General features: G+C 49.9%; 49 protein-coding genes and 2 tRNA genes (1 of these 51 running past the window's edge). 25 read left to right on the top strand and 26 right to left on the bottom strand.

The genetic code is table 11. The features are described from left to right. Positions 1-137 precede the first annotated feature (137 nt). From HQ49_RS02345 to HQ49_RS02405, 12 genes are all read right to left on the bottom strand, one after another. Complete coding sequence (locus HQ49_RS02345; RefSeq protein ID WP_039418241.1) at positions 138-1,490, bottom strand: DUF2130 domain-containing protein; 1,353 nt, start codon at positions 1,488-1,490, stop codon at positions 138-140. 51 nt (positions 1,491-1,541) lie between these two features. After that, a complete protein-coding gene (locus HQ49_RS02350) occupies positions 1,542-2,189 on the bottom strand; it encodes a hypothetical protein (RefSeq protein WP_039418243.1) in 648 nt (215 codons plus the stop codon). Between the two features lie 96 nt (positions 2,190-2,285). Continuing rightward, positions 2,286-4,412, bottom strand: coding sequence for a M3 family metallopeptidase (locus HQ49_RS02355; protein WP_394331881.1), 2,127 nt, complete (start codon positions 4,410-4,412; stop codon positions 2,286-2,288). A 38-nt stretch (positions 4,413-4,450) separates the two neighbouring features. After that, positions 4,451-6,574, bottom strand: a complete 2,124-nt coding sequence (locus HQ49_RS02360; RefSeq protein WP_039418246.1) for a tetratricopeptide repeat protein — start codon at positions 6,572-6,574, stop codon at positions 4,451-4,453. A gap of 684 nt (positions 6,575-7,258) precedes the next feature. Then, positions 7,259-9,097, bottom strand: a complete 1,839-nt coding sequence (locus HQ49_RS02365) for an Omp28-related outer membrane protein (protein WP_039418248.1) — start codon at positions 9,095-9,097, stop codon at positions 7,259-7,261. Positions 9,098-9,197: 100 nt separating this feature from the next. Next, on the bottom strand, positions 9,198-10,997 hold the full coding sequence (gene typA, locus HQ49_RS02370) for a translational GTPase TypA (RefSeq protein ID WP_039418250.1): 1,800 nt from the start codon (positions 10,995-10,997) through the stop codon (positions 9,198-9,200). A gap of 176 nt (positions 10,998-11,173) precedes the next feature. Then, positions 11,174-12,721 carry an alkyl hydroperoxide reductase subunit F gene (gene ahpF, locus HQ49_RS02375; protein ID WP_039418252.1) on the bottom strand — a complete coding sequence of 516 codons (1,548 nt, stop codon included), beginning with the start codon at positions 12,719-12,721 and terminating at the stop codon, positions 11,174-11,176. A 166-nt stretch (positions 12,722-12,887) separates the two neighbouring features. Then, positions 12,888-13,454 (bottom strand): alkyl hydroperoxide reductase subunit C, encoded by a 567-nt coding sequence (gene ahpC / locus HQ49_RS02380; protein ID WP_004585168.1) that lies wholly within the window; start codon positions 13,452-13,454, stop codon positions 12,888-12,890. Positions 13,455-13,738: 284 nt separating this feature from the next. Further along, on the bottom strand, positions 13,739-14,371 hold the full coding sequence (locus tag HQ49_RS02390) for a trimeric intracellular cation channel family protein (RefSeq protein ID WP_018965163.1): 633 nt from the start codon (positions 14,369-14,371) through the stop codon (positions 13,739-13,741). Between the two features lie 51 nt (positions 14,372-14,422). Then, the gene (panB, locus tag HQ49_RS02395; RefSeq protein ID WP_039418254.1) at positions 14,423-15,244 is read right to left on the bottom strand and encodes a 3-methyl-2-oxobutanoate hydroxymethyltransferase; all 822 of its coding nucleotides are present in this window, start codon (positions 15,242-15,244) and stop codon (positions 14,423-14,425) included. Positions 15,245-15,313: 69 nt separating this feature from the next. Further along, a complete protein-coding gene (guaA, locus tag HQ49_RS02400; RefSeq protein ID WP_039418256.1) occupies positions 15,314-16,834 on the bottom strand; it encodes a glutamine-hydrolyzing GMP synthase in 1,521 nt (506 codons plus the stop codon). A gap of 215 nt (positions 16,835-17,049) precedes the next feature. After that, positions 17,050-17,274: a DUF1661 domain-containing protein gene (locus HQ49_RS02405; RefSeq protein ID WP_018965166.1), complete on the bottom strand. Its 225-nt coding sequence runs from the start codon at positions 17,272-17,274 to the stop codon at positions 17,050-17,052. Here HQ49_RS02405 and HQ49_RS12505 point away from each other — a divergent pair. From HQ49_RS12505 to HQ49_RS02460, 12 genes are all read left to right on the top strand, one after another. After that, the gene (locus HQ49_RS12505; protein ID WP_152567399.1) at positions 17,213-17,353 is read left to right on the top strand and encodes a DUF1661 domain-containing protein; all 141 of its coding nucleotides are present in this window, start codon (positions 17,213-17,215) and stop codon (positions 17,351-17,353) included. The genes HQ49_RS02405 and HQ49_RS12505 overlap by 62 nt on opposite strands. A 198-nt stretch (positions 17,354-17,551) precedes the next feature. After that, positions 17,552-17,809 carry a type B 50S ribosomal protein L31 gene (locus HQ49_RS02410; protein WP_004585129.1) on the top strand — a complete coding sequence of 86 codons (258 nt, stop codon included), beginning with the start codon at positions 17,552-17,554 and terminating at the stop codon, positions 17,807-17,809. A 214-nt stretch (positions 17,810-18,023) separates the two neighbouring features. After that, a complete protein-coding gene (locus tag HQ49_RS02415; protein ID WP_018965167.1) occupies positions 18,024-19,520 on the top strand; it encodes a DegQ family serine endoprotease in 1,497 nt (498 codons plus the stop codon). Between the two features lie 189 nt (positions 19,521-19,709). Further along, a complete protein-coding gene (locus tag HQ49_RS02420) occupies positions 19,710-20,573 on the top strand; it encodes a sigma-70 family RNA polymerase sigma factor (RefSeq protein WP_004585131.1) in 864 nt (287 codons plus the stop codon). Positions 20,574-20,669: 96 nt separating this feature from the next. Next, positions 20,670-21,023: a 30S ribosomal protein S6 gene (rpsF, locus tag HQ49_RS02425; RefSeq protein WP_004585132.1), complete on the top strand. Its 354-nt coding sequence runs from the start codon at positions 20,670-20,672 to the stop codon at positions 21,021-21,023. Positions 21,024-21,026: 3 nt separating this feature from the next. Beyond that, positions 21,027-21,299, top strand: a complete 273-nt coding sequence (gene rpsR, locus HQ49_RS02430; RefSeq protein WP_004585133.1) for a 30S ribosomal protein S18 — start codon at positions 21,027-21,029, stop codon at positions 21,297-21,299. 24 nt (positions 21,300-21,323) lie between these two features. Further along, positions 21,324-21,863 (top strand): 50S ribosomal protein L9, encoded by a 540-nt coding sequence (gene rplI / locus HQ49_RS02435; protein WP_018965168.1) that lies wholly within the window; start codon positions 21,324-21,326, stop codon positions 21,861-21,863. A 274-nt stretch (positions 21,864-22,137) separates the two neighbouring features. Next, positions 22,138-24,087 (top strand): LptF/LptG family permease, encoded by a 1,950-nt coding sequence (locus HQ49_RS02440; protein WP_052073419.1) that lies wholly within the window; start codon positions 22,138-22,140, stop codon positions 24,085-24,087. Positions 24,088-24,094: 7 nt separating this feature from the next. Next, positions 24,095-25,312: a bifunctional 3,4-dihydroxy-2-butanone-4-phosphate synthase/GTP cyclohydrolase II gene (locus HQ49_RS02445; protein ID WP_026292212.1), complete on the top strand. Its 1,218-nt coding sequence runs from the start codon at positions 24,095-24,097 to the stop codon at positions 25,310-25,312. Between the two features lie 183 nt (positions 25,313-25,495). Beyond that, on the top strand, positions 25,496-26,488 hold the full coding sequence (porQ, locus tag HQ49_RS02450; protein WP_039418257.1) for a type IX secretion system protein PorQ: 993 nt from the start codon (positions 25,496-25,498) through the stop codon (positions 26,486-26,488). Between the two features lie 29 nt (positions 26,489-26,517). Continuing rightward, positions 26,518-27,213 carry a (d)CMP kinase gene (cmk, locus tag HQ49_RS02455; RefSeq protein ID WP_039418259.1) on the top strand — a complete coding sequence of 232 codons (696 nt, stop codon included), beginning with the start codon at positions 26,518-26,520 and terminating at the stop codon, positions 27,211-27,213. After that, positions 27,210-28,079, top strand: coding sequence for a 4-hydroxy-3-methylbut-2-enyl diphosphate reductase (locus tag HQ49_RS02460; RefSeq protein WP_018965173.1), 870 nt, complete (start codon positions 27,210-27,212; stop codon positions 28,077-28,079). Before cmk ends, HQ49_RS02460 begins: the two co-directional genes overlap by 4 nt. Here HQ49_RS02460 and HQ49_RS02465 read toward each other — a convergent pair. Continuing rightward, the gene (locus HQ49_RS02465) at positions 28,063-29,118 is read right to left on the bottom strand and encodes an endonuclease/exonuclease/phosphatase family protein (protein WP_018965174.1); all 1,056 of its coding nucleotides are present in this window, start codon (positions 29,116-29,118) and stop codon (positions 28,063-28,065) included. The genes HQ49_RS02460 and HQ49_RS02465 overlap by 17 nt on opposite strands. 249 nt (positions 29,119-29,367) lie before the next feature. On the opposite strand from HQ49_RS02465, the gene HQ49_RS02475 reads away from it, so the two are divergent. The 5 genes from HQ49_RS02475 (at position 29,368) to HQ49_RS02495 (ending at position 36,259) form a co-directional block, all read left to right on the top strand. Beyond that, positions 29,368-29,862, top strand: a complete 495-nt coding sequence (locus tag HQ49_RS02475; RefSeq protein ID WP_039418262.1) for a hypothetical protein — start codon at positions 29,368-29,370, stop codon at positions 29,860-29,862. A gap of 1,112 nt (positions 29,863-30,974) precedes the next feature. Beyond that, a complete protein-coding gene (locus HQ49_RS02480) occupies positions 30,975-31,907 on the top strand; it encodes a hypothetical protein (RefSeq protein WP_018965178.1) in 933 nt (310 codons plus the stop codon). Positions 31,908-32,131: 224 nt separating this feature from the next. Next, complete coding sequence (locus HQ49_RS02485) at positions 32,132-32,821, top strand: hypothetical protein (protein ID WP_039418264.1); 690 nt, start codon at positions 32,132-32,134, stop codon at positions 32,819-32,821. A 7-nt stretch (positions 32,822-32,828) separates the two neighbouring features. Next, positions 32,829-33,770 (top strand): T9SS type A sorting domain-containing protein, encoded by a 942-nt coding sequence (locus HQ49_RS02490; RefSeq protein WP_235290038.1) that lies wholly within the window; start codon positions 32,829-32,831, stop codon positions 33,768-33,770. Between the two features lie 257 nt (positions 33,771-34,027). Further along, entirely contained in the window at positions 34,028-36,259 is a 2,232-nt protein-coding gene (locus HQ49_RS02495; RefSeq protein ID WP_039418265.1) for a polyribonucleotide nucleotidyltransferase, read from the top strand. A gap of 579 nt (positions 36,260-36,838) precedes the next feature. Here the strand turns inward: HQ49_RS02495 and HQ49_RS02500 are convergent. The 3 genes from HQ49_RS02500 to HQ49_RS02510 all read right to left on the bottom strand — a co-directional run bounded on the left by HQ49_RS02500 (position 36,839) and on the right by HQ49_RS02510 (position 37,993). Further along, a complete protein-coding gene (locus tag HQ49_RS02500) occupies positions 36,839-37,222 on the bottom strand; it encodes a DUF3276 family protein (protein WP_039418266.1) in 384 nt (127 codons plus the stop codon). 109 nt (positions 37,223-37,331) lie between these two features. After that, complete coding sequence (locus HQ49_RS02505; protein WP_039418268.1) at positions 37,332-37,883, bottom strand: HD domain-containing protein; 552 nt, start codon at positions 37,881-37,883, stop codon at positions 37,332-37,334. Between the two features lie 26 nt (positions 37,884-37,909). Next, positions 37,910-37,993: transfer RNA gene (locus HQ49_RS02510), tRNA-Leu, on the bottom strand. 186 nt (positions 37,994-38,179) lie between these two features. Here HQ49_RS02510 and rpe point away from each other — a divergent pair. Together rpe and HQ49_RS02520 are read left to right on the top strand one after the other, a co-directional pair. Beyond that, a complete protein-coding gene (gene rpe / locus HQ49_RS02515) occupies positions 38,180-38,836 on the top strand; it encodes a ribulose-phosphate 3-epimerase (protein WP_039418270.1) in 657 nt (218 codons plus the stop codon). A gap of 9 nt (positions 38,837-38,845) precedes the next feature. After that, complete coding sequence (locus tag HQ49_RS02520; RefSeq protein WP_039418272.1) at positions 38,846-40,381, top strand: ComEC/Rec2 family competence protein; 1,536 nt, start codon at positions 38,846-38,848, stop codon at positions 40,379-40,381. Here the strand turns inward: HQ49_RS02520 and HQ49_RS02525 are convergent. The 4 genes from HQ49_RS02525 to HQ49_RS11770 all read right to left on the bottom strand — a co-directional run bounded on the left by HQ49_RS02525 (position 40,320) and on the right by HQ49_RS11770 (position 43,577). After that, the gene (locus HQ49_RS02525) at positions 40,320-40,880 is read right to left on the bottom strand and encodes a shikimate kinase (RefSeq protein ID WP_039418274.1); all 561 of its coding nucleotides are present in this window, start codon (positions 40,878-40,880) and stop codon (positions 40,320-40,322) included. The genes HQ49_RS02520 and HQ49_RS02525 overlap by 62 nt on opposite strands. Before the next feature lie 47 nt (positions 40,881-40,927). Next, positions 40,928-43,012 carry an HD family phosphohydrolase gene (locus HQ49_RS02530; RefSeq protein ID WP_039418275.1) on the bottom strand — a complete coding sequence of 695 codons (2,085 nt, stop codon included), beginning with the start codon at positions 43,010-43,012 and terminating at the stop codon, positions 40,928-40,930. A gap of 203 nt (positions 43,013-43,215) precedes the next feature. Next, a tRNA-His gene (locus HQ49_RS02535) sits at positions 43,216-43,290 on the bottom strand. A 143-nt stretch (positions 43,291-43,433) separates the two neighbouring features. Beyond that, a complete protein-coding gene (locus tag HQ49_RS11770) occupies positions 43,434-43,577 on the bottom strand; it encodes a DUF1661 domain-containing protein (RefSeq protein WP_230587216.1) in 144 nt (47 codons plus the stop codon). On the opposite strand from HQ49_RS11770, the gene HQ49_RS11975 reads away from it, so the two are divergent. The 6 genes from HQ49_RS11975 (at position 43,534) to cdaA (ending at position 51,891) form a co-directional block, all read left to right on the top strand. Further along, positions 43,534-43,638, top strand: coding sequence for a DUF1661 domain-containing protein (locus HQ49_RS11975; RefSeq protein WP_152566903.1), 105 nt, complete (start codon positions 43,534-43,536; stop codon positions 43,636-43,638). The genes HQ49_RS11770 and HQ49_RS11975 overlap by 44 nt on opposite strands. Positions 43,639-43,908: 270 nt before the next feature. Beyond that, the gene (locus tag HQ49_RS02545; RefSeq protein ID WP_039418277.1) at positions 43,909-46,047 is read left to right on the top strand and encodes a fibronectin type III domain-containing protein; all 2,139 of its coding nucleotides are present in this window, start codon (positions 43,909-43,911) and stop codon (positions 46,045-46,047) included. A gap of 228 nt (positions 46,048-46,275) precedes the next feature. Beyond that, the gene (locus HQ49_RS02550) at positions 46,276-47,382 is read left to right on the top strand and encodes a DUF2891 domain-containing protein (RefSeq protein WP_039418278.1); all 1,107 of its coding nucleotides are present in this window, start codon (positions 46,276-46,278) and stop codon (positions 47,380-47,382) included. Positions 47,383-47,406: 24 nt separating this feature from the next. Further along, on the top strand, positions 47,407-50,100 hold the full coding sequence (gene malQ, locus HQ49_RS02555) for a 4-alpha-glucanotransferase (protein ID WP_039418279.1): 2,694 nt from the start codon (positions 47,407-47,409) through the stop codon (positions 50,098-50,100). 117 nt (positions 50,101-50,217) lie between these two features. Next, the gene (gene folP, locus HQ49_RS02560) at positions 50,218-51,063 is read left to right on the top strand and encodes a dihydropteroate synthase (protein ID WP_039418280.1); all 846 of its coding nucleotides are present in this window, start codon (positions 50,218-50,220) and stop codon (positions 51,061-51,063) included. A 60-nt stretch (positions 51,064-51,123) separates the two neighbouring features. Next, entirely contained in the window at positions 51,124-51,891 is a 768-nt protein-coding gene (gene cdaA / locus HQ49_RS02565) for a diadenylate cyclase CdaA (protein WP_018965194.1), read from the top strand. A 15-nt stretch (positions 51,892-51,906) separates the two neighbouring features. Here cdaA and lpxF read toward each other — a convergent pair whose 3' ends face one another. From lpxF to HQ49_RS02595, 6 genes are all read right to left on the bottom strand, one after another. Then, positions 51,907-52,623 (bottom strand): lipid A C4-phosphatase, encoded by a 717-nt coding sequence (gene lpxF, locus HQ49_RS02570; RefSeq protein ID WP_018965195.1) that lies wholly within the window; start codon positions 52,621-52,623, stop codon positions 51,907-51,909. 20 nt (positions 52,624-52,643) lie between these two features. Then, positions 52,644-53,552 (bottom strand): SH3 domain-containing protein, encoded by a 909-nt coding sequence (locus HQ49_RS02575; RefSeq protein WP_026292219.1) that lies wholly within the window; start codon positions 53,550-53,552, stop codon positions 52,644-52,646. Further along, complete coding sequence (locus HQ49_RS02580; protein WP_026292220.1) at positions 53,549-55,351, bottom strand: BatD family protein; 1,803 nt, start codon at positions 55,349-55,351, stop codon at positions 53,549-53,551. Before HQ49_RS02580 ends, HQ49_RS02575 begins: the two co-directional genes overlap by 4 nt. A gap of 175 nt (positions 55,352-55,526) precedes the next feature. Continuing rightward, entirely contained in the window at positions 55,527-56,270 is a 744-nt protein-coding gene (locus HQ49_RS02585) for a tetratricopeptide repeat protein (RefSeq protein WP_039418282.1), read from the bottom strand. Further along, the gene (locus tag HQ49_RS02590) at positions 56,267-57,286 is read right to left on the bottom strand and encodes a vWA domain-containing protein (RefSeq protein ID WP_039418284.1); all 1,020 of its coding nucleotides are present in this window, start codon (positions 57,284-57,286) and stop codon (positions 56,267-56,269) included. Before HQ49_RS02590 ends, HQ49_RS02585 begins: the two co-directional genes overlap by 4 nt. Positions 57,287-57,296: 10 nt before the next feature. Beyond that, positions 57,297-57,671, bottom strand: the end of a protein-coding gene (locus HQ49_RS02595) for a vWA domain-containing protein (protein ID WP_018965200.1). 609 nt of this gene lie beyond the right edge of the window; the window shows 375 of its 984 coding nt (coding positions 610-984); its start codon lies beyond the right edge, outside the window; its stop codon occupies positions 57,297-57,299.

Genomic DNA, 57,671 nt, shown 5'->3' on the forward strand with positions numbered 1-57,671 from the left:
TATGAAGATAAGAAAACTTGCAGATTTAGCAAAGATATTCGCAAACTAATTTGCTGAATATCAGAGATTAAAAAGAATTTTAAGGGACGACTAAATAAGATAAAATAACGGATTTCGACAGCCTCCTCCTTTTTCGTTTATTCATCGGCAAGGCGGGCTTCTTCGAACTTTGCTTTCATCGTGGGATTACCCCGCGTCAACTTCTTGATGGTGAGAGCTTCGGCCTTGTCGTTCGCAAGGCGGAGGTTGTACTCGCTGCCGACCAAGGCTTCTTTGATTTTATTCAGGTGTTGTATGGACTTGTCTATCTCGTCGATAGCCGTTTTGAATCGTTCGCTGGCAAGGCGATAGTTTTTGCCGAATCTTTCCCGAAAATCTTCGAGCTGACTCTCGAAGTTCGAAACGTCGATGGATTGTTTCTGCGCGATGGCAAGCTGCTGTCTGTATCCCAGACTCTTTTTGGACGTCTGCACGAGGAGGGTTATCATCGGAATGAAGAACTGCGGACGAATCACATACATCTTATCGTATCTGTAGGACATATCCACAATACCGCCGTTGTACAATTCGTTGTCCGGCTCCAGTAGAGAGACGAGTACGGCAAATTCGCAACCTTTGGCCCGGCGGTCGGCATCCAGTTTCTTGAGGAAGTCTTCGTTCTTATGCTTCGTGGCTGTCTCATCGGCTTCGTTCTTCATCTCGAACATGATGGATATGTATTCGGTACCATCTTCGCCGAAATCACGAAAGATAAAGTCCCCTTTCGTACCTCCCGATGCATCATTATCCTTCTCGAAATAGGCATGAGGCATCATGGGGCGGAGCATTTGATTGAACTGGGTGGAGCAGTGAATCTCTAAGGTCTCCCCGATCATCTTCGTAGACATGCGAGCTTTCAGATCTTTATAATAGTCTACCTCTTCCTGCTTCAGTTTCAGACGGGCTTCATACCGGTCTTTGAGTGCATTCTCTTGGATAGTCGCATTTTGCTTGTCCAGCTCTGCCGAAGCTTTCAGTCGGGCTATCTCCGCTTCTTTGGATTTGATACCCTCTTGTGCTTTCTGTTGTTCTTTGAGAACGGCGATCTCCAAGGCACTGTCTTTGTCCCTGATCGTGGATTTCAGATTGCTGATTTCTTTCTCTTTGTCTGCGATGGCGAGGCTTAGCTCGGACTGCTTTTTCTGTTCGACGACGTTCAGTTCCGATTGCAGGCGAACCAGCTCGGCATCTTTTTGTGCAATGGCAGCCTGCCAGTCCTTCTCCATCCGAATCTGCTCCTCTGCCTTTTTGTTCAGTTCCTGCTGATACTTGTTCAGGGCATTTGCTTCTATCACCTGCTGCTCGGTCCGATGTTGCTTGTGGAGATCAGCGATTCTACGCTCCATTTCGGCTTCGAATTCTGCATTTCGCACTTGACTGACGATCGAAGCATAGTCCGCTTCATCTACGGTAAAGAAGCTACCGCAATTGGGGCATTTCAGTTCCTTCATGGCTTTTTCATTATTTCGGTATTAACTCCTTGTGCCGGTCACTGATGTTTTTTACGCCTTTGCATGTCGGGCGGAAGCCAAGGCCAGGATCAGTCCCAGAGCGATGGACAGGAGTGCAGCCACAAAGACGCGGTACTCGGACGGAAGCAAAAAGGTGACCGTATGTGCCGGTATCCAGAAGAAAGGAATGGTCTTGCCAACGACGAAAGTCATAAAGCGATTCCAATCCACTCGTTCAACGGCGAGCCGGATGCTTCCTCCCCGTCCGGTGGCTTTGTTCTCCAGATATGTATCGCTGATACGGTGGGCGGCCATGAAAGCCGGGCCGAATGTCAGATTCATGGAGGAAGAGATAAGGAAAGCGGTATAGACCGAACTGTCGATGTCAGGTAGCAATCCTCTCGCAATGACACCTCGTATGCCAGCTTCGTACAGCCCGAAGTTGAAGACGATGAGTATACCGACAATGCCCCATATCACGATACGCGCCCATAGATAGGTGGGGCAGGTATATCGTTGGGCTTTGATCCGTCCGGCCAGCACTTCACCGATGGTAGCCAAGATGGCAAACTTCAGGAAACCGATATAATAAGGATAATGGCGACTGAGAGAATTGAATATTTCCGATGTCCAAGGGGAAAGCATAAGCCCCAACATCAGGATAATGATCAGAAGGATAAGTAGATCTCCTTTTTTCATCGTAGCTGTTTCGTTTTTGGCATAGGGTAAGAAACAAAGAGGCTGTGCTCTTGCAGGATCTTAGAACCTGAAAGCACAGCCTCGTCTATTGCTGTATTACATGAGACCGCGAGCGCGGAGCAAATCCTTGATATCAGGTTTTTGCAGACCGGTGAATGCGGTGAAGATCACGTTGAAATCCTGCGTATTGCCACGCGAAAGAATCATATCGCGAAGACGTTGTCCGTTTTGTGGAGTCATACCACCGTTTTGCACCATCCATTGGTAAACGTTGTGATCCAGCACTTCCGTCCACAGATAAGCATAGTAACCGGATGCATAACCATTGCTCCAGATATGGCGGAAATAAGAGGAGCGATAGCGAGGAGGTATCTGCGGATTGTAGAGACCGACTTTGCGCAAGGCTTCTTCTTCGAACTTGGCCACATCGGTAATGGCTTCCGCCTCTTCGACCGTGAGCGTATGCCATGCCTGATCGAGGCTTACGGCTGCAAGATTCTCTCCCAGAGAATAAGCTTGATTGAAGTCGCTCGCATCCTGAATCTTCTTCACCAGTTCGGCCGACATCGGCTCTTGCGTCTTCCAATGCTTGGCGTAGTTGGCAAAGACTTCCGGACCCATAGCCCAATGCTCGTTGAGCTGAGAGGGCATCTCTACGAAGTCACGCGCGACATTCGTGCCGGAGAGCAAAGGGTACTGCTGAGCAGCAAACATACCGTGCAGGGCATGGCCGAATTCGTGGAAGAGAGTGGTCACCTCATCATAGTTGATGAGAGAGGGCTGACCGTCAACGCCCTTGGCATAGTTGCAAACGTTGTAAATCACGGGCTTTTGGTTCAGCAGGTAGCTCTGGTCTACCCAATTGCTCATCCATGCACCTCCGCTCTTGGTCGAACGACGATAGAGGTCGGTGTAGAAGAGTGCAAGCTGGTTGCCGTCGCGATCGATAACGTCGTATACACGCACGTCTTCAGCATAGACGGGCAGGTCGGTACGCTCTTTGAATGTGAGACCGTAGAGTTTGTTGGCGGCAAAGAATACTCCATTCTTGAGGACACTGTCCGTCACAAAGTACTGCTTCACTTCGTTCTCGTCAAGACCGAATTTTTCCTTGCGGAGCTTGTCGGCATAGTAGTTCCAGTCAGCAGCCGTGAGGTCTCCTTCAAAACCCTTGGAGCGGGCGTAAGCCTGGAGTTCAGCAGCGTCCTTCTGCGCTTGTGGAGCATAGGGCGTAGCTATCGACCTGACAAAAGCGAGCACCGTCTCGGGATTTTTGGCCATTTGATCCTGAAGCTTCCACGCAGCATAATTAGGGAAGCCGAGAAGGCGAGCCTTTTGTGCACGAAGCTTAGCCAGACGAAGTACGATGGACTGCGTGTCATGGGCACCGCCTTTGTCCGTACGATGGATGGAAGCCTCCAAGACGCGCTGGCGAATTGTACGATCGTTCAGCACAGAGAGATAATCCTGCTGTGTGGTATTGGTGATATTCAGCAGATATTTGCCTTCGTGTCCGGCAGCCTTAGCATCGTTTGCAGCCTTCGCTATCTCGGTCTCGCTGAGGCCATCGAGAGAGTCCTTGCTACCTACGACTACAGCTGCGGCATTGGTGGCAGCGATCAGCTTATTGCCGAATTCGGTAGTCAGCGAGGCCTCTTCCTTGTTCAGCTCCATGAGCTTGGCCTTGTCCTCGGCACTCAGGTTGGCTCCGGCACGAACAAAGGCGTCGTAATACTCTTGGATCAGCTTTTGTCCTTCGGGTTCGATGGCCGATTTGTCACTTTCGTAGACGGCTTTTACCCGTTGGAAAAGTTTGTCGTTAAGATAGATGGCATCCCTGTGTGCAGCCAAAAGAGGCGACACTTTCTCTTCGATTTTCTGCAGTTCGTCGTTCGTATTCGCACCCGTGAGACCAAAGAAGACGTTGGAAACGCGCCTAAGCGTCTGTCCCGAACGCTCCATGGCGACAAGCGTATTCTCGAAAGTGGGAGCTTCGGAGTTGTTCACGATCGAATCGATCTCGGCCAACTGTTGCTCCATACCGGCTTCGAAAGCAGGCATGAAGTGTTCTGTTTTGATTTTGTCGAATTCGGGTGCTTCCATGAAGAGAGCACTGGTCTGCAGCAGAGGATTGTCGGAGAGATTGGCATCTCCTTTACGGCTGCCGCTACATGCTGTGAGCATTGCCATAATACTGATTGCAAAAACGATTTTTTTAGTCATTGATTGAGGGTTTGTGAGATGAAACATTAGTAATTCCGTTAGTTCGGGTGTAGCCTCAGTACTTCCGGAATAAGCCTGATAACTGTGTCCTCGATACCGGCCTTTAGAAGAACCGGTATGTCCGTTGTATAGGCTGCGAGAAATTCATCTTTCCCGCCCGGAGTGAGCTTCAATCCCGCAAGATAGTGGTCGATCGCATCAGGGATCCGCCCCATGGCCAGAACTGTATGCCCGGCATTGAGCCGATCTGTGAAAGTCGAGAGAGGGTCGGACTCCAATAATGTACGGTAATAATCAGCGGCGCGTTCATACTGGCCGGTGAGGAAGAGACACCAAGCGATGGGACGGCCAGCCTTCGACGCATCGTCCACGCTGAACTCATATCGGAAGAAGCATTGGAGAGCTTCGTCGTACCGGCTGCCCTCTACGAGTGCATTCCCGCGCTGTAGGAGCAAAGTCGCTTCGTGAGGATTGCGCTCGAATAGGCGTGCATATATTTCGGCTGCTTGGGCCGGACGACGTAGCTGTCGGTAGCAGTGCGCCATGCGCTTGAGCAGCCATTCGTTCTCAGTATCGATCAGTTCGGCACGCGAATATGCAGCCAGAGCTTGGGAGAAAAGCCCCTGCTGCTGGAGGGAGAAACCGAGCTTTTGGTGCAGGGTGGTATCTGTGGCTCCCTCTTCTCCTTCGGCCAAATCTGCCAACAGCTTTGCCGCTCGATCATAATGCTTGCGGCGGAAGAGAAATTCGGCCGTATGCAAAAGTGTATCACGTTTATAGAGATAGCGATCAAGCAGAGGTAGATCCGGTGCAATGGATGAGAGGAAAATATCATCGAATTCGTTCTTCCGTTCACACACCTTATAGAATCTGTACAAATCCTGTAGATAGCCCTTGATGGCTGCATCCAATTTGCCGGTCTTGCCAGTCGGCACATCCTGCTTCATCTGCTCTTTGAGTGCATCCAGCTCACCTCCTACAGCTCCCATGGCCGAACCACGAAGAGCGGCGGGGATGCTTTCCATAGAAACGATGAAAGAATAGCGGTCGGAGTTGCAGAGTTGGGGACCTATCGTCTCCACCAGCTGCTTAAGAACAGCATTTTCTTCGAGTAGCGGGGCTATCCGACTATGGGCAGCATCAAAAGGCAGAAACCAATTATGCATCTCGCGGAAAAAGCTGCTTCCCTTCAAGTTCATAAATGAGGAGTGCATGACATCTGCTCCTTCGAGCTGCAATTCGGAGAACTCTCTGATCTTATCTCCCAGACCGCTCTTCTCCAGTTCCTCCATCCACTCCGGATTACCGGTCTCCTGTATGGACTCGGTATCACCCATGCCAAATTTGCGCAGATCGGGGGCTATCTTCTGCATATCGCTGAAAAGCTCGGTCTGCAAATGCTTGGTGATGGACTCGGTTTCGCAGGCAAATAGGAAACGAATCGAAAGCATCTCAAGGGCCGACTCCAAAGGGATTTGTTCATTGACAGCCTCCAATCGAGAGGCGATCTCATTATAATAGAGTCGAGCATGGTGGGGATACGAACGGATGGTGAGGACGACTCCAACGAGCAAGCGAGCGCGATAGTCGGCCGTGATATCGGGACGTGCCAGCTCTTCTAGCAAGAAGTAGAGCTTCTTCGAGTGCCATTGCTGTTGCAGTGCCATTGTCAAGGCCGAGACAGAGACAAGGCGAATATATTCGTCTGCATGTGAAAGGGCTGCCGTCTCTTCATCCGTAAGTGCATCGGCTGTCCACAGGCTATCGAATATGAGCCGCACCAATTCATCGAACTGCTTGCGGATGGTGCTTGCCTCTGCCTGTGCCAATAGGGTGACAAGGCTTTCGAATCCGATACTGCGACGGTAACGAAGACGATCGTAGAAAAGCCCCGTACCCTGTGCCACCACGGATTCGCGATGCACTTCGGCCGCCAGACCCATGAGTTTGCGTTTGAGATAGAGAAGCATCTCGGCCTGCTTTTCGTCCTTCACGCCTTGGGCAAAGTAGGACAAGAGCTGCCGATAGACGTTCTCCAGATCATCGATGCGTGTGAGGAAATGCGATTGCTGCGGGGGTACCGATGCACGGACGAGGCCGAATGCCTCGCTGAGCAGTCCGTCCCCGACAGCCTGATATATTTTTTGTAATTGCTGAGTCACTGCTGTTTTGTTGGGTCTATTGTTTTTGGCTCATCCGCTGTGGACAAATGTACGAATAACTCCTATGCGACAAATTTCTCGCGCCAAAACCTCTTCCCCTCTTCGATACAACAAGCCCGCAAGTTCGTTTGTTGAACCGGCCCAACCACCTGTTCAGGCCTAAATCATCTCAAATCCTTTGATTAATGCGTTCTTCTTTAAACAAATCAAGTAGGAGTTGCTTTTTGAAGAAAATGCAAAACACAGGTAACGCTCATCTCGAATCTATTGTCGATGGTATACAGAAGTTGCGGGAGCTTGTCGATTTCCAGCATAATCCTGAGCATAATGTTCATCTAAAAACTACATCGACCATATACGCCAGCGTAATTCTCCTATGAGGATGTCTTTTCTCATACAAAAGGTTTATCTGACTAATAAACGACAAGGAAAAATTGATAGCCGATTTTTCGTTACAGCAAACAAGATAATAAGGTCACTTGGGGGCGGGATGGTCATTCTCATATTGGCATAGACAGATTATATACAACAAATATGCCCTTACACATCACATATATACTTTGTTAGAAAAAAGAAAGCCGGGCTGCAGGTATTTCCTTACAGCCCGACTCTTACTTATAGAATGGCTCAGATATCTCCACGGGTCCAAGTTTGGACACAAGCAGACAGTGAGATCCAATTTTTTTATTTCACAACAACTTTCTTAATGATCTTGCCCGTATTAGCTTCGATAGAAACTACGTATGTACCTGCTTGAAGGTTCTTGCCGGCATGCATACGACCCTGCATATCAAATACGCGGAAAGATTGGTATTCACCTTCGATAAGAATATCGCCATTCACGGCATATACCTTCATGTTCTGATCCAAGACGTCGGAAATAGTAGACGCTACAGGGAAAGGATATTCACGACTACGATAGACCGAAGGATCTGCCGTATTCGTTTTTGCATGGTGAGCAAACACGATCACTTTCATTTTGTCCGTCTTCCAATCGTTAGGAATATCATACTCCCACTCATAGGTAGCAGCAGAAGGCTCAACCTTTTGTCCATTTGCACCACCCAGCAAGCGACGAAGCACGTGGTTGTGGATGTAGTTTGATCCGGCACCTGCTTGGTTCTGTGCTTTGATATTGTCTTCTGTGAGTGCTACGTTCAGATAGAGGTCGTTGCCACCTGTGAATTCGGATGTTGTCGGAGCATTGACTTTGATCTTGAACTTACGTGTGTCTTTATCATATGAGATTTCAGATTCGATCTCAATGCCGGAAGCCAAATGCTCTTTTGCAAAATTTATCAAATTCTTTACGTTGGCAGCAGAAACACCATGTACCACCTTTCCGTTGACCTTATTCCGATTGACCATAAAGGCCGGAGCGAAAGTTCCTTGGCCTCCTCCGATTGAATACAGAGAGAGCAACTGAGTGCTTTCCGGAACGGTCAAGAAGTCTGTATTGAAGCCTGCGTGATGAGAAACCCAACTAACCTTAACTTCCTCGATCATACTGGTGATGACGTTATTAATCGTCGTAGCTCCTCCGGGGCAATAACCACACTTCTCTGTCGTAAACTGCTCCAACATCACTTCTTTCAAGGCCGGCTGAGGCTGTGGTTCCGGTTCGGGCTCCGGTTCGGGTTCTGGCTGACCAGCCACCATGTCTTTCTGCATAGCATTGATGATGCCTTTCTTCGTGCTATTTGCAAAATGCAAAATAACTACTACATGGGAGTAGTCCGTGTTATAAGGAGCGAAATTAGGAGTAAAAGCTTTGGTCATACTGAATTTACCATCTGCATCCGGAGTAACTTTTTCTCCTTGAGCCGAAGTCAGCGGCTGCAAAATGGTATGGTCATGCTTAAAGTTTTTCCAGAAAGCTTGATATTCTGCAAATAATGCAGGATCTCCACCCACTTGAGAGGGAGAGGTTACATAATTGCTCTGGCTTTTCTTTGGAATGCTATCGCGAATCAAGTATGAACTAATATAAACGTCTTGACCTGCAAGAGAAGAAGCCAATTCACCCTTGATATTCATTGTGAATTCGTCCCCATTCTTCGTCAAGGTAAAATCCACCGTACCTGGAGCTTCTTGAGCCAAACGTTCTCTAATAGCTTTCAGGAGTTTCTCATCCCCATGATTAGGATTGAATGCTACAGAGTTGAATGTGGTCGTTTTTGTCCTGTCAATTACCGCATTAGGAAATCCGGTCACACCAAAAGCATTAGCCAAGGATCCTCCATATGAACCAACAAGAGGGAACTGTTGAGTAATGAAGTCACCATCGTGGACATAGCTGATAACCACACGGGCTTGTTCCTCGGGAGAAAGCTGTTTGTAAGCTTTTTCCACAAAGAATTTGCCAAGTGGACACCAACCACACCATTCGCCGGTGAAAACCTCCATAACAGCAGTACGAGGATACGCATCGGCACGTTTGCTCTGTGCTTTCTGCGCAAATGCGCTCAGCCCCAGAAACGATAATCCTACGGCGATAAGCGCTAAACGAGAAAAGATTTTCATGTTCGTATATCTTTTATTAGTGAAACAATTTGTTTGATTTTCTCTATTTCGGGCACCAAAATACGACAGATGGATGAGATATGCAAATACTTTGCTGCTATTATCTCCCTTGGCGTTTACGTTCTGTCTCGTCGAGGATGATTTTCCGCATGCGCATGCTCTTCGGCGTCACCTCCACATACTCATCATACTTGATATACTCCAAAGCATCTTCGAGGCTGAATACCACGGGCGGAGCCAATGACACCTTATCATCGCTGCCGGAAGCACGCATATTGGTGAGTTTTTTGCTCTTGCAGACATTGACGCAGAGATCGCCCTCCTTCGTGTGCTCACCCACGACCTGACCGGCATAGACTTCCTCCTGCGGAGAAATGAAGAAGCGTCCGCGGCTTTGGAGGTTATTCAGGGCATAGGCATAGGCCGTTCCGCTTTCGAGTGCAATGATCGATCCGTTGTTACGTCGCTCGATCTCTCCTTTCCACGGTTGGAATTCCAAGAAACGGTGCGCGATTACGGCCTCTCCTGCAGATGCCGTCAGTACGGCATTATTGAGTCCGATGATCCCTCGCGAAGGGATATGGAAGTCGAGGAATACCCGATCGTTCTTGTTGTCCATCATCACCATCTCCCCCTTGCGACGGGTCACGATGTCTATGATACGGCTGGAGGACTCTTCCGGCAGATTGATCGAAAGAAGCTCTATCGGTTCGCACCGCTCGCCGTCTATCTCCTTGATGATTACCTGAGGCTGCCCCACTTGAAGTTCGTATCCCTCGCGGCGCATGGTCTCGATAAGAACGGAAAGATGCAGCACACCGCGCCCGAATACGAGCCAACTGTCGGCGTTATCGGTGGTCTCTACCCGAAGAGCCAAATTCTTGTCCAATTCTCGCATCAGACGGTCGTGAATATGCCGGCTGGTAACGTACTTACCCTCCTTGCCGTAGAACGGTGAGTTGTTGATGGTGAAGAGCATACTCATCGTCGGCTCATCGATCGCAATCGCTTGAAGAGCTTCGGGTGCGTTGGCATCGGCAATGGTCTCCCCGATCTCGAAACTTTCCAAACCGATGATAGCGCATATATCTCCTGCATCCACATGGTCGGCCTTGGCTCGTCCCAAGCCTTCGAAGGTGTTCAGCTCCTTGATTCGCTGCTTCTGCATCGTGCCATCACGCTTGCAGAGCATGATGTCCTGCCCTTCACGGAGTGTGCCGCGGTGTACTCGTCCGACGGCAATGCGTCCTACATAGGAAGTATAGTCAAGCGATGTAATGAGCATCTGCGTAGCTCCCTCCGGCTGTTCGGGAGCGGGGATGTGTCGGATGATGGCATCGAGTAGCGGAGCAATGTCCTGTGTGGGATGTTTGTAATCGGTACTCATCCAACCCTGCTTGGCCGAGCCGTATATGGTGGGGAAATCGAGCTGATCCTCCGACGCATCGAGGCTGCACATGAGGTCGAACACCATATCCTGCACTTCGCTCGGGCGACAGTTGAGTTTGTCTACTTTGTTGATGACAACGATGGGCTTGAGTCCCATCTCGATGGCTTTTTGCAGCACAAATCGAGTCTGCGGCATCGGCCCCTCGAAGGCATCCACCAGCAGGAGGCATCCATCGGCCATATTGAGTACGCGCTCCACCTCACCGCCGAAGTCGGCGTGTCCCGGGGTGTCGATGATATTGATTTTACAACCCTTATAGCGAATACTGACGTTTTTGGAAAGAATGGTGATACCGCGTTCGCGTTCCAAGTCGTTGCTATCGAGGAAAGTATCCACTTCGGCAGCCTTGTCATCCCTGAAAAGCTTGCCGGCTAAGAGCATCTTGTCCACGAGCGTAGTTTTACCATGGTCCACGTGGGCAATGATGGCAATGTTCCTGATGTCCTGCATTTTCTTTTTCTAAATAATTGGGGGCAAAGGTAGTAAAACAGGCTGTTTTTCGGAACGGATGTAAAAGCTAAGGCACTATAATACCACCAATAAAAAGGAGGCTGCGTCGAAAAAGGACTCGACACAGCCTCTTCTTAATAGTAGTTGTGAATAATACGAGGGCCTCCCGAGCGGGATCAGCCACGTATGCGATCCTCAAAAGCTGAGAGGGCTGCTTTCGCTCCTTCGCCCATGGCAATGACGATCTGTTTGTAGGGCACAGTAGTACAGTCACCTGCAGCATATATACCGGGCGTATTGGTGCGGCAGGAAGTATCGATGAGCACTTCGCCTCGGCTGTTTGTTTCTACCAAATCCTTCACAAGGGCTGTATTGGCGGCAAGACCGATCTGTACGAATACGCCACTGAGTGCGATTTGCTTTTCCTCACCCGTATTGCGATCAGTAAGCAGTATTCCTTCCACTTTCTGTCCGTTGCCCATGATTTCTTTGGTAGCAGTACTGAGGAGGATGTCGATATTGGCCGTTTCACGTGCTTTCTTTTGAAGCACTTCATCAGCCTTGAGTACATCCAGAAACTCCACTACGGTCACATGTTCGCATATGCCGGCCAAATCGATGGCAGCTTCCAAACCGGAGTTGCCTCCACCGACCACGGCCACGCGTTTGCCTTTGAAGAAAGGCCCATCGCAGTGAGCGCAGTAAGCTACACCATTACCCGTATATTCTTTCTCCCCGGGCACACCGAGCTTGCGCCATGAAGCACCCGTAGCCATGATAAGAGCCGGAGCCGTGAAGACTTCTCCGGAAGTCACTTCCACACGGGATATACCTTCTTCTTGTGTGATGGACGACACGGTTCGCGCCTCGAAGAGGGAGATCGTATTGGCCTTGATATGAGAATTGAGGTTAGATGCGAGTTCCGATCCTGTGGTGTAAGGCACGGAAATCAGATTCTCGATTCCTACCGTTTCGTTTACTTGTCCGCCTACCCGTTCGGCTACTATGGCTACCTTCAGCCCCTTACGAGCAGAATAGATGGCTGCAGCCGATCCGGCCGGGCCACCGCCCACGACAAGGAGGTCGAAACGCCGCGGTGTCTTATCTGCCGACTCGGCAGGGACAGAGCCATATTTGGCTTCTATCTTGTTGAGCAGGGCGGCCATGTCGCCACGCCCCACATGGATCACTTCATCTCCGGCCATAACCGTCGGAACGGAAGCGATGCCCAGCGACTCTACTTCGTCCGGGAAGAAAGAACCATCGACCATAGTGTGACTGATGGCCGGATTGAGAATGGCAATCATATTGAGGGTCTGCACCACATCAGGACAATTCGTGCAGGAGAGGGAGACATAGGTTTTCAGCTCTATCGGCCCATTGATACGGCGGATTCTATCCTGTACTCCTTCATCGGGGATATTCCTTCCGATACCATCATTGTTCAGAATCGCAAGAAGCAATGAGGTAAATTCATGGCCTCCCGGAATACCACGGAAACCGATGCCGCTATCTGCTCCGTCTACGAGCAGATCGATACGAAAACCATCTGCTGCATTGTATTCCGCACGAACGTGATCCGAAACGGATGCAAGCCCATCGAGCATTTCCTTCGCCTCGTTGTAGGAAGGATGGGACGCATGAGCGTTGAGTCGTAATGTATAGGACTTTTTCAGTTGGGCAAAATAAGAACCCACTTGGGCAAGAGTATCTTTATCAAGCATAGTCGTTAGGATAATGATTAAAAAGGGATTTTTGTCAAGAGTTCCGATTCTCTCACTGTATTCAGAGGAAGAGCATAGAGAACTCTCTCGTACCTTAAAGAAAGAGGGTGTGTTGTGATCGCCTCGTTTCGCGATTCCGACACACCCTCTCTCCTCGGTTTACTGCTTAGATCTTACCAACGAGATCAATGCTCGGCTTCAGTGTCTGCTGACCTTCACGCCACTTGGCCGGACATACCTGGCCATCGTGAGCAGCTACGTACTGTGCAGCCTTGATCTTGCGGAGGATCTCTTCTGCATCACGGCCTACGCTGTTGTCGTTCAGCTCTACGATTTTGATAATGCCTTCGGGGTTGATCACGAAAGAGCCACGGTAAGCCATGTGAACATCATCGATCAGGATACCCAGATCGCGAGTGAGTGCACCGGAGGGATCGGCCAACATGGGATACTGTACCTTCTTGATCGCAGGAGAAGCATCGGCCCATGCCTTGTGTACGAAATGGGTATCGCAGCTGCAAGAGTAAACCTCTACTCCGAGTTGCTTGAATTCTTCATATTTATTGGCCAAGTCTTCCAATTCCGTCGGGCACACAAATGTAAAATCGCCGGGGTAGAAAACGACCAATGACCACTTGCCTTTCAGGTCTTCGTTGGTAATTACTTTGAATTCGCCATTGTGATAGGCATTGAGTTTGAACTCGGGGAAAACTGTGTTCAGGATAGGAGTCATAATGCTTTTGTTTTTAGTTTGTTTAGTATGAATGTTTGTTTCTGGTGCAAAGCTATGTGTACTATCCTTTGTCCGCAACAGCCTCGATATATCGGATCATTGACCACATCTATATAGGCACAGTCAAAAGCAAAAAAGTCGCCTTTTACCGGCGACTTTTTCCGTCTGCATATGAAGCCCAACGCGATAAAGAGAGAGCAGAAGATCACTCCGCAGCTATCGTAATAAGGTGACAGTCAAAAAGGAGATGCCTCCAAAAGGAAAAATTCTGTCTTGGGGACAACTTATACAGCTCCGCGGAAAGTGGGGATACTGATATGGTATTTCACCGAGACGAACCGCACTGCTACGACAATAAAGGCTGCTATGAACTGTATCATTTCGATCGGAAGAGTCGTGTACATGAGCCCCACATAGACCGCCCCTCCGATCAGGCATGCCATGGCATATATATCCTTGCGGAAGATAAGCGGTGTCTGATTGATCAGAATGTCCCGGATCATACCACCAAACGACCCTGTGATCGTACCCATCGCAATGGCCAGCCACCAGGCATAACCACACTCGAAAGTCTTGGCAACACCGACTATGGTAAATAGGCCTATACCCACAGTATCGAAAATGAAGACCGTATGATTCAACCGCACCACATACTTCCGAAAGACAATCGTGAAGATGAGAGCGAGCATAGAGATGAAAAGGTAGGAAGGCTGGAGCATCCAAAACGGCGGCACATTAAGCAGAATGTCGCGCACCGTACCACCACCAACGGCTGTAACCACACCGACCACATAGGCTCCGAACCAATCGAAGCGCCGGGCAGCAGCCAAACGAATACCACTGATCGCAAAAGCAAAGGTGCCCAGATAGTCGCACCAAGTGATAAATTCGGTAAGACCTTGCTCTATTCCATGCATAGTCGATCGCTGATAATCGCAGGAAAATCGTAAGCGTCAGGGAGAACAGGATCAGTACTGCTCATCCTTATTGGGGAAATCCATGCTCTTCACGTCGGCGATATAATGCTTGAGCGCCTGATCTATCTCGTGGGCCAAATTGGCATAGCGACGCAGGAAGCGGGGACTGAACCCCTCCGTGATCCCGAGCATATCGTGCATCACCAGTACCTGACCGTCCACACCTCCTCCGGCACCGATGCCGATAACAGGAATGCTCAACTCCGACGCTACGCGAGCAGCCAGTTCGGCCGGAATCTTTTCGAGAACGAGAGCGAAGCAGCCCAGTTCTTCCAAGAGATGGGCATCCTGAAGCAGCTTCTCGGCCTCGGCCTCTTCCTTAGCCCGCACATTGTAGGTGCCGAACTTATTGATACTCTGAGGCATCAAGCCGAGGTGCCCCATGATGGGAATACCGGCCGACAGGATTCGCACAATAGACTCGCGCACCTCTGCTCCGCCTTCGAGCTTGATACAGTCGGCATGCGTCTCCTTCATCACACGGATAGCCGAGCACAAGGCTTCTTTGGAATTGCCCTGATAGGATCCGAAAGGAAGGTCTACGACCACAAGAGCACGCTTGACGGCCTTGACCACAGACTTGCCATGGTAGATCATCTGATCGAGTGTGATAGGCAGAGTGGTAACATTGCCAGCCATAACGTTCGATGCCGAATCACCTACAAGAATGACATCCATACCGGCCTCATCGACCAGCTTAGCCATGGAATAGTCATAGGCTGTGAGCATGGAGATCTTCTCCCCACGGCTCTTCATCTCGATGAGGCGGTGTGTAGTTACCTTACGAGTATCTTCCGGTTGGTACGTGGACATGAAAGCAGTTTTTTTATAATAGTGAATAGGGTAAGAGCTTGCTGCACATATTCGCTGTACAGTCAGATACTATTCCCATTCGATCGTGCTGGGGGGTTTGGAGGATATGTCGTAGACTACGCGGTTAACACCACGCACTTTGTTGATAATTTCGTTCGACACCTTGGCCAGAAAATCATACGGCAGATGCGCCCAATCCGCACTCATGGCATCCATGGAGGTCACGGCACGCAGTGCTACGGTATATTCATAGGTACGCTCGTCGCCCATTACACCTACGGATCGTACGGGCAGCAAGATAGCGCCCGCCTGCCATACCTGATCGTACAGTCCCCATTCGCGCATGAGGTTCATGTAGATGTCATCGGCGTTCTGCAAGATGGCGGCTTTCTCTTCTGTGATCTCTCCGAGGATACGGATGCCCAAGCCGGGGCCGGGGAAAGGATGGCGATGGATCAGGTGCGGCATCATGCCGAGTTCGAGTCCCACACGACGGACTTCGTCCTTGAAGAGGGTACGGAGCGGTTCCACGAGACGGAGATTCATCCGCTCGGGCAGTCCTCCCACATTGTGGTGGCTCTTGATCACCATACCCGTGATACTCAGACTTTCGATGATGTCCGGGTAGATCGTACCCTGGCCAAGCCATTTGATATCTTTCAGCTTTCGGGCTTCTTCGTCGAATACTTCGATGAAGCCGCGACCGATAATCTTACGCTTTTGTTCGGGATCGGTAACCCCTTTGAGAGCGGAGAAGAACTTTTCCTTTGCATTCACTCCGATCACATTGAGGCCCAAGTGTTCGTAGTCCTGGAGTACGCGTTCGAATTCGCCCTTGCGCAGCAAGCCATGATCGACGAATATACAAGTCAGGTTACGACCGATGGCCTTGTTCAGCAACACTGCCACCACCGAGCTGTCCACACCACCGGAGAGTGCAAGGATCACCTTGTCATCGCCCAACTGCTTGCGTAGCTCCTGCACGGTGGTCTCGATAAACGAAGCCGGCGTCCAGTCGCGCTTCATACCGCAGATGTCGAGGAAGTTGCCAAGCAGCTTGGTGCCCTCCTCCGAATGATAGATCTCGGGATGGAACTGTACGCCCCATGTCTTCTCCCCACGGATGTGGAATGCTGCATTGGGTACATCCTCCGTGCCCGCTATGACTTCGAATCCCTCTGGCAATGAGGTGATCGTATCGCCATGAGACATCCACACCGTAGTATCCGGCTTCAGGCCGCTCAGCAGAGCATCATCGGCTTGCTTGAGTGCCAGATGTGCGCGTCCATATTCACGACTATCGCATGGTTCCACTTTGCCACCCGCTTGATGGACGAGACTCTGCGCACCGTAACAGATACCCAAGAGAGGCAATCGGCCTCGCAATTCGCTCAGTTCGATGCGAAAGGCTTTGCTGTCATACACAGAGTAGGGACTACCGGAGAGGATGATACCGCGCACTCCTGAGAGGTCTTCCGGCAATTTGTTGTAGGGATAAACCTCGCAGTAGGTGTTCAGCTCGCGAACTCGTCTGGCGATGAGCTGCGTAGTTTGGGAACCGAAGTCCAGAATAATGAGCTTTTCCAGCATGGAGAAAACAGTCTTTATAATTGTATTGCAGCGCAAAGGTATATGAAACGCCTTAATCCCACCAACGACTGCTCGGAATAATTCCGATATGGCAGGCTGAAATAAGACGGAAGCACGTTGATCTAAGAGGGCAAACCCGTCCAATCATCTCCCCCTTATATATAATATAGGTATCCGATAGAGGCTACTCATACACCTCCCCACCCTCGCCCCGATCAGTCCAAAGCGCATAAAAATTCGGTCAGAGCAAGGCACAGATACCCCGTTATCGGAAGAAGGAATTCGATCTCCGGAGCAGAATCCGCATCCGACCTTATTGTCGCGCGAAAAATTTTCTGATCGACAGCCCGAAAAACGTGGCGCGTAAAAGTTTTTGTTTTGGCGCGGCAATCAAAAAAATCTCGCGCCCAAATAAAAAAATTCTCGTTCGACTTTTTCAAAGAAACGGAACCGCAATCTCCGCAGTTTCGGCACCAAAACGCGAGGGAACAGTCTTACGACAAACATCAAAACACCTGATCGCCTGCTTATCTTTGCCCCATCGGTATCCGACATGGAGGATAGAACTTGTTTTTGACTCGGCGTAACTGCTTGCCAAGTAAAATAATATCCCTACCTTTGCCGTCCGGAAATCTCTATCCGATTATAAACGAACGGTTACCAACGCAGAGTGCATCAATAACGAACGAAAACAAGAACAAAACTAAATAGACAGCAATGAAAAAAGGTATTCATCCCGAAAATTATCGTCCGGTAGTGTTTAAGGATATGTCCAACGAAGACATCTTTATCACACGCTCTACGATGGAGGCAAAGGAGACGATCGAGATCGACGGCGTTACTTACCCCTTGATCAAAGTGGAAATCTCCAATACGTCGCATCCGTTCTTCACAGGCAAGGCCAAACTTGTCGATACGGCCGGTCGTGTGGATAAGTTCATGAGCCGTTACGGCGACCGCAACAAGAAGAAGTAAGTATTTCTTTCGCCTTTTTTGAATACTCATTCGCATCGAAAGCTCTACAGAGCCTCAAGGATGCGGAGAGGATTAGTTTGACACCCGCTCAAAGCTATTTTGCTGAGCGGGTGTTGCGCTTTCTGCTTGCAGCCCAATAAACCTGACGCCCTTACCGACGTCTATCTAAGCATAAACGACAAAACACATTAGTCAAACTTTAAGAGAACATTGTATGAACAAAGTGTGGAAATACGTGACGGGAGCCTTTGGCGTAGCAGCCGTCAGCGCAGTGGCATCGATGGCAACAGTGGCAGCTTTGGGACATTACCGAGGCGAATCTTTCATAACCGATGGTACGGAAAACGAATTCGGATTCAAGCAGACATCTTACACAATGACATCCGGAGCCTCCGCCGCTCTGCCCAATTTGGTCGAAGCTGCAGAAGCATCGGTACACGCCGTAGTACACATCAAAGTGGAGTCCGAGCAGCGAATGGACTCACAGCAGTACTTCGATCCGTTCGAATTCTTCTTCGGAGGCGAATCCAGGAACTTCCAACGTCCCCAAACACGGCAGATAGTAGGCTACGGTTCGGGGGTGATCATCAGTACAGACGGATATATCATCACGAATAATCATGTGGTAAAGGGAGCGAAAGAAATGACGGTAACGCTCAATGACAATCGCACCTTCAAGGCCAAACTGATCGGGAGCGATGCCACGACCGACATAGCCTTGCTGAAAGTAGATGCCAAGGGACTGCCGACGATGCCTTTCGGCGATTCGGACAAGCTCCGCGTCGGGGAATGGGTATTGGCAGTGGGCAACCCCTTCAATCTCACCTCTACGGTAACAGCCGGTATCGTCAGCGCGAAAGGGCGTTCCACACAGCAAGCAGCCAGAGGCGGTTCGCTCCAGATCGAATCCTTTATCCAGACCGACGCTGCCGTCAATTCGGGCAATAGCGGTGGAGCTTTAGTAAACGATCGCGGTGAGTTGATCGGCATCAATACGATGATCTACAGCCAGACGGGCAACTATGCCGGTTATTCATTTGCCGTACCCATTTCCATAGCGGCAAAAGTGGTAGCGGACATCAAGCAGTATGGCACCGTACAGCGTGCAGTGCTGGGTATTGCCGGTGGAGATATATCGGACGAAGCCGTCAAAAAATACGATCTGAAGGTACGCGAGGGTGCTCTTGTGGCAGACTTTGCCGAGGTCAGCGCAGCCGTTTCTGCCGGTATGCAGAAAGGCGATGTGATCACTGCCGTAGAAGGCAAACAGATAAAGAGCTTCCCACAACTGCAAGAGGCCATCAGCCGCTACAGACCGGGGGACAAGGTAAGGCTGACCGTCAACCGCAAGGGGACGACCAAAGAGCTGACCGTGACCCTGAAGAACAATGAAGGAAGCACCTCAGTGATCACCGGCGAATCCTCAGAAAGCATACTCGGAGCATCGTTCAAAGATCTGAGTACTGAACAAATGAGGTCCTATGGTGTTTCTTATGGTGTAGAGGTAGCCTCTGTAAGCTCAGGAAAATTCAAGGAAGCAGGTATCAAGAAAGGATTCATCGTTCTTTCGATCAACCGCCAACCGGTAAGCTCAGGCTCGGATGTCAGCGAGATTGTCCGTGAGGCAAGACAAAACCGATCAGGTCGCTTGATTATCGTACGCGGGTTCTATCCGGATGGCAATATACGGACCTTCGAAGTAGAACTATAAGGACAGGGAATACAAGACCTTGATGTAAGTCGCGCGCACCCAACTGGGATTATTCCCGCTGCAGTCGCTCTTCTCTCTACCTTCTTCTCATACCCAGAGGAAAGATCGAGAGAGGAGCGATTGTATTTTTCCGATTACTAAGGATATTTACTACTTTTGCAGTTCAATTTAATAGTGTAAGGAGCAAGAATGAGGCAACTTAAAATTTCCAAGTCGATCACAAACCGTGAAAGCGCGTCTCTGGACAAGTATCTGCAAGAGATCGGTCGCGAGGACTTGATTTCGGTCGAAGAAGAAGTGGAGTTGGCGCAAGCCATCAAACGTGGCGATCGCAAAGCCCTTGAAAAGCTTACTCGTGCCAATCTTCGTTTCGTAGTATCCGTAGCCAAACAATACCAGAATCAGGGACTTAGCTTGCCGGACTTGATCAATGAAGGTAACCTTGGATTGATCAAGGCAGCAGAGAAATTCGACGAAACGCGCGGTTTTAAGTTTATCTCATATGCCGTATGGTGGATTCGTCAGTCCATCCTGCAAGCATTGGCCGAACAGTCCCGTATCGTCCGCCTGCCCCTGAATCAGGTGGGTACGCTTAACAAGATCATCAAGGCTCAGCAGAAATTCGAGCAGGAGAACGAGCGTCGTCCCTCATCGGCAGAGCTGGCCAAGGAGTTGGACATCGCGGAAGACAAAATCGCCGATACGATGAAGGTATCCGGACGACATATCTCCGTAGATGCTCCTTTCGTGGAGGGCGAAGACAACAGCTTGTTGGATGTACTCGTCAATGAGGACACCCCTAATACGGACAAGTCGCTGATCAATGAATCGTTGGCCGTTGAGATCGAAAGGGCTTTGTCCACACTGACGGAGCGTGAAGCAGAGATCGTGAAGCTGTTCTTCGGCATTGCCGGCTGTCAAGAGATGACACTGGAGGAAATCGGCGACAAGTTCGGTCTCACTCGCGAACGTGTCCGCCAGATAAAAGAGAAGGCTATTCGCCGTTTGCGACAGAGCAACAAGTGTAAGAATCTGAAGGGTTATCTCGGCTAACGCCCAATAACTACAAAATATTCGGGTTGCGTATTTGCACGAATGTGCGTACCTTCGCGGCCGAAATTATCGAATAATTCACTTAAAGGTTTAACAATGAACAACTACGAAACCGTTTTCATTTTGACTCCCGTTTTGTCTGATGCTCAGATGAAGGAAGCGGTAGACAAGTTCACCGGTCTCCTCAAACAAGAAGGGGCTGTGATCGTGAACGAAGAAAACTGGGGCTTGCGCAAGCTCGCCTATCCGATCCAAAAGAAATCGACCGGCTTCTATCAGCTCGTCGAGTTCCAAGCCAATCCCGATGTAATCGCCAAGTTGGAGACGAACTTCCGTCGTGACGAACGCGTGATCCGCTTCTTGACTTTCCGTCAGGATAAGTTCGCAGCAGAGTATGCAGCAAAGAGAAGAAGTCTGAAAGCAAAAACAGAAGAAGTAAAGGAGGCGTAAATCATGGCAGCTAACAATCAAGGAGAAATTCGTTACCTGACTCCGTTGTCGGTAGACACAAAGAAGAAGAAATACTGTCGGTTCAAAAAGAGCGGTATCCGCTATATCGACTATAAGGATCCCGAATTCCTGAAAAAGTTCTTGAACGAGCAAGGCAAGATCCTGCCGCGTCGCATCACCGGTACTTCGTTGAAATTCCAACGTCGTGTCGCTCAGGCTGTGAAGCGTGCTCGCCACTTGGCACTGTTGCCCTACGTAACCGATATGATGAAATAATAAAACAAGACGAGGAGACAGAATATGCAAGTTATTTTGAAAGAAGATGTAGTCAACCTTGGCTACAAAGACGATATCGTGACAGTCAAGGACGGTTACGGTCGCAACTTTCTAATCCCGCAGGGCAAAGCAGTGATCGCATCGGAATCAGCCAAGAAAGTATTGGCTGAAAACCTGAGACAACGCGCTCACAAAATCGCTCAGATCAAGAAAGAAGCTGAAGAAAAAGCTGCATCGATGCAGGGCATCAGCCTGACGATCAAAGCCAAGACAAGCAGTACGGGTACGATCTTCGGATCTGTAACGAATATCCAGATCGCTGAAGAACTGGCGAAAAAAGGTGTGGAAGTGGATCGTAAGATCATCGTCCTCAAGCCTGCCGTCAAGGAAGTAGGCAACTATACGGCCATAGTACGTCTGCACAAGGAAGTTACGGTGGAAATACCCTTCGAAGTGGTTTCTGAAAATGAAACTATCGTAGAAGCAAAGCCCCAAGAAACGCCCGCTCCCGTAGCGGAAGCACCGGCTGCCGAGGCAGAACAAGCAGAAGCTGCAGCTGAATAAGCTCGCTGTGATCGTTCCTTTTGAGCCTGCCCGCCGTCGCTTGGACGGACATGGATAAGGAATAACAGCATTGTCGGCATTCAGAATAAAACGATATGAGAGGGTGGACCAAAACGCATAGTTTTGGCTCACCCTCTTCGGTTGTCTGGAACAATCGACAAATACAATCTCCGAAACAGAAGAAAAGGAAGACGAAGACATTCCTCCCTGCTCATAGCTCAAGCACCTTTTTCTTACTTTTGTAGGAACTAACAAGGAAGCTCAACCCGCCAAGATGAAAAAACTACCGGTCAAGAGGCTCTACCTTTTCATGCTACAGACTTTTCTGCCACTCCTGCTGATGACTTTTGCCATCTGTTGGTTTGTGGTTTTGATGCAGTTTCTGTGGAAATATGTGGACGACATGGTCGGCAAAGGACTGAGTGCCATCATCTTGTCCAAGATGCTTTTCTATGCAGCCATGACCTTGGTTCCCATGGCACTCCCACTGGGTGTCCTATTGGCCTCATTGATGACCTTCGGTAATTTGGGCGAACGCTTGGAATTGCTCGCCATGAAGTCGGCCGGAGTACCGCTCTACCGCATCATGAAACCTCTTTTCTTCTCTGTGGTAGCCATTGCTTGCGGGCTTTTCATCTTTCAGAACGATCTGATGATCCAGTCCCAAGTGAAATTCTATACGATCCTATTCTCTGCGAGAAGAGCGACTCCGGAACTGGAAATTCCCGAAGGTTCTTTCTACAATGGTATTCGTGGTTACAATCTCTTTGTAGCCAAGAAAGATCGTCGCACGGGAATGCTCCATGACATGATGATCTATGACCACTCTCAAGGGTTTGCCGATGCCCGGATTATCGTGGCTGACAGTGGCAAGCTGAAGATGGATGAGGGCAAAACATTCCTTACCCTCATGCTCCACTCCGGCGAAACGTTCCAAAATCTCCGCTCGCAACAGACGGAAAGCAATGCCCCCACGCCGTACATGCGCGAACGCTTCCGTACAAAAGAGATCGTCATCCCCTTCGATGCCAACTTCAGTCTGATGGACGAAGGAGCTATGCGTGGAGAATATGTGGGCAAAAACCTGATCCAGTTGCAACGATTCATAGACACCGTTACTCTCCGTGTCGATAGTGCTTCGTTCCGAAATGCGAACAATCTATACATCCAAACCTACAATGCCCGCTATGCGACATCGCCACTTTCTCCGCTCGATACATCGGCAACTTCGATTGCCTACAGGACTAAAATAGAGCAGGCAGCCAAAGCAATCCCGACAACGCTGGACAGCATAGAGAGCAGATCGACCCTTTCGCAGCGTTTGGAAGCCCGATCCGTAATGATCAACCGATTCGACACCTACATCGGCGAATGCATGATCATGAAAGAATCCACCGCATTCGAAAGGGATAGACGCATCTCTCATATGAGGGAGTGGCATACGAAGTTTACCTATCCGGTGGCCTGCCTGATCTTTTTCTTTATCGGCGCACCGCTGGGTGCTATCATACGGAAAGGAGGACTCGGCACACCTATTGTCGCATCGGTGCTTTTCTTTGTTCTCTATTATATGGTGGATACCTTTGGAGTTAAGATGGCCAAGACCGAAGAGTGGCCTGTCTGGTTGGGGATGTGGCTGAGCACTTTTGTACTGGTGCCATTCGGTTTCTTCCTGACTTATAAAGCTACCCGGGACTCCTCTACGCTGAATGTGGACACATACGTAAACTGGATTAAACGTGTTTTCAGGCCTCAACGTCTGCGTCTGCTGGAGAGGAAAGAGCTTGTAGTGGAGGAGGCAAACTACGAATACGCATTGACCGAAATAGCCAAGGTCCGCTCCGATGCACAACGGCTGCTCGCCTCTCGGATCATGAGCCGTCCCCTCCCCCTCATCTGGCTGTTTGGCAGTGATCTATCCTTACAAAAGGAACTCAGTGCTCGCGTAGATGATATGGTAGAATACCTCCATAATACTACTGACAATCTCATTTTTGCCAAGCTGATGGATGTACCTCCGCTGCCCACTACCCTTTCGCACTGGTTGCCCAAGGACAAGCGGCACGGCATCGCTTTGGGACTGCTCTTGCCAATCTCCCTCCCGATGTTGATCTATCTGGGAAGTCGGCGCAAACTATTGAAAGAAGAACTGCATACATTGATCAAGAAGTGTGACGAATTGGAAGAAATAATCAACAAGAAAAATACAAACCAAATCATATAAAGTAATGATGGAAGAAATCAAGCTGAATACTATTGAAGAAGCCCTGGAAGACTTCAAGGAAGGTAAGTTCCTGATCGTCGTGGATGATGAAGATCGCGAAAATGAAGGCGACTTTATCATCGCAGCAGAGAAGGTGACACCGGAGAAGATAAACTTCATGATGCACCATGGTCGCGGTGTCCTCTGCGCTCCCATATCCGAAGAGCGTGCTCACGAGCTGGAGCTGGAGATGCAGGTGCCGGACAATACCTCGATACACGAGACACCCTTTACCGTTACGGTAGACCGTCTCGGCAACGGCTGTACGACGGGTGTTTCCATGTACGACCGTGCCCAGACGATTCTGGCACTGGCCGATCCCAACACACGTCCGTCGGATCTGGGACGTCCAGGGCATATCTGCCCGCTACGCGCACGCAGTCGTGGTGTTCTGCGCCGTGCAGGACACACGGAAGCAGCAGTGGATTTGGCACGTCTCTGTGGTATGCAACCGGCTGCAGCCCTCATAGAGATTATCAATGAAGACGGTACCATGGCACGTTTGCCACAGCTATGGGAGGTCTCCAAGCGTTTTGGGCTGAAGATCATCGCCATCAAAGATCTGATAGCCTACCGTCTCAAACAAGAGTCCATCGTAGAAAAGGGTGTAGAAGTGGATATGCCTACCGAATACGGACACTTCCGTCTCATACCTTTCCGCCAAAAATCCAATGGATTAGAGCACATAGCCCTCTTCAAGGGAACATGGGAGGAAAATGAACCGATACTCGTTCGTATGCACTCATCCTGTGCCACGGGCGACATATTCGGCTCTATGCGCTGTGACTGTGGCGGCCAATTGCTCCAAGCGATGGAGAAGATCGAAAAGGAAGGCAAGGGAGCCGTTATCTATCTAAATCAGGAAGGCCGTGGCATCGGTCTGATGGAAAAGATGAAGGCATACAAGCTGCAGGAACAGGGTATGGATACGATAGAGGCTAACCTCTGTCTCGGACACAAAGCCGACGAGCGAGACTACGGTGTAGGCGCTCAGATTCTCCGCCTCTTGGGTGTGAAGAAAATGCGTTTGATGACAAACAACCCGGTAAAACGTATCGGTCTGGAAGCTTTCGGCTTGGAGATCGTGGAGAATGTCCCGCTAGAAACCGCTCCGAATCGCTACAACGAATTCTACCTGCGTACGAAGAAAGAACGCATGGGACACGAATTGCATAATATCAAGTAAGTAACGGTTCCATCTCCTAACGAGAGTTATCAAAAAGGCCGTCGGAGCGTATGATAAACGTCCGACGGCCTTTTCCTTTGACCGGCAAAAGGCGATGTACATACGGTTTCCTCTGCTTTATCCGTTATATATCCAATGATGGAAAAATGTATCTTTGCTCACTATCTACATAACCTTGTGTTCATGATTCGCAAGCATTTCGGTATCATTTTGGGATTTCTCTCTCTTGTGTTTTCGGCAGGTGCCCAACAAGAGAAGCAGGTGTTTCATTTTCTGAACCTTCCGGCCACTGCACAGGCGTTGGCAGCAGGAGGAAAAGCTATCACCATCGTAGACGACAATCCCGGACTGGCTTTTGAGAATCCGGCTCTGCTCGGATATGAATCCGGGGGCCGAGCCTTTCTTTCCTATTTATATTATATGAGTGGTTCGCATATGGGCAATGCCTGTTATGCCTCGTCCGTCGGAGAGCGCGGCATGTGGGGTGTCGGCACACGTTTCCTGAACTACGGATCTATGCAAGGATACGACCCGAATGCGATTGCCACCGGCTCTTTTAGTGCCTCGGATATAGCTGTACAGGGGTTTTACAGTCATGAGCTAAGCAATCACTTCCGCGGTGGGGTCAGCCTGAAAGCACTGTATTCTTCTATTGAGACCTATAGTTCGTTGGGGCTGGGTGTGGATGTCGGCATCAGTTATTACGATGATGACAAAGGATACTCAGCTTCCGCCCTCTTCAAGAACATAGGGGCGCAACTCAAAGGCTATAATGATGAACGGGAACCGCTCGATTGGGATTTCCAGCTTGGCTTTTCTCGCAGTTTTATCAATGCTCCTTTTCGATTGCACATCACGTTGTTCAATCTGAATCCGCATTATTTCAAACGCCTTGTTCCGCGCGATTTGACCAAGATGCAAAAGTTCCTCCGACACTTCTCGTTGGGAGCAGAATTCACTCCCTCGGAGAAGTTTTGGGTCGGACTGGGATATACGCCGCAGATTGCACAGGACTTCGAAGTGGAAGGCGGCAACAAATGGGGAGGCCTTTCGGCCGGCGTTGGTTTCACTTCCGGTGCAGTACGTGTAGGCGTATCTGCTGCCACCTATCATCCTGCAGCTCTTTCGTTCATGTGTTCGGTAGGTATCCGTTTGGACGATAAGAGCATCTTCTAATACACCATCAACCATCAGCTTACTTTCTTATGACTAATCCGATCATTATTGCCATCGATGGGCATAGCTCATGTGGGAAAAGTACCATGGCCAAGGATTTGGCTCGTGCCATCGGTTATATATACGTGGATACCGGTGCCATGTACCGTGCCGTAACATTGTACTCTATCCGCAGGGGGCTGTGGAAAGACGGAGTTCTCGATGCAGAGACTCTGCGAAGCGAAATGTCCGATGTACGGATTACGTTCCGGTTAAATACGGAGACAGGATTGCCGGAGACTTATTTGAACGGAGAAAATGTAGAGCAGGATATTCGCAGCATGGAAGTCTCTGCCAAAGTCAGCCCGATCGCCACGCTTGATTTCGTACGCGAGGCAATGGTGCGTGAGCAGCAGGCAATGGGAAAGAGCAAAGGCATAGTGATGGATGGCCGTGACATAGGCACTACGGTCTTCCCCGAAGCGGAAATGAAGGTATTCGTGACGGCTTTGCCGCATGTGCGAGCACAACGCCGCTTGGACGAATTGCGTGCCAAGGGCGATGTTGCCATTACTTTCGATGACGTACTGGCCAACATAGAAGAGCGCGACAGGATCGACTCCACGCGTGCCGTTTCACCTTTGAGGCAGGCTGAGGATGCCTTAGTGCTGGACAATTCTCATATGACCATCCCACAGCAGAAGGCATGGTTGCTGGAGCGTTTTCAGGAAGTGACCGGTTCATGATTCCGATAGAAATAGACAGCGGATCGGGATTTTGCTTCGGTGTGGTCAATGCTATTCGTCATGCCGAGAATCAATTGGAGAAAAGCTCCGATAAGCTGTACTGCCTGGGCGACATCGTACACAATACGCTGGAAGTCGAACGGTTAGGGAAGAAAGGATTGGAGACGATCGATTACGATGCTTTTTCCCGGCTCCGTGGGGCAAAAGTGCTGTTGCGAGCCCACGGCGAACCGCCCAAAATCTATCGGATGGCAGGAGAAAATGGGGTAACGATTATAGATGCCACCTGTCCCGTGGTACTCCGCTTGCAAAACAAAATCAAATCACGATACGAAGCTACGCGCAGCCTCGGCGCACAAGTCGTCATCTACGGCAAAAGGGGGCATGCGGAAGTAAACGGTCTGGTCGGGCAGACCGAAGGAACGGCTATTGTCATCGAGAGCGAAGAGGAGCTGGACAAAATAGACTACACACGTCCCGTCATCCTCTTTTCACAAACGACCAAGAGTCTGGAGGGATTCGGACAGATCATTGACAGCATCAGCGCACGTATGCAGCCGGGTGTAACATTCGAGCATCACGATACCATCTGCCGTCAGGTGGCCAATCGGATCCCGCATATCGGAGCTTTCGCAGCTGCACACGAATTGGTGTTCTTCGTGGCCGGAGAGAAAAGCTCCAATGGAAAAGTACTCTTCGCACATTGTCTGGCAGCCAATCCCCGCAGTATATTTATTTCCTCTCCGGAGCTTATCGTGCCGGATATGCTCGTGCCACTGCCGACCAGCATAGGCATCTGCGGAGCTACCTCCACGCCCCGATGGCAGATGGAAGAGGTGGCATCGCGTATCAAGGCTCTGTTGTAAACTCGGCCATCACGGGCAAGTGGTCGCTATACCCTCCTTTATAATGCATCCCCTGATAAGTACGGTTGGGCGCGATACGCGCTACATTGTACGGAGCGGAGTGTACCAAATAAGGCAGGACTACGTTCTTGACCGATCCGGCTCGGTAGCTGATCCGTGAATCTGACTTCAGCAAATTACCGGACACGATGATGTGATCCAACTGTTCCCACTTACCTTTATACAGAGTCGTTCCGGGAGGAATTTGAGAGAGAGGACGCCCTGAGAGGTTGTACAACTCTCCGGCTCCTACTTTGTCGGCATCGGGTAGAACGGTATACGCTCGCAGGGTTTCAGTCAGAGGTGATTCGTTCGGATTGCTGTTGAGGTCTCCCATGATCAGGATAAAAGGATTGTCCCGACGGTTTACTATTTCATCACATTTTGCCCTTAGGAGCGTGGCGGCATCGTGCCGATAAGAATCCGTCTTACGCACACCTCCCCTACGGGAAGGGAAATGACAAACGAATACATCCAGCGTGTCTCCACCGGCCAACCGTCCCTGAGCATGTAGGATATTCCTCGTTCGTCTGTCCCTCTCGCCTCGAAAGCGTACTCTATACTCTTCTTTGTGATCCAGACTGAACAGCTCCGGCCGATAGAGCAGAGCTACGTCTATTCCGCGCTTGTCCGGGCTGTTAGTCATCACATAGCGGTAGCCCTGTTCTCCGAGAGGGGTACGGCTCAGCAGATTGTTCATGACCGTATCATTTTCCACCTCTACGAGAGCCACCAGTGCCGGCCAATCGGGACCACCCACAGCTTTGATCACCGAAGCCACCTGTTTGAGCTTGCGGTTGTAACGGTTCGGCGTCCACTTCAACTCTCCTTCTGGGAGAAATTCTCTGTCGTCCTTGCCAACATCGTCATAACAGTCGAAAAGGTTCTCGACATTATAGGTCATCACACGGAAGGAAACAGGCTTCGGATGAGGGGCAAGACCTCCTGAAACGACTGCTATTCCGATGGAAGGAATGATGGTCTTTATGATCTTTTTCATCGGCCCAAAGGTAGTCACTCCCATCCATTTATCCGGCAGGTTTGGCAATGTATTGGAGCGGCTCCTGAGAGCTAAGTGTTTGATAGATTGGCCTAAACGTTTATCTTTGTCGCCGTGGTTGCTTCTACAAGCCCTTAGCGAAGGGTGGGCTGCCACCTCGAAACCCTCCGAAACACGGGGGCTCAAGCCTGCCGGATCCGTCGATCTGACGGGCGGTTGCTTGGGGATGTCTAACTATAACGGAATAGTATGAAATTAAAGAGGATACTTTCCGGCTCATTGGTCGCGGCAGCCTTGCTTTTGTCAGGCAGCTCGGCCTCCTCTCCGTCCGAAGCCATAGATGGCTTGGCAGTAGGGGCAGTGGTGCCGGAGGTAAAGTCTTTGGTCGTACAGTCGGATGGCGGCACAGAGGCTGCTTCGTACACGCTAGTCCACTTCTGGGCGGCATACGACGGAGAGAGCAGAGCCGGTAATGTCCGATGGTCTCGTTATTTTGCCAAAAGGCCCGATAGTCGGGTACGGTATGTAGGTGTTTCGATGGATAAGAACCTATCGGTATTCACGAACACCTTGGCTTTCGACCAAATAGACTTGTCTGCCCAGCGACTGGTGGAAAATAGTAAACGCGATCAAATGCTCAACGTATATGGCTTGAAGATCCGTTTCCACAGCTATCTGGTAGACGCACAAGGGATTATACGGGCAGTAGATCCGAATCCCGAACAACTGGAAACAATACTCTAAGCCGGATGAGTCCGGCCTGTGCGAACGAGGGTGCACCCGCAAGGGAGCACCCTCGTTCCATTTCCAGACGAATATATCAGAATCTCCTGCCCTGCTTACCACTGTTGCCACCTTCTCCGGAGGCATCCACAGCGAAGCCATCGGCCATCTCTCCTCGAAAAACATCTTGAAAACACTTTCGGGAATTCAAAGAGAGCACAAAAGGATAACCCCAAAAACAATAAACCGCTCAAAAATCATGCGCCAAAAAAGTTTTCAACAACGAAGACGAGTTTGGAATGATTCCAAATAAGCATCTCCGGAGACAATAAAACCGAGGCAAAAGCAGCGAGGAGATGAACTTTCACAGACTGAAAAACGAATTAAAACAAGTCGGACAACGATCTGTATATAAAACATTTTTGATTTATATATAAATCGTTTTCGTTTTGTATATAAATCGTTTTCAATAAATATATAAATCGTAAATGATTTATATATAAATCGCAGGATCAAAAAAGCCTTTTCAGCAGCTGATATAAAAGAAGCACCCGTCGAGTTCTCCGTAGAACTCCGACGGGTGCAGCCCGGATATGTATGTGGTGGGGCCTATGCCAAGATGCTATCCTTCTACATGTGATCTGAAGTGGATGTACGAATTTCCTCTGTGCAATCTCGGATCGGATCGTGGTTTGTTGCTGAGGCGAAATGCCCGAACAGGAGCTTATTCGGGCTTGATGTCAGGTGATGGGGCGTAGCTGGTATTCACAGATGTGTGGCATTTTCTTCTATAAATATTCTCTTTTTCAATTTATTGCTCGTTTCCAATACACGGGGAATCCACAGTTCGGAGCAATGCTTTTCGGCAAGACAAAATTAGCCAAATCTTTTTTTCCCACCAACGGCTATTGCCCTTCAGGGTATAATCTGCATGACACAATTTTTGAGGAAAATATTTGCACAATTTAATTTCATTTTATACATTGTAGCCGAAAATCAACTGTAGAGACACTTACTTATGAAAAACGACGATAATCCACCAAGCACAGTGGCGGCAGACTTGTAAATACTAAAGTCATGCCACACCCTCCGTGAGAAATAATCAATCAAATTCATTTGAAGACAATACGAAAATGAGAAAAACAATAATTTTCTGCTTGCTGCTCGCCCTGTTTAGCTTTTCTTGGGCACAAGAAAGAGTCGATGAAAAAGTATTCTCCGCAGGAACAAGTATTTTTAGGGGCATCCTTGAAAAGGTGAAAGCACCGCTTATGTATGGAGATCGTGAGGTATGGGGTATGGCTCGTGCGAGCGAGGATTTCTTTTTTATACTTCCCGTTACGGATGACCTCACTCCCGTGCTTTTCTATAACCGTCTTACAAACGAACCCTGCTTTGTGTCAAACCAAGGAATAACTGAGTTTTTCAAATTCGCTCAAGAAGGTGATTACATTGAAGTAGAAGGAAGCTCTGTATTCATGGGGAATCTTTTGTACTATCGTTTTTTCCCGACAAGAATTACCTCCTATAATGCTTCCATTGAAGGCGTTGTGAGCATGACGGGGAATCCTGCTTTTACAATTCCGATACTCCCCGGGGCTTCTGATTGCATAGAAATCTCAAACAACCGCAAAGTCTTTCTGACAAATCAATTAGGGGTTGTAAACATCACTGACGGGATGGAACCTCCGATTATTGCCGGAGTCTCTGCTTCCTTTGGGTCTTCTGTTCGGGTGTATGGTCATGTCTCACAGCGGTGGGACATCATAGGCCGCTGCTATTTGGATATTTATCCGACCAATTGCTACCCGCTCAGCATGAAACCCGTTGCAGGAGACGATGAGGTTTTTGTCAAACAACAAGGCAGGCAAATAGAGATCGATAGCAACAGCCCCATAGTCCAAGTGGTCGTATACGATCTTGAGGGGAAAAGTGTTTTTCGCAAAAGAATGACCGAAAACGCTTATACCCTATCCTTCAGGGCACCTATGCTCGGCTTTATGACTATCATGATCGAAACACAAAATTCGATTATCAATAAAAAACTTAATGTTACACAGCTATGAGGCGAATAATTTTATTGCTTAGCGCGCTTTGTCTCTATGCGACACCTTATGCCCAAGCGCAGAATGAAGAATCAGATGCTTATTATCGACAAATGTTTGAGCTAATCCGCTCCGACTTCGAACGGGATATGCTCTTACCTCAAGTGACCTCCGTAATGCTTCCTTCCGTACCACTCGCTGTGGTCAAAAATTTTTATATAATTCCGGCTCTTAACTAAAAGTTTATGATTAAAAAAGCATTTGTTTTCGTACTACTGGTTTGCCTATTCTCTTCGTTCAGCAGTTTTGCCCAAACAGCTACGAACGGCAGCCGGAGTTATTTTACAGGACGAATCGAGAAGGTGAGTTTGAACTTAGGGGTCCCACCCGTAAGCACGGAGATTTGGGGAATAACCCATGATGCGAATGGTCTCCCTTTCGAAATACCTATCTCTTTCAGTCGTTTCAACAGCCTGGGAGATATAGCTACCACCTATTACATAGCGAATAGCGAGGCAACTTTGAATGAATGGTGCGACTATGCACACCCGGGCGACATCGTGACGATAGAAGGTCGTTTTATGAAAATGACTTACAACATACCAACCTACAATGCTGTCTGCACTCGGATCACATTTGAGAATCAAGAAATAGAAGGAGCGATCGTCTTGATACCCAAACCCAAAGTCTCGCTGCCTCATGTATCGGAATCGGTACCCTGTATCCGAACCGAAACAGGGAGGGAATTTATCCTTTGCGAAGAAGACGACACCTTTGTGTCTTACGATGGTAACGAAGTAACGATAGGAGGTAAACCTTTCTTGCTCAATACCAATGTAAAGATTGTGGGGGACGTATCCCAAAAGTATGCCGTGGGCGCAGGAGAAATTCGATTCCTGCAGATTTGTGCCAAAACAGTATCACAACAAAAATGAACACAAGATGAAACAAACAATACTCGGCATACAGCTACTGCAATGGACAAGGATTTGGCTTTCATTTCTCATGATTGCAGGATGTACAGTAGCATTATCGGGGCAATCGCAATCGAGAGGATACGCAACGACCGGCATCTTGGAGCCTGTCATATTGCCCGATACTGTCTCAGTCGATAATCACTCGGTCTGGGGGATGGTCTGTGATGCTCAACTGAATGCCTTTGACAAGCCGGTAGCCTTTAGAGCACCATTCAGTTATCTGGGGATAGGTTATTATTTCGCTACTATTTATTATGAGCAGGGGTTAAAAAAGTTCTGTCCGTACGCCAAGTTGGGCGATATGCTTATCGCAGAAGGTCGTTTCCATGAATTCGATGCCTACTATGAACTGATGTGCACACGCATCACTCTCCCCAATCGAACATTCGAGGGAGTGATTACCGAGATTCCTATGCCGCAATTCACGTATCCGGAAGTGACAGCTACCATTGTTTGCGTAAAAGACGACAGCGGCTTCGAGATCGCAATCAAAGATGACGAAGGCAACTTTATCAGTAGTGAAAATGGCGAAGTAATGATAGCCGGCAACTCCTACCCCCTCCAAACACACGTCAGGATAGAGGGAGATATTGTGCAGGATTACCAGCTGAAGTATCCCATTATCTTCTATAGCACGGTTGCCAAATCATGCCACACGACAGACAGCCAAAACGTTATACCTTCGTCGAATGACATAAATGTCTACGCCAAAGGAACGGTCATCAGCATCAAGGCAGAAAAACAGATCGAAGCAGTCTATATTTATGATATGGCAGGACGGATGCTTTTTGCCACGAGTCAAACACAGGGCCGAGAATTTTGTATCGACTTAAAGACGAAGGGCCATGTTCTCGTCACTGTTTTGTTTGCAGATAATACACAGACATCTAAGAACATCATCCTGTAGGACGGGTATCGTCAACTCTGAGAAACGGACCTTGGGGATTCTATCAAGAGGCATCGCGAAAAAACGTATTATTTGAATCCTATTGACGCCGATGAGAACACTTTCGTCGGCGTCTTTCTCTATGTATATATGAAACGCTATTGCAGATGGAATGTGCAAGCCGAGTTATTTTATTATTATTCTGCATTTTATCGTCCCTTTTGTGTACTTTTGCGCACGATACTAAAGAGTTATAGATTCAGAAATAAAAAAGACTTATGCTTAACGTTGTAAGTAAGACTATCGATCTGGGGGACGGCCGTTCCATTAAGATCGAAACCGGCAAATTGGCCAAGCAAGCCGATGGCGCCGTGACAGTCACCATGGGCAATACGGTATTGCTCGCTACAGTTTGTGCAGCCAAAAACGCTAACCCCGGCTGCGACTTCATGCCTCTTCAGGTGGAATACAAGGAGAAATACTCCGCCATCGGACGCTTCCCCGGAGGATTCACTCGCCGTGAAGGCAAGGCTTCGGATTATGAGATCCTGACTTGCCGCCTTGTGGACCGCGCCCTTCGTCCACTTTTCCCGGACAACTATCATGCAGAGGTATTCGTCAATGTGATCCTCTTTTCAGCCGACGGCGAGGATATGCCCGATGCCTTGGCCGGTTTGGCTGCTTCGGCAGCTCTCGCCGTCTCCGATATACCGTTCAACGGCCCTATCAGCGAAGTACGGGTAGCGCGTGTGGACGGCCGTTTTATCGTCAATCCCACTTTCGAGCAGCTTGAGCGCGCCGACATAGACCTGATGGTCGGAGCCACGATGGACAACATCATGATGGTCGAAGGTGAAATGGACGAAGTACAGGAATCCGAAATGCTCGAAGGCATTCGCGTAGCACACGAAGCCATCAAGGTACAGTGCAAAGCACAGCTCGAACTGTCGGAAGCAGTAGGAAAGCTCCAAAAGCGCGAGTACTGCCACGAAGTAAACGATGAAGACCTGCGCAAAAAGGTACACGACGAATGCTACGCTCGCGCCTATGAGGTGGCGACCAGTGGCACCGGCAAACACGAACGTGGCGAAGCTTTTGAAAAGATCGTAGAAGAATTCAAAGCTCAGTATACAGAAGAAGAGCTCACCGAGAAGGGCGAAATGATAGCTCGCTACTACCACGATGTAGAAAAGGAAGCAATGCGTCGTGCCATCCTTGACGAAGGCAAACGTCTGGACGGACGCAAGACCACAGAGATCCGTCCCATATGGATCGAAACAGACTGCCTGCCCGGCCCGCATGGTTCAGCTATTTTCACTCGTGGTGAGACGCAGTCCCTCACGACCGTTACTCTCGGAACAAAGAGCGACGAAAAGCTCGTGGACGACGTGCTCAACTATACGAAGGAACGCTTCCTGCTGCACTACAACTTCCCTCCTTTCTCCACCGGTGAAGCTCGCCCCCAGCGCGGTGTAGGCCGCCGCGAGATCGGTCATGGCAATTTGGCTCACCGCGCACTCAAGCGTATGATACCCACAGATTACCCTTACGTGGTACGCGTGATCAGCGATATATTAGAATCCAATGGTTCGTCCTCGATGGCTACTGTCTGCGCGGGAACTTTGGCTCTGCGCGATGCCGGCGTACAGATCCGTAAACCCGTATCCGGTATTGCCATGGGCTTGATCTCCGAAAATCAGGGTAAGAACTACGCCATCCTCTCGGATATACTCGGCGACGAAGACCACCTCGGCGATATGGACTTCAAGGTAACGGGTACGAAAGACGGTATCACGGCCACGCAAATGGACATCAAGGTAGACGGTCTCAGCTACGAGATTTTGGAGAATGCTCTGGAGCAAGCGAAGCAAGGACGCCTACACATCCTCGGCAAGATCATGGAAGCTCAGCCCGAAACAAGGGATGACCTCAAGCCCCACGCACCACGTATCGAGAAGATGCGTATCGGCAAGGAGTTTATCGGAGCTGTTATAGGCCCGGGCGGAAAGATCATTCAGGGTATTCAGGAAAAAAGTGGCGCCACCGTGAATATCGAAGAAGTGGACGGCATGGGCGTTATCGAGATCAGTGGTACGAACAAGTCCTGCATCGATGCCGCGATCGGCATGATCAAAGGTATCGTGGCTATGCCGGAAGTTGGAGAAACCTATCCCGGCAAGATCACAAGCGTGATGCCCTATGGTTGCTTCGTTGAATTCCTCCCCGGCAAAGAAGGACTCCTGCACATCTCGGAAGTGGATTGGAAACGATTCGAGACCATCGAGGACACCAACCTGAAGGAAGGCGAATCCATCGACGTGAAGCTGCTCGACATAGATCCGAAGACCGGCAAATTCAAACTCAGCCGCAAGGTACTATTGGAAAAACCGGAAGGCTACGTGGAGCCTCAGCCGAGAGAGCGACGTGAGCGTCGCGAAGGCGGACGCGAGGGAGGTCGCAATTTCGAGCGTCGTGGAGGCGATCGTGAACATCGCGAGCCCCGCGGCTAAAACGCATCAAGTGAGACAAGCCACTGCTTCCGCAGCGTAATACGCCCCATCAGGAAAAGGGCTTATAGTCCTTAGGACAGTAATACTTTCTTATCCATCAGCGAGGCATCCCGCTTTGCTGATGGATTTGCTTTTATAAGGCATAGCCATTTCTACCTCTTGCGATGGATATACTCAGACTTCTTGTATTCGCCCAAAGCAGTATGGCCTAAGTGATGTATGTAAGTAGGAATCCAAAGCCGGATTAACGGCTGCGAGTCTCAACTCTTTTTAGTACACATTGGCAAGATCTTGGAGCTTATATCCATTTAGCCATATGGTTAGGTAGCGTATAGAATAATTTTACTTATTAATCGGTATTGCGGAGATGCATGGCTGACTATACCTTTGCCAATGTAATAGTAACACATTTGTTTAACCAAAGCCATTTGGTCTTAATGATGTAACCATTATAAAAGTGATAAATCGATCGCAGTCGGTAGGACTTCATAGAAATACCGAAAAAGAGCACTTCTCCGGGAGGAGAGGTGCTTTTTTGTTTTATATCCGCACAGAGAGAGAGGTGAGAATAGGAAAAGGTCAAAAATCGAAATCTATTTTCAGCGGCTCATCTCCTCCCAAAATAGAATCGGAGGACTCCGCCAAGCCCTCCACCTCTGTAGCCATATCGGAAAGTCTCTGCTCCATATCGGGCAAGCCAATGGCTTGTTCGCATCCGGGCACCTCACTCTTCTCTTCGAAAGACTTTAGCACGTCCAAAAAGGCTTCTGTGAATTTGGCAAAATCTTCACGATACAGAAAAACCTTATGCCGCGTCATTGCAGCACCTTCTTCGGCACTGTTGCTTTCGGTTATCACCAGATAGTCATTTCCTTTGGAATCGCGTTTGGCATCAATGTAGTAGAAGCGTTTGCCGGCTTTGACGCAGCGCGAATAAAGAGCGAAAGGCAATTTGTCTGTCATCGATCGATTGATTATGAAGCTGTTATACTATCTAACAATACCGTTTGTATACAGAAGGGGAATACATCGTCCGATTATATCGAGCGGCTCCACGGTTTACTCCGGACTATTATTCTACCAGAATCTTGAATATGGCGTGCATCTCATCGAAACGGCGCAGACTGTCAGCCCCGTAGGAGAGCATACTGCGTCTGACTGCTTCAAGTTTCTTCACACGGTGGAGTTTCGTTTTGGAAAAAAACTTATCGGCATAGCAAACGATCTTCTCCTCAATACTCATGGGGGTGTAAATACCCTCTGGGAGTGCAATCTGTCTGGCTGCAATATCCTCCGGAGTCAATCCGGACCCCGTATGGCGTTCGCAAACCAGTGCATGGCGCGGATAGCCCTCTTTGCGCAGAATATTGGCACCCAGATATCCATGCAGGATATAAGGTTCTTTCCCAAAACAGGCAATGCTCTCGGCATCGGTCAAGAATATACCGATATCATGCAGCATGGCAGCCTCTTCGACGAAGAGACGATCCGCCTGAAGTTCGGGATGGCTATCGACGACACGAAGAGCCATGACCGCCACATCGCGACTATGCTCTACTAAGATATGATATTGGTTGGTTCCCTCTGTGTAGTACTTATTGATGATACTGATCGGATTCATCATTTAGGGAAAGAGATTTAGACGGGAAGTGCCCGGAGCCGGGATCGAACCGGCACGAATTTGCATTCATTGGTGTTTGAGACCAACGCGTCTACCAATTCCGCCATCCGGGCAATTGTCTTTTCGAATACGGCGCAAAGGTAGAAAAATAATTCAATCCACAATGATTTCGCAGATAAAACCCAGGGCTTGGGAATTACAGAAATTACAGGAAGCCCATTTGAATCTGTACGTGATCGCAAAGAAAGGCATAACTTTGTGAGTATCGAATCAACAAAAAATAAACCCGATACTATCTTATGCAACCTATCGTATCTCCATCTTTGCTGTCGGCCGACTTCCTGCATCTGGCCGACGATGTCGAAATGATCAATCGTAGCGAGGCCGACTGGCTGCATATCGACGTCATGGATGGCGTATTCGTCCCCAATCTTTCGTTCGGTTTTCCCATTCTCGAGGCTATCCGACCGATTTGTAAGAAGCCGCTCGATGTTCACCTGATGATCGTGGAGCCGATGAAGTTCGTGGACAGGCTCGCCGAACTGGGCGTTTATATGATGAACGTCCACTATGAAGCCAGTCCGCACCTGCATCGCTCACTGGCGGCGATTCGCAAGGCCGGCATGAAATCGGGCGTCACGCTCAATCCGCATACTCCCGTGGAGGTGCTGACCGACGTGCTGGAAGAGGCCGATATGGTGCTTCTGATGAGCGTAAACCCCGGATTCGGAGGACAGAAATTCATCGAAAGGACGATAGACAAGACGCAACGCCTGCGCCGAATGATCGATAGCCAAGGTCTGGATACGATTATTCAGATCGACGGCGGTGTCAATGCCACCACGGGAAAACGCCTGATCGAAGCAGGAGCCGATTCGCTCGTGGCCGGCAGCTATGTGTTCGGAGCAGAGAAGCCGGAAGAGGCCATCAGTCTGCTGAAGAGTTATAGCCGTTAGGCAGTTGGTATGCCGGTCTGCCCGAAGCCGTACTTTCGCCCCGGACCGTTTCTGTGGGTATTGCTTTTCCTGTCGATAGGCATAGGCCTGACGGAATACTTTCGCTCTCCTGTCGTTGCGCTTGGTGCGCTGACGACAGGATTTTTTCTTTATATCCTCAGTTTCTTTTTCCGTCCGGCTGTTGGAAAAAGGACTATTGCAGCTCTTCGTTTCGCCCCGATCGGCTTGCTTCTCGTTGCTGCGGGAGCTTTCTCTACACAGCTGACACGAGAGCGGCTGACAGCTTCTTCATGCTACAAGCTGTATTCGTCCGACACCTTTCGGGTCATCGGGAATCCGGAGCCACGCGAAGGCAAGCTGCGGATGCAAGTGCAACTGTCCGAAGCCTCCTCCCCATCTTATATCTTGTACATCCGACACGAAGGAGAATACGAGCCGATCGTTCGTGGCGATATGCTCAAGCTCAGGAAATTCTATGCCCGATCGGCCGAAGAATGGGAGCAGCAAGCTCCAGCGATGGGGCGGTATATGGCCGGCAAAGGGCTGTCCGGCAGTCTGCATGCCAAGACCGGAGATGTAGAAATCTTGCCGGCAGCCGAACGGCCGTTCTCTCTCAGACAAAAGGCTTTGGATTTGTCGGATCGCTTGGCGGCTACGTTGTACGAACCTTCCCCTTGGCTACTGTCCGAATCGCAGCGTGCGATGCTCGAGACCATGTGTCTGGGGCGTGAGGGCGAAGCTCCCGACGTTCGCCGTAAGTTCGTCGCGGCAGGCGTGGCACATATCCTTGCGGTGAGTGGTTTTCACGTGGGTATCGTATTGGCTGCCCTCGGTTTTCTTATGCGCATTCTGCCGATACCGCAGCGATGGCGTCGGGCAGAGTGGTTGCTTCCGCTTGCAGGGGGATGGATATACGCATTCGTTTGCGGGCTGGGTGCTCCCGTAGTCCGAGCCATGCTGATGGCTACCTTATATATAGTCGGCAAATGCTTGGGCAGACCGACGGATGGATTGAATATCTGGGCTGCGGCAGCTTGTATCACACTCGTGGTCGATCCACTCTCTTTCTATGATGTAGGATTTGTGCTCAGCTATGCTGCGGTAGCTTCTATCCTGATCTTCTTCAGACCGCTGGCTTCCTTGCTCCCCGATGTGCGGCAGCCTCTTCTCCGTCTGTGTCGTGATACCATGGCACTATGCCTCGCAGCACAGGCTTTCACCCTGCCGTTGGCGGCTCATTATTTCGGACATATCGGCATTATTTTCCTTTGGGCCAATCTTCCGCTTACCCTGCTGGTTGTTTTTCTGATTCCCCTTAGCCTTATCTATATGGCATTGGCAGCTGTCGGATTCCCTTTGGTGTTGCTGTCTCGAGTAGTCGGTATTTGTGCCGATGGGGCGGAGAGATTGGTCACTGCGGCAGCTGCTGTGTCGCCGAACGTGGAATACGCCTGGCAGCCTTCCTTGCCGGTCGCACTATGTATTATGGCTGTATTGCTTGCGGCAGGTATCCTTTGGCGCGCAAATCGGCGACAATACGAGTGACAAGTCGCCTCTCATCCTCTTCGTCCACCAGCTTATCTGCATTTACAATCACCTTTGCACGGCGATATATATCGCCTCGGAAAGCCATTTCTTCACGGATGTGGGAGAGCAGTTCTTCGCCGGTCTTGTCTTTCACCTTCGGCCTTGTTCGCTTGCATAGCTCCAAACGAACGGCAAGAACCTCGTCCGAAACTTCCAAATACAGCGTCAGGCCGGCTTCGTTCATCAGCTCCATATTGTCCGAATGACAGGGCAATCCGCCCCCTGTGGCGATAATGGTATCCTCCATCCCGGATAGTTCCTCGATGACGACACGCTCGCGCCTGCGAAAAACCGCCTCGCCCTCGTCACGGAATATATCCGCCACGCGCTTGCGAAATCGGTTCTCGATGAAGAAATCCGTATCGATAAAACGCCAGCCGAGCAGATCGGCCACCTTGCGCCCTACCGTACTCTTGCCGGAACCCATATAGCCAACGATAAAAATCGGAGCGTGCATCTTACTTCATCTTCTTATTGCCACCGATAGCAAAGCACCTGAAACGATCAGACTGCCCCTTGTGTCTCTTCGGTGGTGCTCTCACTTTCCGGAGCTTTCTTCTTCAGCTCCGGATAGGTGATGCGTGAATGGTACATGATCTTGATCTTCTCGAAGAAAACTTCCTTGCAGATACGAATATCCTTGAATGTAAGAGGTGTATCCACGAGTAAACCGTCCTGTAAGATGCCATCGACTATCTTGTCGATAAGCTGCTTGATACCTTCTTCGGTATGGCGGCTGAGGCTTCGGCTCGATGCTTCGATGGCATCTGCCATCATCAGTATACCGGTCTCCTTGCTGAATGGATTCGGCCCGGGATAAGTAAACGACTCCGGATCCACCTCTTTGTCGGGGTACTGATTGCAGTAGGAATTATAGAAGTATTTGGTCTTGCCCCGTCCGTGATGCGTCCGGATAAAGTCGATAACGGAGTCCGGCAGGCGGTGTTTCTGCGCCAAGGCAATACCGTCGGTCACATGACGAATGATAATGCGAGCACTCTCATCGAAAGGCAATTTGGAGTGCGGATTCTCTGCCCCCTGATTCTCTGTGAAATAGGATGGGTTCTTCATTTTTCCTATATCATGATAGAGAGCACCGGTGCGTACAAGCTGCACGTCTGCTCCGATCTTGGTGGCTGCCTCCGTAGCGAGGATGGACACTTGGATCGAATGCTGAAAGGTGCCCGGTGCCACCTCCGAGAGCTGACTGAGCAGTGGCGTATTGACGTCGCTCAGCTCTACCAAACTGATATTGGAAACGTAGCCGAAAGCACGCTCCATCAGATAGACGAGCAGGTAGCTGAACATGAGGAAGATCAGATTCACACCGAAATAGAGAATGTTCAGCCCGTCTTCCATCTCCACCCGACCGTCCTGCATCAGTGAGAACGAAAGCTGTACGATGGAATAAGTGAGGAAAACCAAAAAGGTCGTCCGAACCAACTGCAGGCGTGATGTCAGACGGCGCATACTGGTCACCGATACGATACCGGCCAGTACTTGCAAGAGGATAAACTCGTAAATGTCCGGTACGAACATGGCAACGATCAGGACATTGATCACATGGGCAAAAAATGCCGTGCGCGAATCATGAAACGTACGCACCAGAATGGGCAGAATGATAAAAGGAATGATATAGATATTGAACCATCCGAAGCTGATAGCCAACTCTGTAATCAGATTGATCACCAGAATCAGTGAGAGCACAAAGAAGGAATTGTGCAGCCGATCGAAAAAGGCAGGGCGGAACGAGAGCATATAAGTCCAAAGAGCCAGCAGCAGGAAGAAGATAATCAGAAAGATGCCGAGATTGCGTGTAAATCTGAGGGTCGTACCTCCCGAACGCTCTTCATAGGTCTTCTTGAACGACTGAAGGACATTATAAGTATAGGTGTCTACAATCTCGCCCGTACCGATTATACGTTCGCCGGCCTGTATCATTCCGGTCGATACCGATAGATTCTGTAGCTCTTCCTGTACCACCTGTCTGTGCATTTCGGGGCTTTCGGTGAGATTCACTCGCAAGTAGTTGGTCAGGTTCAGTCCGCGAAGAACTTCCCGATCCAACTCGGACGGAGCCTCTTCCACGAACATCTCATAAGCCTCCTTGAGCGTGTAGAAACGCGTAAGGGGCTCGCGATTCGAGTTTCGATTGGCTTGTAAGAGATTGATCTCCATCACGTCATCGTCATGGAGAGCTTTGCTATCTTCATTGCTGATGAGGCCCTGTCTGTATATATTGCGCAGGAAGCCCACTACGTACTGGTCGTACATGGGCGACAATCTGCCCTTGTGATTTTTGTCATAGTCGCTGCGCCAAGCCAGTTGCATCTTCGCCCCGATCGTATCGTCCATCGTAAAATACGGCTTGATGGTATTGCGCAGACTGTCGCGCTCGGCATCGAGTATCACTTGAGGCTTGTATATCAGGAAATCATAAGGAGCCGTGAGCAGTTCATATTGCCATGGTTTGCCACGATAGAACTGGTATTTGAACTTCAGTTCCTGTGGGGCGAAAAGCGTGAGCATCATTGCCGTCAGGAAAAAGAAGATCAGCGATTTGTACTGAATTTTCATCTTCGTCTTCATTGCGAGAAAGTTAAATTATAGCTCTTGGTGTAGGGCGATACGAACGCTACCGGCATGCAACACGTTCGCTCACAGACTATAATTTGATTACCGCCAGTCCCACAAAGATAAAAGCAAAAAGGGTAAGTCCATGTGAGAGACTGAGCCATGTAAATAAAACGAGACCGCTCCAATGCGATATTGAAACGGTCTCTCGGAATGATTGGGGTGGACGATGGGACTCGAACCCACGACAGACGGAACCACAATCCGTTGCTCTACCACTGAACTACGCCCACCATCATAAATGGATGCTCCTGCGAGCAGCGGTGCAAAGGTACACATATCTTTCAATTGTGCAAGCCTCTTACCTGCCAATTCTACTCAATTATCCATCGGCTACGGCTGCCGAATCGGATTTCCGAGTTCCATTGCATGCAATTCATGCTACTTTTTGAGGCGATTCGACAGGATCGGTCTCGGATTTTTGGAGCCGAAAATGATGAAATTGCCGTCCGTAAAAGCGAGAAAAAGCGCGCGAGATTTTTTTCGTTCCGGCGCGTAAAATTTTTACTTCCCGCGCCAATACAAAAATTTTCGCGAACCACGTTTTTGGGTGCCATACACAAAGAAAATCCCGAGCCTAAAATAATATCGGCGGAATGAACACCGGATATTGAAAAACCATCTATCCAAGCCGGATTGCAACCACTGACAGAGCAGAAATCCCGGAGGTGTCAATAAGACGGTGTTCCTCTTGGTTCTTACTTTGAGTATAAGCATCGAACAGGCGTCTTATATATTGACGATTTTGGCTATTTTTGGTGCCCTAAGACCGCTTCAATGTTGATTTTCACGGGTTTTGCCACACCGAAGCGGGATCGTAGTCACGAAAATCCGGATATAGAAAAAAACTTATGTCTAAGAAAGTTACATCATTTGCGCTCATGGCGGCATTGTCATTATTTGCTGCCACAGAGACATCGGCCCAGCTGACGGGCAGAACTATTTCGGCAGCATCGCAGACTGCCGGAAAGGTCAAGGTGGCCACTCCTCAGAAGCCGAGCTTCAGCCAAGGCAAAGTACAGGTATCGGTTATGCCGAGAAAGCAAAAAAAAGCGAACGATTATGGCACAGAGGTTAGCATTTTGAAAGAAGACTTTGCCGGCTTTACCGCCGGTTCTATAGGTGCACCGGATCTGAATACGGTACTGACCTATGCTTTCCCCGGCGAATGTGAATATCCTTGGATCAACTTCAAGCCCGGCTACACCCACCAAGAGGGTTGGGGTGCTGCTAATGTGTGGCAGGCCGGTGGCACCGTCTGCCTCAATGCAGATGGAGAGAATTTCTCCCACTTGAATACCCCCATGCTCAATGCTTCCGGCTATCAGAACATCGTTCTTGTACGCTTCGATGCCCGTACGGCAGATGATATCGCCAATCAGATCATGATAGAAGCGGCCGAAACGTTCAATATGAGTCCTACATGGGACATCCTCGGTGCTTATATCTTGCCTCCCGTTACTCCGGACTGGCAGACTTATGAGGTGATCTTCTACGGAGCGGGTTCATATTCGATATTCAATATCGTAGTCAACGATCATCCCGTCTATATCGACAACTTGGAGGTTTACCAGATCGACCAGCATGTGGGCACACCCAAAGCATTGCCCCACAGCAAATACAAGGGTACCAGCTTCAATGCCAACTGGAACAAGGTAGCAGGAGCCGAGGGCTATCTGTTGGATGTTTTCTCCGGTGGCAACGGGATGGATCCCGAATATTTGTTGCAAGGACAGGCTGTGAATGATACTACCTTCAACGTAACGAACGCCGAATCAGGCAAAACCTATTACTATCAGGTTCGTTCTCGCAAGGGAACTCATACCTCCATCGTATCCAAACCCATGGAAGTGTTCGACCTTGAAGCACCTAAGATGAATCCGGTGAACAATCTCGCTGCTTCCGCAGAAGAGGTAACCTATACTGCTTCATGGAACGCCGTACCTTCGGCCGAACGCTACAATTATTTCGCTCGCTTCAAGCGCACGGCTGCCGCTGATGGCGTATTCTTTGTTACCAACGAAAACTTCGATGGCATCAAGACTCCTACCGGAGAACTGACCGGCTGGACGATCGAAAATCCCTCTACCTATACGTACGATGAAGTCTACCTGGGCGATCTGGTACAGGCCGGTTGGAAAGGAACCAACTATGCTCCTTACACGGACTATATCTGCTTGGATGCATGGCAGTACATTTTCAATAAGAAAGATGCAGGTCTGATTTCACCGGAGTTGGATCTTTCCAAAAATGGTGGCAAGATAGACCTGAGCGTGAAGCTCTATGCTACGAAATACGTCGGTGACGATGGTCAGGGCAATGAGGTACAAGGTTATACGCGTGCTGCGATCGCTCTCTTCCAATATGATGAGACTCTCGGCGACTATGTTCAGTCCGAGCTGGTATATCTGAAAGAATCGGATGGACTGGTGGATCAGTGGAAGGTATTCAACGTTTCTCTGACGAAGGGAACGGCGCGTTCGGTAATCGGTATATACGCTGTGTATGCACCGGAGAACCTCTACGTAGACGACCTCAAGATCTCTCAGCAGTATAAAGCCGGCGAGAGTCTGATGGATCCGTTCCTCTTCAAGAGATATGTGGATGGCCAATCTGTTGATGTGATTGTGCCCCAGCAGGTATTCAATAACGAAATGTTCCACCAGGTGGCTGCCGTGAAGCATGGAGGCCAAGGTGTACAATACCAAGGCTATAAAATATCTGCTTACAGTCAGCTCGAATCTTTCGGCATCAGTCCTTCTCCCACGAGCCTGACTCCTTCCGTGAGCATGGCTAAGGCTATGGTGAAAGTCGTAGAGGACAATATCCATATCGACAATGTTCATGGCGAAGCCGTAAGCATCTACGACCTCAACGGCCGTTTGGTTTATAGCAACAACTCCGGCAACAAGTCTATCGTAGCGGATTTGGGCCAGGGCGGAACTTTCGTCGTTAAGGTGGGCAATCACTCCGTGAAGTTGTCTTACTAAAAAAACAGCTTATCCCCCCTCAGCGGGGACTTACAGGGTGTGTCGGAGCATGCGAGTGGCTTCGACACACCTTTTTTCTATGGGTACATTCAATATCATTTCTTGGCGCCGATGCCCACATCGGAAAAACGGTGGACCCCACGCAGACTTTAAGCAGACGAAATAAATCCGTTTCCTGGTTTTCATCAGGTCAAAATCTTAAATTTGTACGCTTATCCCTCTAAAATTATGAGAAGAATTGCTGCCATTACCTTCCTTTTGTTTTCTGCTTATCTGCTATCGGCACAAGATGCGAGCACGCTGGTGCGGCTCGTACGTATGCCACTCAAGAGTATTACCACGGAATACCCCAATAAGACGGGGCAGGTGATCAATGACGAAGCCGATGCCCGACTGACGCCCTCTCAGTTGCATCCAGTGTTCTACGGATCGTTCGACTGGCACAGCAGCGTACACAGCCATTGGATGCTGGTACATACGCTGCGAATTGTACCCGATATAGCCCTTCGGGATAGCATCGTTGCAGCTCTGGACCATTCATTTACGGCTGAGAAGCTTGCAGCGGAGGCCGCCTATTTCGACAGACCCGGAGGGGCGACCTTCGAGCGCACTTACGGTTGGGCTTGGCTTTTGAAGCTGGACGAGGAGTTGCTTCGGATGTCTCAGGATCCAGCCATGCCTGAGCACTTGGCAAGCCGCGCAGCCGAATGGCATCGGCATATGGCTCCCCTCTCACAAACCATCGTAGCCCGATGGAAAGCTTATCTTCCCAAGATGACCTACGCCGATCGAATCGGCACGCACTCCAACTCGGCTTTCGGTATGGCCTTTGCCTACGACTGGGCTGTAGCTGTAGGTGACAGTAGGTTTCAGGAAGCACTACGCCAAAAAGCGTTGGACGTCTTTGCTAATGACCGAGCCATACCGGCCGAATGGGAACCTAATGCCACGGACTTCTTCTCTCCCTCCTTGCAGGAAGCGGATCTGATGAGACGAGTCATGCCTGCCGATACTTATCGGCAATGGCTCAAGCATTTTTTTACGGCCGAGGGATTGGAACGTCTGTGTACGCCTCCCATCGTATCGGATCTGAACGATTATCACATAGTCCACTTGGTGGGACTTTCTTTCTCTCGGGCATGGTGTATGGGAGCCATAGCGAGGACTCTGCCGACGAACGACAGCATGGGCAAACGGCTGCGACAAGCAGCCAAGCTGCATTACGAAGAGGGCATGAAGCAGATATTCAACAGCAATTACGGTGGCGATCATTGGCTGGGTAGCTTTGCCACCTACGCCTATGAGGAGATAAAGTGGCTGACCGATCGGCCATAACGGAATGAGATATTCGTAAGAACGATGGAGATAGTTTTTTCGATCAAGTATCGAGCCGATTGGGGGCAACGCCTCTGTATATCGGGTTCTTCGGCTGAATTGGGAAATTGGGACGAAGCACTTGCCTTGGAGCTGACAGCCACGGGCGAGGACAGATGGGTGGGACGTGTGATCATAGACGGCCGCCGCAAGGATATACAGTACTACTATCTGGTACGGGATGCTGACGGACACTCCGTTCGCAAGGAATGGAAACGCATGCACCATCTGGTGTTGGATCATGGTTATAAACGGGTGTTGATGGACGATTACTGGATCGATCGACCGAAAAATGCACCTTTTTTCAGTTCTGCTTTTTACGATGTTTTCTTCCGCCACGAGGAGAAGCTGGAACGCGCCCCGAAACCAACGAAAGAGGGCGTCAAAGTCGTCATGCAGCTATATGCTCCATGCGTTCACCCTGACCAAAAGATTTATATGACGGGCAATAGCCCTGCTCTTGGCAACTGGTCTGTGCAGCAAGCCCGTGCCATGCACCATTTGGGAAAGGGCGAATGGTCTATCACGCTGGAGAAGGACGAATTGCCCCCACTTTTGGAATATAAGTTTTTCATCGCCGGACAAGACGACTGCTCCGACATCCGTTGGGAAGAGGGCGAAAACAGATCTTACCGATTCGAAGAAACGGATGCCTACGGTGCCGTCTATTTGGCCGGTCTCTGTTTCCGCGAGGGTGACTATATGCCACGCTATGCCGGCACCGTCATCCCACTGTTCGGACTGCGTAGCCGCAAGGATTGGGGCATAGGAGACTTCGGCGCACTCCGCCGTATGGTGGATTGGGCGGCAATGACCGGCCAACGCATCATACAGCTCCTGCCCATCAACGACACCACTTACACACGCTCTTATCGCGACTCCTATCCGTATAATATAGTATCCGTCATTGCCATCCATCCTATCTATGCCGATTTGGATGCGCTACCACGACTGAAGGATAGTGCTCTGATGGCAAAAATGGAGAAGCAGGCCGAAGCACTGAGGGTGCTCGAGCAAACGGATTATCCGGCCGTGTTGGCTCTGAAGGAGGAATTTCTGCATGCCTTGTATCGACAGGAGGGGGCGAATGTGATGCGCAAGAAAGCTTTCCGCCAATTCGTCTCAGCAGCGGCCGATTGGTTGGATCCATATGCAGCTTTCTGCCATCTGCGTGATAAGTACGAGGGACTGCCGCTCCACCTGTGGCCTGAATATACGTGGGGAAAAAACCGAATCGAACGAATGGCGGTATCTCCCGAACTGAAAACGGAGACTAATTACTACCGCTTCGTACAGTTTTTACTCCACGAGCAGCTGCATGCCGTATCGGCCTATGCCGAAGAGAAAGGGATCCTGCTCAAAGGTGACATACCGATCGGAGTCAGCCCCAACAGTGTGGAGGTGTGGATGGAGCCGTCCCTGTTCGATACGGAACATGCAGCCGGATCTCCTCCGGATCAGTTCTCCGAGAATGGACAAAACTGGGGTTTCCCCATCTACCGATGGGACGTAATGAGCCAAAACGGCTTTGCCTGGTGGCGCAAGCGTTTCGAGAGCATGTCCGACTACTTCAAGGCTTTTCGCATAGACCATATATTGGGCTTTTTCCGAATATGGGAAATCCCTGTCAAGCATATTTCGGGCTTGCTGGGACATTTTAATCCGGCTATAGCCATGACCGAAAAGGAGATAAAGGAGTACGGCTTCCCGTTCGATGCCCGATTCTGCTCCCTTCCGCTCATTCATACGGATGACCTCAAGCCGATTTTCGGACGCTATGCAAGCGAAGTATGCTGTCGATACCTTCGTCCGTTCGATTCGGATTATTATACGCTGACGACGAAGAATTTCTATCAGACCGATATAGCGGCGTTAGACCCTGCAGCCGTTGTCGGAGGAGAGGACACGATCAGGGGTTTGATGCGTGTAGCCACGGAAGTATGCTTCGTTATCGACTCCGATAAGCCGGCAGCCTTTCACCCACGCATCCATTTCGAAAGATCCCTTCGCTATGCCCATCTGAGCTTGGAAGAAAAGAAAGCCTGGCAGCGTCTGTCGGACGACTATTTCTATAAGCGAAACGATGAACTGTGGAAGCAAGAGGCACTATCACGGCTGATACCGCTACTTTCCTCGACGGATATGCTCGTCTGTGTGGAGGATCTGGGGATGATCCCTGCTGCGGTGCCCGCCGTAATGGAGCAGTTGCAACTGCTGTCCCTCGTTTTGGAAAGAATATCCAAGGAGCCGGGGCAGGACTTTGCCGATATGAGCCGACAGCCCTATTGCTCGGTATGTACCACGTCCACGCACGACATGGCACCCCTACGCCTTTGGTGGCAGGAGAACGAACCCCTTCGTCGGCATTACTATTCCATGATCCTCGGGGAAAAGGGTAGTGCGCCCGAGGCATGTACGCCGGAGACGGCTCACCGAATCCTTGGGCAGCACCTCCGCTCCTCATCCATGCTGGCCATTCTTCCGCTGGCCGACTGGCTGGCACTCTCCGGAGACTTGCAAGGAGCCGTCACACCCGAGGCCGAGCAGATCAACAAGCCGGAGATTTCCGACCACTACTGGCGTTATCGGATGCCCATTCCGATCGAAAGCCTTTCCGAAGACTATCGCGAGTTGAACGAATCGATAGCCTCCCTCATCCGCACTGCGGGGAGGGGATAATCGTCTGCCCATTGCTTTTGAGACCGGAAGCCACAGCCTTTGGGTATGAACATTGTACGACCTCGGTATGGAGCGAATTGGCTACTTTTGGGGGTGACAAAAAAGAGCATTGAGCAGATGAAACGGAAGACTCTCAACCTTGGCGGCCGGCTTTTCAGCCTGGAAAAACCCGTCGTAATGGGCATCATGAATATCACCCCCGATTCTTTTTACTCCGGCAGCCGCCTCTCAGGCGTGGACAGCGTACGGAGTCGGGCTCGCGAAATCGTGGAAGAAGGAGGGGCCCTGATCGACGTCGGCGCCTATTCCTCGCGCCCTAATGCCGATCACATATCGACTCAGGAGGAAATGGAGCGGCTGCGCCCGGCACTGAAAATTTTGCGGGATGAGTTTTCGGACGTGCCGGTATCGGTGGATACGTTCCGTGCCGATGTGGCCAAGATGTGCGTACAAGAGTACGGGGTGGCTATCGTGAACGACATTTCCGGCGGACAGCTCGACGGCGACATGTTCCGCACGGTGGCGGCTTTGCAAGTGCCCTATATACTGATGCATATGCGGGGTACACCGGCTACGATGCAGAGCCTCACCGACTACGAGGACATTGCGGTGGATATACTGGATTACTTCGTGGAGCGTGTCGGGGAGCTGCGCGAATTGGGTTTGCACGACATCATCCTCGATCCGGGTTATGGCTTCAGCAAGACGCTGGAGCAGAATTACGAATTGCTGTCGCGGCAGGAGGAGGCTTTCAGCGAGCTGGAGCTTCCCATTCTGGTCGGGATTTCGCGCAAGAGTATGATCTACAAGCTATTCGGCACCACTCCGGAGGAGGCGCTCAACGGTACCACGGCGCTCAATATGTACAGCGTCATGCATGGGGCGGACATCCTTCGGGTGCACGACGTACGAGAAGCGGTGGAAGTATGCCGCATAGCGGACAAACTCGGCATTGTCAAATAGGAGCACTCCCTTTCTCGGAAACAGAAATTCTTACCACTCACAAAAAAACATCTCAATCTCATGTTTCTCCAGTTTACCATCAAGGATATAATAGACATTCTGCTCGTGGCTTTATTCATCTATGCCATCTATACCACTTTCAAGCACTCGGGCAGCAAGGCCCTTTTCTCGGGGATTCTCACCTTCTTCGTCATCTGGATCATCGTATCGCAGATATTCCAGCTGCGTCTGATGGGAGCCATCCTCAATCAGTTCGTCAGCTTGGGGTTCTTCGTGCTGGTCATTCTTTTTCAGGGAGAGCTGCGCAAAATGCTCACGGCGATAGGCTCCACACGCCGATGGCGTTCGCTCAGGCGCCTTCTCAATAAGGAAAGGCGCGAGCAGGACTTGCAGGACGAACGCCGCATCATAGCCCCCCTGATGCTTGCCTGTATGAACATGGCTCGCAAGAAGACCGGTGCTCTCATCGCCATCCAGCAGGGAATAGACCTCACTCCGTTTGCCCATACGGGCGAGGTGTTCCGGGCAGAAGTAAATGCCCGACTGATCGAAAATATTTTCTTCAAGAACAGTCCGCTGCACGACGGTGCCATGGTCATTGCGGACAATAGCATCATTGCAGCCGGCTGTATCTTGCCGGTTGCATACAATACGGATCTGAACAAGGATTTGGGATTGCGGCACCGATCGGCTCTCGGCCTCTCGCAGGAGACGGATGCCAAGATCATCATTATCAGCGAAGAGAGAGGGCGGATTTCGTTTGCCTACCGCGGAGAGATTCATCAGGACATCACCACGGACGAACTACAGCTCCTGCTCGAAGATTGATACCGAGGAATCCCCTCAGAAGTGCAGGAAGACGTAGTACTGCAGTATCTCCATCAGCTGGCGAGACATACACAGCATGGCAAAGACAAAGCCGATAAGGCTAAGGGTCCAAAGCCGAATGGAATCGCCGGCATAGACTGCCGAGGGGTGGGCAGGGCATGAGGCTCCCAACCGACGGGAACGGGCATAGAGATAGACTCTATAGACGAAGTGCCCGACGATAAGTCCGACAGCGATACCCGGGATAATATCGGTAATGAAGTGTACTCCGATATAAATACGGCTATAGATGACGAGTGCGACGACGCCCCAAATCGTCCACGTGTAGAATTTATTCCGAAAAATGCGGCTCGTCAGCACTGCCAGCGATATATAGTTCGTCGTATGCCCTGAGATAAATCCGAATTTCCCTCCCCGATAGCCGTAGACCGTCTTCACATAGTCGATAAAATCAGGGTGGTGCGAAGGGCGGAATCTTGCAAAGAAAGGCTTGAAAAAAGAAGAGGAGAGTTGGTCGCAGATGAGTACGCTCAACAAGACTGCTCCTACGATGAAGAGGGCTTCCTTCGTCGGTTTCTTATAAAAAAGGAAGAACAGAAACACAATGGACATTACCACCCAAGTCCATTTGGCCGAGATCAAATAGAAGAAGCCGTCCAACAAAGGATGCTGTACTCCGTTCAGAGCCAAAAAGAGGTTTCGTTCTACTTCGAGAATGTATTCCAAAAACATATATGTAAGAGAAGTAAGTATCAGTCCACGGGAGAGACATGAATACGAGTCAGGACGGTCTGAGGAAGCCACCCTTCCTTGCCGTCAGCCAGTTCTATTGGGTACCAGCCGTCAATAGGTTCCCCTGTAATTCTAACACGCACACCCTCATGAAGTTCAAAAAGGGTGGTGCCATCTTCGTCCGGAGAGCTCTTGACGTTGGCTACGGATGCCATCATGATGCAATAGCTATCGTCATGGAAATCAGCCTTGCGGCGGAAAGCGGCCAAATTGAGCAGGATACAAAAGAACAAACTGACCCAAGCAGCATAGAATCCCCCTCGCCGCAACTTCCGGCTTCCCCCTAACAGAAAAAGCAAAATACTACCGAGAAAAATAATAAAGCAGATAATCCCCGCTACTACGATTACACCCGACGACACCGAATAACAAAGACGTCGCCAGAGCTTGGCAGCAATACTCTCGCTATCCGGTATCTTATCAAAGGCTTTGAGTCTGGCCATTTCCAGATTGACGCGTATATCCTTGTCATTCGGAGCCAGTCGGTAAGCGCGCTCGAACATGAGGATGGAAAGAGCCACCTCGCCACTCTTGTAATAGCAGCAACCGAGGTTGTAAAGCAACGAAGCATCGGGCCGGTCTGTCTCGCGCAGGATTCGTTCGTATGCAGCAGCAGCCCGGCCATATTGCTTGGCATCGAACAAGCGGTGGATCTCCTCGGCGGATAAAATCTTTTCCACTGTCGAAGAATCGGCAGCCGATTCAGTCTCTACTTCCGACACAGCGATTGAGGAAGAATCCACGGGCAAGAATACGGATCGGCGAACGGAGGTATCCGGATTTTGTGCCTGCAAGGACAGCAGGGAGCCGATCGACAGAAAAAGGATCAAGGGTAAAACCGCAATATGGCGTAGTACAGGCGTTCTCATCTCTTCAAGGTTTTAGTGCTGTCAATCTGTTCGATTATACTGCAAACACGTTCGTACACGGAGTCCATAGCCGCATGCTCATTGCTCTCAGGAGCATATCGGGCAAATTCGCAAGTCTCGATCAGCTGCATGAGCTCCCCGATAAGAGTTTCCGGCACATGACCGGCCTGAGCAAGCCGTTCGGCTATATTATTCTTATTCAATTCCGACACGGTTATTCCCAGTTTATCACCCAAATAGCCCCAAACGGCTCTAAGGATTTCTTCGTAGAAGAGATCGCCCCGTCCGCTCTGTTTATATTCGGCTGCCCGTCGCAGACGTTTGACGGCAACTTTGTTAGCCTTGCGCCATCGCATACCGGCTTCGTCGGCTATCATCTTCATCCTTCGACGATAGAGGAAAAGCAACAGGAGTGCGAGCAGAAACAAGAGAAGATAGATGCCCCAATAAGCGACCGAAAAAGCAAAGGAAGAGGGAGAGGAAGAAGTTGTAAAGGGCTTCAAGTAACGAATGTCCTGCCCCAACATCTTGACCGCATCGGACCCGGAGCCACTCATGGTAGCACTCTCGCCTTTTCCTTTCGCTACCTGAATGGTGAATTCTTGCGTGGAAGCTGTTTTGTATGAGCGGGATACAGGATCGAAATAGGGTATGCTGATGGCGGGTATGGTAAACTTCCCCGTCTGACGAGGCACCACATAATACTCGATCGTACGCTGTCCATCGGCTCCCGAAACACTTACACGAAGGCTGCTCTCGGCCTTGGAGTCGTATTGTTCGAAGCTGTCGGGAAATTTCACTTTGGGATCTCCCATTAGCTTGATATTTCCGCTTCCGTTAATTACAAGCTTGAGTGTAAGGGCTTCGTTTGTTTTGGCCTGACGGTCATTGAAAGAAGCTGAGATCCGATAATTACCGACGGCACCATCGAATCCTTGGGGTTTCGGTTCCGGCAAGGGGGCGACATCTATTGTGACCGGATTGGTGGTCAGAGTCCTCCGCACATTTTCATACGGCTGGAGAACAAAGAAGTCATCTATGTCGTCTATCTCCCGTCGTACCGCTACCACGACACGGAAGTTACCCGATGGGATAATCAGCTTGCCGCTTTTTTGAGGGAAGAGCAGCGACTGCTTGAGAACGGCTGTCTGATAGTTCCGCCCTTCATAGCTTTCAAGGCTGTATTGCTTCTCTGCATTGTCCTCCACATCCTGTGATATAAACCCTTCGTATTCGGGGAATTTGACCTGCTCGAACTGCAAATTGGGATGGAGAGTGTAGAGCTTATAAGTGACGAGGATGGCTTCCTGTTCGTACACTTTGGTCTTATTGATGATGGTTCGGACAAACAAACTACCGGCATCGACCCGTGAGGAAGAAGAGGAGGACTTAGTATTTTTCGATGATTTCTTGTCGGCCGGAAGTACCTTGATGGATACCTGCTTGGTCTTATAATCTCGGTCATTGGCACGGATGGAAGCCGGCCCGATCTGAAAGGTGCCGACCGACTTGGGCATCAGCGTGTACGTATAAGTGACACTTCGAGACGAAGTGGTCTTGCCGTTGGAAATGGAACTGAATGAGCTTGTAGCAGTAGCCGGACCGAAAAGAACTTCGAAGTCGCTCATTGCAGGAGCTTTGAACTCCGCTCCATTAGCATCTTTGAGCGTAAAACTCACCCGGAATTGCTCCCCCATCGCCACACTTGCAGGGGCCTGAACCGTGAAAGACACCTGTGCATGGGTCCACCAAGAGAGACACAAGAAAAGGCTTGCCAGTATATATCGCACCTTAATCATCGTATAGTCCGTGATTATTGAGATCTGTTTTCTTTCTTAATGCCGGCATTATAAAAACTATCAGAAGGTTTCAACCGGTAGCTATTTTGTTTTCAGCAGGTTGCTAAAATACATATTCCTTTCGGGAACTGTGGGAATAATAGCATCGAAACGACCAACGAGACAAAGAAACGGGCTACCACTGCTTGGTGGAATTACTCTTTTGCTGCTTCATGCGCTGCTTACGCATCTGCTCTACTTTTTCGCGCGTTTTCTCCTCATCCTGCTCGTAGGCTTTCAATATCTTTTCAGCACTTTCACGACTCATCTCGTTCTGCCGTGACTGCTGATCCTTTTGCGTATTGTCCTGCTTGGACGGTTGAGGTTGCTGCTGTCCGCCTTGGTTATTGTTATTCGGATTGTTCTGCGGCTGGTTTTTGTCTTGATTATTCTCCTTATTCTGATCCTGATTGTCCCCGCCCCCTTGCTGTCGTTGCTGCTCGAGCAGCTTCATAGCCAAAGCCAGATTGTAGCGAGTCTCCTCATCGGTCGGATTCATTCGGAGCGAATGCTTATAAGCCTCTACACTCTGGCGATAGTCTTTCTTCTTCATAAAGGAGTTGCCGAGATTGTGCATCAGTTCGGCCCTGCGCTTAGGCGTCAATGTCGGATCTTGCACAAGAGCAGCATAGTTTTGGAGTGCTTCGTCCGTGCGACCTTGTGCATACTGCGTACCGGCTAACCCGAATCGTGCCTCGGTGAAAGTGCTATCCTTGGAGAGAGCTTTGCGATATGCAACTTCCGCATTGGCATATTGACGGTTTCGATATACCTGTCGAGCCCGACGTACTTCTTCTCGCATGTTCTGCGCCAAGAGGCTCGACGAAGCAAGAAGTATGAAGAGAGTTATGAAGGCGGCGTATGCCCATGAATGTCTCATCTGTCAAACAATTTGATCCTACTGAAGAACCTGCTCTTCCGTTCTTGAATCAGGAACTCCAACAATAAACATATCAAAGCTGCAAATCCGAACCATCCGTACACTTCGCGATAGCCCGATGAAGACGAAGAAGAGAGGACAGCTTTGGGGAGCTTGTCCAACTGACTCTCTACAGCCCGTACCAGGGCAGAGGCACTCTGCCCGGAAAAGAAAGTACCATCTCCTGCGGAAGCAATGTCACGGCACATCTTTTCGTCGAATTTGGTAACGACAGGATTGCCCGTTTCGTCTTTGAGGTATCCCCCGTCAATAGGTATAGGCGCACCCAAGGCTGTTCCAAGACCGATAACATTGACCCGGATGCCTGCTTCACGAGCTTGCTGTGCTACTTCGATAGCATTTCCCTCGTGATTTTCTCCATCCGTCAAGATGATGATCGTCTTGCCGATCTCTTTATTATCGGAAAAAGATTTTGAGGCAAGTTCGATAGCCGCTCCGATAGCCGTTCCCTGAGCTGTAACCATGTTGGGACTTATGTCCGCAAGAAACTGTCTGGCAGCAGACAAATCCGTAGTAATCGGTATTTGCGTATAAGCATTACCTGCGAAAACAACCAATCCGACCTTGTCGTTCTGCATACCATCAAAGAGTTTTCCCAATACTTGCTTGGCAAAACTCAAACGATCGGGCTTGACATCCTCGCAGAGCATGGAGTTGGAAATATCCAAGCAAATCATAGCCTCGATGCCTTTCTCCTCTTTAGGCACATCCACACGAATACTTATTTGGGGGCGAGCAAGCATCCCGATCAAGAAAACGATGGCAAGAAGAAGAAATCCGTTGCGCCAGATCCGCCGTTTGGTACTTGCCTCCGGTTTGAGGGCCTTCAGCAGCGGAAGTTCGGCAAACCGTCTTTCTTGTGCCCGTCTCTTGCGATAAGCATAGAAGCCTACCCCCACAAGCAATGGAAGCAGCAACAGCAAGTATAAGTATTCCGGCGAATAAAATCTGAACATGGGAATCTCTTTACGGGTTGGAACGAAGAAGCGTATTGCGAAGTAAAAACTCTGTCAGCAGCAAAAGAAAAGCAATGAGGGCATAGACGAAATATTTTTCCTCATAAGCCTTGAAGCTCTTGGTCATAAGTCTCGTCTTCTCGAGCTTATCGATTTCCTTGTAAATTTCATCCAACGTCTTATTATCGACTGCCCTGAAATATTTTCCACCCGACACCTCGGCAATTCCGTCCAATGTCGGCTCATCGATATCCACAGGTACATTCTGAATCCGAACTCCGAATTCCGTCTGAATGGGGAAAGGAGCCTCTCCTCGTGTGCCTACACCGACTGTGTACACACGAATACCGAACGTTTTGGCAATATCGGCTGCCATACGGGGAGT

The organism is Porphyromonas gulae, from assembly GCF_000765945.1.
Taxonomy (GTDB): Bacteria; Bacteroidota; Bacteroidia; order Bacteroidales; family Porphyromonadaceae; genus Porphyromonas; species Porphyromonas gulae.

What these genes read in the sequence shown, in the direction of transcription:
- HQ49_RS02345 (WP_039418241.1), bottom strand. Translation starts at nt 1,490, where the DNA reads ATGAAGGAACTGAAATGCCCCAATTGCGGTAGCTTCTTTACCGTAGAT.
- HQ49_RS02350 (WP_039418243.1), bottom strand. Translation starts at nt 2,189, where the DNA reads ATGAAAAAAGGAGATCTACTTATCCTTCTGATCATTATCCTGATGTTG.
- HQ49_RS02355 (WP_394331881.1), bottom strand. Translation starts at nt 4,412, where the DNA reads ATGACTAAAAAAATCGTTTTTGCAATCAGTATTATGGCAATGCTCACA.
- HQ49_RS02365 (WP_039418248.1), bottom strand. Translation starts at nt 9,097, where the DNA reads ATGAAAATCTTTTCTCGTTTAGCGCTTATCGCCGTAGGATTATCGTTT.
- typA (WP_039418250.1), bottom strand. Translation starts at nt 10,997, where the DNA reads ATGCAGGACATCAGGAACATTGCCATCATTGCCCACGTGGACCATGGT.
- ahpF (WP_039418252.1), bottom strand. Translation starts at nt 12,721, where the DNA reads ATGCTTGATAAAGATACTCTTGCCCAAGTGGGTTCTTATTTTGCCCAA.
- ahpC (WP_004585168.1), bottom strand. Translation starts at nt 13,454, where the DNA reads ATGACTCCTATCCTGAACACAGTTTTCCCCGAGTTCAAACTCAATGCC.
- HQ49_RS02390 (WP_018965163.1), bottom strand. Translation starts at nt 14,371, where the DNA reads ATGCATGGAATAGAGCAAGGTCTTACCGAATTTATCACTTGGTGCGAC.
- panB (WP_039418254.1), bottom strand. Translation starts at nt 15,244, where the DNA reads ATGTCCACGTACCAACCGGAAGATACTCGTAAGGTAACTACACACCGC.
- guaA (WP_039418256.1), bottom strand. Translation starts at nt 16,834, where the DNA reads ATGCTGGAAAAGCTCATTATTCTGGACTTCGGTTCCCAAACTACGCAG.
- HQ49_RS02410 (WP_004585129.1), top strand. Translation starts at nt 17,552, where the DNA reads ATGAAAAAAGGTATTCATCCCGAAAATTATCGTCCGGTAGTGTTTAAG.
- HQ49_RS02415 (WP_018965167.1), top strand. Translation starts at nt 18,024, where the DNA reads ATGAACAAAGTGTGGAAATACGTGACGGGAGCCTTTGGCGTAGCAGCC.
- HQ49_RS02420 (WP_004585131.1), top strand. Translation starts at nt 19,710, where the DNA reads ATGAGGCAACTTAAAATTTCCAAGTCGATCACAAACCGTGAAAGCGCG.
- rpsF (WP_004585132.1), top strand. Translation starts at nt 20,670, where the DNA reads ATGAACAACTACGAAACCGTTTTCATTTTGACTCCCGTTTTGTCTGAT.
- rpsR (WP_004585133.1), top strand. Translation starts at nt 21,027, where the DNA reads ATGGCAGCTAACAATCAAGGAGAAATTCGTTACCTGACTCCGTTGTCG.
- rplI (WP_018965168.1), top strand. Translation starts at nt 21,324, where the DNA reads ATGCAAGTTATTTTGAAAGAAGATGTAGTCAACCTTGGCTACAAAGAC.
- HQ49_RS02440 (WP_052073419.1), top strand. Translation starts at nt 22,138, where the DNA reads ATGAAAAAACTACCGGTCAAGAGGCTCTACCTTTTCATGCTACAGACT.
- HQ49_RS02445 (WP_026292212.1), top strand. Translation starts at nt 24,095, where the DNA reads ATGGAAGAAATCAAGCTGAATACTATTGAAGAAGCCCTGGAAGACTTC.
- porQ (WP_039418257.1), top strand. Translation starts at nt 25,496, where the DNA reads ATGATTCGCAAGCATTTCGGTATCATTTTGGGATTTCTCTCTCTTGTG.
- cmk (WP_039418259.1), top strand. Translation starts at nt 26,518, where the DNA reads ATGACTAATCCGATCATTATTGCCATCGATGGGCATAGCTCATGTGGG.
- HQ49_RS02460 (WP_018965173.1), top strand. Translation starts at nt 27,210, where the DNA reads ATGATTCCGATAGAAATAGACAGCGGATCGGGATTTTGCTTCGGTGTG.
- HQ49_RS02465 (WP_018965174.1), bottom strand. Translation starts at nt 29,118, where the DNA reads ATGAAAAAGATCATAAAGACCATCATTCCTTCCATCGGAATAGCAGTC.
- HQ49_RS02475 (WP_039418262.1), top strand. Translation starts at nt 29,368, where the DNA reads ATGAAATTAAAGAGGATACTTTCCGGCTCATTGGTCGCGGCAGCCTTG.
- HQ49_RS02480 (WP_018965178.1), top strand. Translation starts at nt 30,975, where the DNA reads ATGAGAAAAACAATAATTTTCTGCTTGCTGCTCGCCCTGTTTAGCTTT.
- HQ49_RS02485 (WP_039418264.1), top strand. Translation starts at nt 32,132, where the DNA reads ATGATTAAAAAAGCATTTGTTTTCGTACTACTGGTTTGCCTATTCTCT.
- HQ49_RS02490 (WP_235290038.1), top strand. Translation starts at nt 32,829, where the DNA reads ATGAAACAAACAATACTCGGCATACAGCTACTGCAATGGACAAGGATT.
- HQ49_RS02495 (WP_039418265.1), top strand. Translation starts at nt 34,028, where the DNA reads ATGCTTAACGTTGTAAGTAAGACTATCGATCTGGGGGACGGCCGTTCC.
- HQ49_RS02500 (WP_039418266.1), bottom strand. Translation starts at nt 37,222, where the DNA reads ATGACAGACAAATTGCCTTTCGCTCTTTATTCGCGCTGCGTCAAAGCC.
- HQ49_RS02505 (WP_039418268.1), bottom strand. Translation starts at nt 37,883, where the DNA reads ATGATGAATCCGATCAGTATCATCAATAAGTACTACACAGAGGGAACC.
- rpe (WP_039418270.1), top strand. Translation starts at nt 38,180, where the DNA reads ATGCAACCTATCGTATCTCCATCTTTGCTGTCGGCCGACTTCCTGCAT.
- HQ49_RS02520 (WP_039418272.1), top strand. Translation starts at nt 38,846, where the DNA reads ATGCCGGTCTGCCCGAAGCCGTACTTTCGCCCCGGACCGTTTCTGTGG.
- HQ49_RS02525 (WP_039418274.1), bottom strand. Translation starts at nt 40,880, where the DNA reads ATGCACGCTCCGATTTTTATCGTTGGCTATATGGGTTCCGGCAAGAGT.
- HQ49_RS02530 (WP_039418275.1), bottom strand. Translation starts at nt 43,012, where the DNA reads ATGAAGACGAAGATGAAAATTCAGTACAAATCGCTGATCTTCTTTTTC.
- HQ49_RS02545 (WP_039418277.1), top strand. Translation starts at nt 43,909, where the DNA reads ATGTCTAAGAAAGTTACATCATTTGCGCTCATGGCGGCATTGTCATTA.
- HQ49_RS02550 (WP_039418278.1), top strand. Translation starts at nt 46,276, where the DNA reads ATGAGAAGAATTGCTGCCATTACCTTCCTTTTGTTTTCTGCTTATCTG.
- malQ (WP_039418279.1), top strand. Translation starts at nt 47,407, where the DNA reads ATGGAGATAGTTTTTTCGATCAAGTATCGAGCCGATTGGGGGCAACGC.
- folP (WP_039418280.1), top strand. Translation starts at nt 50,218, where the DNA reads ATGAAACGGAAGACTCTCAACCTTGGCGGCCGGCTTTTCAGCCTGGAA.
- cdaA (WP_018965194.1), top strand. Translation starts at nt 51,124, where the DNA reads ATGTTTCTCCAGTTTACCATCAAGGATATAATAGACATTCTGCTCGTG.
- lpxF (WP_018965195.1), bottom strand. Translation starts at nt 52,623, where the DNA reads ATGTTTTTGGAATACATTCTCGAAGTAGAACGAAACCTCTTTTTGGCT.
- HQ49_RS02575 (WP_026292219.1), bottom strand. Translation starts at nt 53,552, where the DNA reads ATGAGAACGCCTGTACTACGCCATATTGCGGTTTTACCCTTGATCCTT.
- HQ49_RS02580 (WP_026292220.1), bottom strand. Translation starts at nt 55,351, where the DNA reads ATGATTAAGGTGCGATATATACTGGCAAGCCTTTTCTTGTGTCTCTCT.
- HQ49_RS02585 (WP_039418282.1), bottom strand. Translation starts at nt 56,270, where the DNA reads ATGAGACATTCATGGGCATACGCCGCCTTCATAACTCTCTTCATACTT.
- HQ49_RS02590 (WP_039418284.1), bottom strand. Translation starts at nt 57,286, where the DNA reads ATGTTCAGATTTTATTCGCCGGAATACTTATACTTGCTGTTGCTGCTT.